Annotated in this window: 53 protein-coding genes (2 of these 53 only partly in view); 30 read left to right on the top strand and 23 right to left on the bottom strand. The window is 54.8% G+C overall.

The window, feature by feature from the left end:
* From PYL13_RS14105 to PYL13_RS14075, 7 genes are all read left to right on the top strand, one after another.
* Positions 1-178: the 3' end of an NAD(P)/FAD-dependent oxidoreductase gene (locus tag PYL13_RS14105; protein WP_275641748.1), read on the top strand. 1,022 nt of this gene lie to the left of the window's left edge; 178 of the gene's 1,200 nt are visible here — the last part of the coding sequence; its start codon lies beyond the left edge, outside the window; the stop codon is at positions 176-178.
* Between the two features lie 203 nt (positions 179-381).
* Entirely contained in the window at positions 382-1,125 is a 744-nt protein-coding gene (locus tag PYL13_RS14100) for a DUF1045 domain-containing protein (RefSeq protein WP_275641747.1), read from the top strand.
* Between the two features lie 133 nt (positions 1,126-1,258).
* On the top strand, positions 1,259-2,182 hold the full coding sequence (gene puuE, locus PYL13_RS14095) for an allantoinase PuuE (RefSeq protein WP_275641746.1): 924 nt from the start codon (positions 1,259-1,261) through the stop codon (positions 2,180-2,182).
* 1 nt (position 2,183) lies between these two features.
* A complete protein-coding gene (uraD, locus tag PYL13_RS14090; protein WP_275641745.1) occupies positions 2,184-2,681 on the top strand; it encodes a 2-oxo-4-hydroxy-4-carboxy-5-ureidoimidazoline decarboxylase in 498 nt (165 codons plus the stop codon).
* Entirely contained in the window at positions 2,682-3,197 is a 516-nt protein-coding gene (locus PYL13_RS14085) for an ureidoglycolate lyase (protein WP_275641744.1), read from the top strand.
* Positions 3,194-3,550, top strand: a complete 357-nt coding sequence (gene uraH / locus PYL13_RS14080; RefSeq protein ID WP_275641743.1) for a hydroxyisourate hydrolase — start codon at positions 3,194-3,196, stop codon at positions 3,548-3,550. The genes PYL13_RS14085 and uraH overlap by 4 nt, the downstream gene beginning before the upstream one ends.
* A 6-nt stretch (positions 3,551-3,556) precedes the next feature.
* On the top strand, positions 3,557-4,297 hold the full coding sequence (locus PYL13_RS14075; RefSeq protein WP_275641742.1) for a metallophosphoesterase family protein: 741 nt from the start codon (positions 3,557-3,559) through the stop codon (positions 4,295-4,297).
* A gap of 1 nt (position 4,298) precedes the next feature.
* On the opposite strand, the gene PYL13_RS14070 is transcribed toward PYL13_RS14075, so the two are convergent.
* From PYL13_RS14070 to puuD, 6 genes are all read right to left on the bottom strand, one after another.
* Positions 4,299-4,949, bottom strand: a complete 651-nt coding sequence (locus tag PYL13_RS14070) for a glutathione S-transferase family protein (RefSeq protein WP_275641741.1) — start codon at positions 4,947-4,949, stop codon at positions 4,299-4,301.
* Positions 4,950-5,112: 163 nt separating this feature from the next.
* Positions 5,113-6,246, bottom strand: a complete 1,134-nt coding sequence (locus tag PYL13_RS14065) for an alpha-hydroxy acid oxidase (RefSeq protein WP_275641740.1) — start codon at positions 6,244-6,246, stop codon at positions 5,113-5,115.
* A gap of 127 nt (positions 6,247-6,373) precedes the next feature.
* A complete protein-coding gene (locus PYL13_RS14060) occupies positions 6,374-7,129 on the bottom strand; it encodes a sulfite exporter TauE/SafE family protein (protein WP_303299111.1) in 756 nt (251 codons plus the stop codon).
* Positions 7,130-7,250: 121 nt separating this feature from the next.
* Positions 7,251-7,748 carry a GrpB family protein gene (locus PYL13_RS14055; protein ID WP_275641738.1) on the bottom strand — a complete coding sequence of 166 codons (498 nt, stop codon included), beginning with the start codon at positions 7,746-7,748 and terminating at the stop codon, positions 7,251-7,253.
* Between the two features lie 57 nt (positions 7,749-7,805).
* Positions 7,806-9,116, bottom strand: coding sequence for a guanine deaminase (guaD, locus tag PYL13_RS14050; protein ID WP_275641737.1), 1,311 nt, complete (start codon positions 9,114-9,116; stop codon positions 7,806-7,808).
* A complete protein-coding gene (puuD, locus tag PYL13_RS14045; RefSeq protein ID WP_275641736.1) occupies positions 9,113-10,357 on the bottom strand; it encodes a urate hydroxylase PuuD in 1,245 nt (414 codons plus the stop codon). Before puuD ends, guaD begins: the two co-directional genes overlap by 4 nt.
* Positions 10,358-10,984: 627 nt before the next feature.
* Between puuD and PYL13_RS14040 the strand changes: the two genes are divergently transcribed.
* Entirely contained in the window at positions 10,985-11,281 is a 297-nt protein-coding gene (locus tag PYL13_RS14040; protein WP_250982400.1) for a hypothetical protein, read from the top strand.
* Here PYL13_RS14040 and PYL13_RS14035 read toward each other — a convergent pair.
* The 5 genes from PYL13_RS14035 to PYL13_RS14015 form a co-directional block, all read right to left on the bottom strand.
* A complete protein-coding gene (locus tag PYL13_RS14035; protein ID WP_275641735.1) occupies positions 11,257-12,180 on the bottom strand; it encodes a LysR substrate-binding domain-containing protein in 924 nt (307 codons plus the stop codon). The two genes, PYL13_RS14040 and PYL13_RS14035, sit on opposite strands and share 25 nt — an antisense overlap.
* A gap of 258 nt (positions 12,181-12,438) precedes the next feature.
* Positions 12,439-13,284 carry a xanthine dehydrogenase accessory protein XdhC gene (gene xdhC / locus PYL13_RS14030; RefSeq protein ID WP_275641734.1) on the bottom strand — a complete coding sequence of 282 codons (846 nt, stop codon included), beginning with the start codon at positions 13,282-13,284 and terminating at the stop codon, positions 12,439-12,441.
* Between the two features lie 12 nt (positions 13,285-13,296).
* Complete coding sequence (gene xdhB / locus PYL13_RS14025; RefSeq protein ID WP_275641733.1) at positions 13,297-15,636, bottom strand: xanthine dehydrogenase molybdopterin binding subunit; 2,340 nt, start codon at positions 15,634-15,636, stop codon at positions 13,297-13,299.
* A gap of 4 nt (positions 15,637-15,640) precedes the next feature.
* Complete coding sequence (gene xdhA / locus PYL13_RS14020) at positions 15,641-17,110, bottom strand: xanthine dehydrogenase small subunit (protein ID WP_275641732.1); 1,470 nt, start codon at positions 17,108-17,110, stop codon at positions 15,641-15,643.
* A 21-nt stretch (positions 17,111-17,131) separates the two neighbouring features.
* Positions 17,132-17,908: a 3-hydroxybutyrate dehydrogenase gene (locus tag PYL13_RS14015; protein ID WP_275641731.1), complete on the bottom strand. Its 777-nt coding sequence runs from the start codon at positions 17,906-17,908 to the stop codon at positions 17,132-17,134.
* 161 nt (positions 17,909-18,069) lie between these two features.
* On the opposite strand from PYL13_RS14015, the gene glpK reads away from it, so the two are divergent.
* From glpK to sbmA, 8 genes are all read left to right on the top strand, one after another.
* Positions 18,070-19,566 carry a glycerol kinase GlpK gene (gene glpK, locus PYL13_RS14010; protein ID WP_275641730.1) on the top strand — a complete coding sequence of 499 codons (1,497 nt, stop codon included), beginning with the start codon at positions 18,070-18,072 and terminating at the stop codon, positions 19,564-19,566.
* A 46-nt stretch (positions 19,567-19,612) separates the two neighbouring features.
* A complete protein-coding gene (locus tag PYL13_RS14005; protein ID WP_275641729.1) occupies positions 19,613-20,080 on the top strand; it encodes an SRPBCC family protein in 468 nt (155 codons plus the stop codon).
* A 209-nt stretch (positions 20,081-20,289) separates the two neighbouring features.
* Positions 20,290-21,351 carry an LLM class flavin-dependent oxidoreductase gene (locus PYL13_RS14000; RefSeq protein ID WP_259143587.1) on the top strand — a complete coding sequence of 354 codons (1,062 nt, stop codon included), beginning with the start codon at positions 20,290-20,292 and terminating at the stop codon, positions 21,349-21,351.
* 56 nt (positions 21,352-21,407) lie between these two features.
* Positions 21,408-22,160 (top strand): type I methionyl aminopeptidase, encoded by a 753-nt coding sequence (gene map, locus PYL13_RS13995; RefSeq protein WP_275641728.1) that lies wholly within the window; start codon positions 21,408-21,410, stop codon positions 22,158-22,160.
* Between the two features lie 327 nt (positions 22,161-22,487).
* Positions 22,488-25,430, top strand: a complete 2,943-nt coding sequence (locus tag PYL13_RS13990; RefSeq protein ID WP_275641727.1) for an autotransporter outer membrane beta-barrel domain-containing protein — start codon at positions 22,488-22,490, stop codon at positions 25,428-25,430.
* 72 nt (positions 25,431-25,502) lie between these two features.
* Positions 25,503-26,051, top strand: coding sequence for an invasion associated locus B family protein (locus tag PYL13_RS13985; RefSeq protein ID WP_275641726.1), 549 nt, complete (start codon positions 25,503-25,505; stop codon positions 26,049-26,051).
* Positions 26,052-26,154: 103 nt separating this feature from the next.
* The gene (locus PYL13_RS13980) at positions 26,155-27,339 is read left to right on the top strand and encodes an MFS transporter (protein ID WP_275641725.1); all 1,185 of its coding nucleotides are present in this window, start codon (positions 26,155-26,157) and stop codon (positions 27,337-27,339) included.
* Positions 27,340-27,498: 159 nt separating this feature from the next.
* Positions 27,499-28,773 (top strand): bacteroid development protein BacA, encoded by a 1,275-nt coding sequence (gene sbmA / locus PYL13_RS13975; RefSeq protein WP_275641724.1) that lies wholly within the window; start codon positions 27,499-27,501, stop codon positions 28,771-28,773.
* A gap of 90 nt (positions 28,774-28,863) precedes the next feature.
* Here sbmA and PYL13_RS13970 read toward each other — a convergent pair whose 3' ends face one another.
* A complete protein-coding gene (locus PYL13_RS13970; RefSeq protein ID WP_275642039.1) occupies positions 28,864-29,868 on the bottom strand; it encodes a polysaccharide deacetylase family protein in 1,005 nt (334 codons plus the stop codon).
* A 211-nt stretch (positions 29,869-30,079) separates the two neighbouring features.
* Between PYL13_RS13970 and PYL13_RS13965 the strand changes: the two genes are divergently transcribed.
* From PYL13_RS13965 to PYL13_RS13950, 4 genes are all read left to right on the top strand, one after another.
* Entirely contained in the window at positions 30,080-30,664 is a 585-nt protein-coding gene (locus PYL13_RS13965; protein ID WP_275641723.1) for an NnrU family protein, read from the top strand.
* A 190-nt stretch (positions 30,665-30,854) separates the two neighbouring features.
* Positions 30,855-31,526 carry a tetratricopeptide repeat protein gene (locus PYL13_RS13960; RefSeq protein WP_192488360.1) on the top strand — a complete coding sequence of 224 codons (672 nt, stop codon included), beginning with the start codon at positions 30,855-30,857 and terminating at the stop codon, positions 31,524-31,526.
* 29 nt (positions 31,527-31,555) lie between these two features.
* Positions 31,556-32,989 (top strand): ribosome biogenesis GTPase Der, encoded by a 1,434-nt coding sequence (gene der / locus PYL13_RS13955; RefSeq protein ID WP_259143640.1) that lies wholly within the window; start codon positions 31,556-31,558, stop codon positions 32,987-32,989.
* 165 nt (positions 32,990-33,154) lie between these two features.
* Positions 33,155-33,763 carry a DUF2026 family protein gene (locus PYL13_RS13950; protein WP_275641722.1) on the top strand — a complete coding sequence of 203 codons (609 nt, stop codon included), beginning with the start codon at positions 33,155-33,157 and terminating at the stop codon, positions 33,761-33,763.
* 59 nt (positions 33,764-33,822) lie between these two features.
* On the opposite strand, the gene PYL13_RS13945 is transcribed toward PYL13_RS13950, so the two are convergent.
* The 3 genes from PYL13_RS13945 to PYL13_RS13935 form a co-directional block, all read right to left on the bottom strand.
* Positions 33,823-34,572: an SDR family oxidoreductase gene (locus PYL13_RS13945; RefSeq protein WP_192488363.1), complete on the bottom strand. Its 750-nt coding sequence runs from the start codon at positions 34,570-34,572 to the stop codon at positions 33,823-33,825.
* A 281-nt stretch (positions 34,573-34,853) separates the two neighbouring features.
* On the bottom strand, positions 34,854-35,903 hold the full coding sequence (locus tag PYL13_RS13940; RefSeq protein ID WP_275641721.1) for a bifunctional monoglucosyl/glucuronosyl diacylglycerol synthase: 1,050 nt from the start codon (positions 35,901-35,903) through the stop codon (positions 34,854-34,856).
* Positions 35,904-36,011: 108 nt separating this feature from the next.
* Positions 36,012-36,932 (bottom strand): sugar kinase, encoded by a 921-nt coding sequence (locus tag PYL13_RS13935; protein WP_275641720.1) that lies wholly within the window; start codon positions 36,930-36,932, stop codon positions 36,012-36,014.
* Between the two features lie 169 nt (positions 36,933-37,101).
* Between PYL13_RS13935 and bglA the strand changes: the two genes are divergently transcribed.
* Positions 37,102-38,766 (top strand): beta-galactosidase BglA, encoded by a 1,665-nt coding sequence (bglA, locus tag PYL13_RS13930; protein ID WP_275641719.1) that lies wholly within the window; start codon positions 37,102-37,104, stop codon positions 38,764-38,766.
* 47 nt (positions 38,767-38,813) lie between these two features.
* On the opposite strand, the gene ade is transcribed toward bglA, so the two are convergent.
* Positions 38,814-40,508: an adenine deaminase gene (gene ade, locus PYL13_RS13925; RefSeq protein ID WP_275641718.1), complete on the bottom strand. Its 1,695-nt coding sequence runs from the start codon at positions 40,506-40,508 to the stop codon at positions 38,814-38,816.
* A gap of 118 nt (positions 40,509-40,626) precedes the next feature.
* Positions 40,627-41,733 carry a branched-chain amino acid ABC transporter substrate-binding protein gene (locus PYL13_RS13920; RefSeq protein WP_275641717.1) on the bottom strand — a complete coding sequence of 369 codons (1,107 nt, stop codon included), beginning with the start codon at positions 41,731-41,733 and terminating at the stop codon, positions 40,627-40,629.
* A gap of 264 nt (positions 41,734-41,997) precedes the next feature.
* Here PYL13_RS13920 and PYL13_RS13915 point away from each other — a divergent pair, with 264 nt between their 5' ends.
* Positions 41,998-43,158, top strand: coding sequence for a DUF3095 domain-containing protein (locus PYL13_RS13915; RefSeq protein WP_441296666.1), 1,161 nt, complete (start codon positions 41,998-42,000; stop codon positions 43,156-43,158).
* Positions 43,159-43,393: 235 nt separating this feature from the next.
* Here the strand turns inward: PYL13_RS13915 and PYL13_RS13910 are convergent, their stop codons facing one another.
* The 4 genes from PYL13_RS13910 to PYL13_RS13895 form a co-directional block, all read right to left on the bottom strand.
* Entirely contained in the window at positions 43,394-43,711 is a 318-nt protein-coding gene (locus tag PYL13_RS13910; protein ID WP_192488369.1) for an ArsR/SmtB family transcription factor, read from the bottom strand.
* Between the two features lie 411 nt (positions 43,712-44,122).
* Positions 44,123-45,169, bottom strand: a complete 1,047-nt coding sequence (gene choV / locus PYL13_RS13905) for a choline ABC transporter ATP-binding protein (protein WP_192488370.1) — start codon at positions 45,167-45,169, stop codon at positions 44,123-44,125.
* The gene (choW, locus tag PYL13_RS13900) at positions 45,166-46,050 is read right to left on the bottom strand and encodes a choline ABC transporter permease subunit (protein WP_250982397.1); all 885 of its coding nucleotides are present in this window, start codon (positions 46,048-46,050) and stop codon (positions 45,166-45,168) included. The genes choV and choW overlap by 4 nt, the downstream gene beginning before the upstream one ends.
* A gap of 62 nt (positions 46,051-46,112) precedes the next feature.
* Positions 46,113-47,069 (bottom strand): choline ABC transporter substrate-binding protein, encoded by a 957-nt coding sequence (locus PYL13_RS13895; protein WP_275641715.1) that lies wholly within the window; start codon positions 47,067-47,069, stop codon positions 46,113-46,115.
* A gap of 256 nt (positions 47,070-47,325) precedes the next feature.
* On the opposite strand from PYL13_RS13895, the gene PYL13_RS13890 reads away from it, so the two are divergent.
* The 7 genes from PYL13_RS13890 to PYL13_RS13860 all read left to right on the top strand — a co-directional run bounded on the left by PYL13_RS13890 (position 47,326) and on the right by PYL13_RS13860 (position 55,180).
* Positions 47,326-47,907: a thymidine kinase gene (locus tag PYL13_RS13890; RefSeq protein ID WP_275641714.1), complete on the top strand. Its 582-nt coding sequence runs from the start codon at positions 47,326-47,328 to the stop codon at positions 47,905-47,907.
* 109 nt (positions 47,908-48,016) lie between these two features.
* Positions 48,017-48,466, top strand: coding sequence for a pseudoazurin (locus tag PYL13_RS13885; protein WP_259143704.1), 450 nt, complete (start codon positions 48,017-48,019; stop codon positions 48,464-48,466).
* Between the two features lie 121 nt (positions 48,467-48,587).
* Positions 48,588-49,676, top strand: coding sequence for a hypothetical protein (locus PYL13_RS13880; protein ID WP_250981985.1), 1,089 nt, complete (start codon positions 48,588-48,590; stop codon positions 49,674-49,676).
* Positions 49,677-49,743: 67 nt separating this feature from the next.
* Positions 49,744-50,847: a hypothetical protein gene (locus PYL13_RS13875; protein ID WP_259144802.1), complete on the top strand. Its 1,104-nt coding sequence runs from the start codon at positions 49,744-49,746 to the stop codon at positions 50,845-50,847.
* A 4-nt stretch (positions 50,848-50,851) separates the two neighbouring features.
* A complete protein-coding gene (locus PYL13_RS13870; protein ID WP_275641713.1) occupies positions 50,852-52,774 on the top strand; it encodes an AAA family ATPase in 1,923 nt (640 codons plus the stop codon).
* Positions 52,771-54,069: a DUF6638 family protein gene (locus tag PYL13_RS13865; RefSeq protein ID WP_275641712.1), complete on the top strand. Its 1,299-nt coding sequence runs from the start codon at positions 52,771-52,773 to the stop codon at positions 54,067-54,069. The genes PYL13_RS13870 and PYL13_RS13865 overlap by 4 nt, the downstream gene beginning before the upstream one ends.
* A complete protein-coding gene (locus PYL13_RS13860; protein ID WP_250981982.1) occupies positions 54,062-55,180 on the top strand; it encodes a DUF2333 family protein in 1,119 nt (372 codons plus the stop codon). Before PYL13_RS13865 ends, PYL13_RS13860 begins: the two co-directional genes overlap by 8 nt.
* Before the next feature lie 71 nt (positions 55,181-55,251).
* Here the strand turns inward: PYL13_RS13860 and PYL13_RS13855 are convergent, their stop codons facing one another.
* Positions 55,252-55,962, bottom strand: coding sequence for a helix-turn-helix transcriptional regulator (locus PYL13_RS13855; RefSeq protein WP_275641711.1), 711 nt, complete (start codon positions 55,960-55,962; stop codon positions 55,252-55,254).
* 274 nt (positions 55,963-56,236) lie between these two features.
* Positions 56,237-56,752 carry a TIGR00645 family protein gene (locus PYL13_RS13850; protein ID WP_192488379.1) on the bottom strand — a complete coding sequence of 172 codons (516 nt, stop codon included), beginning with the start codon at positions 56,750-56,752 and terminating at the stop codon, positions 56,237-56,239.
* 468 nt (positions 56,753-57,220) lie between these two features.
* Here PYL13_RS13850 and PYL13_RS13845 point away from each other — a divergent pair, with 468 nt between their 5' ends.
* Positions 57,221-57,671, top strand: partial view of a TonB-dependent hemoglobin/transferrin/lactoferrin family receptor gene (locus PYL13_RS13845; protein ID WP_275641710.1) — the beginning only. It continues 1,823 nt past the right edge of the window; the window shows 451 of its 2,274 coding nt (coding positions 1-451); it begins with the start codon at positions 57,221-57,223; its stop codon lies beyond the right edge, outside the window.

Genomic DNA, 57,671 nt, shown 5'->3' with positions numbered 1-57,671 from the left:
CGGTAGCCTGCCAGAGCACCCGCGTCTTGTCGCCTTGACCGGCGGCTTCAAAGTCAGTTTTGGACTGGCACACCGGTTGGCGGATGCTGCTCTTTCGGTCGTGCAAGGCATTGAGCCAAAGCTACCGCAAAGCTTCTTGCTTGAAAGTCACATTGCCGTGGCCACAAAGTCTTCATGATTTTCAGGCGTTTCGCGTCGTTAATCTGTCATGCAAATCACCTATCGCTAAATCATCGGCCTGAAAGTCGAGCCACGATTTTCAGAGAGTACGATGCTTCGGTTCAATGCATGTAGCGGCATTTGGCATTCAATGGATATTGAATGCGGCGGCGTGTTGAAGCGAGGTCTGAGCAAATCGCCAGTGGAGCGAGGTGACGACGCATGCGATACGCCATTCATTTCACTCCGACCCCCAACGATCCGTTGACGGCGGTTGCTGCGGCCTGGCTTGGCCGTGATGTCTATTCCGGTGAGAGTGTCGATCCGCCGCCTGCGACCGGTCTTGGTATGCAGGAAATTTCTTATCACACGGCTTTGCCGCGACGTTATGGTTTTCATGGTCTGGTCAAGGCGCCGTTCCGGCTAAACGATGATGTTACTGAAGCTATGTTGCTGCGCGAGTTGATGTGCTTTGCCGGTTTGCAGCAGCCATTCGAACTGCCACCGCTTGAAATTGCCCGCATCGGTTCGGTGTTCAGCCTTATTCCATCATGGCCATGCGACAAGCTGGGTTTCCTGGCAGCAAGTGTCGTGCAGGCATTTGACCGTTACCGCGCCCCGCTGAGCGATGCGGAAGTTGATCGTGCCGACCCTGACCAGTTGTCGGCAGCGCAGCTGACCAATCTGCATCGCTGGGGTCATCCCTATGTGATGGAGGATTTCCGCTTTCAGATGCCGTTGACCGGAAGTGTGTCGCAATCTGATTTCGTGCGGGTTGAACATGCCGTACGCGTGGTGTTTGAGCCGCATTTGTCACGCAAGCTGAGCTTCAACAATCTTGCGCTGTTTGTGGAGGATGAACCGGGTGCGCCGTTCCGCGTGCATTCGCTTCATCCCATGGGCCGGGTTTCTGCCAGGCGTGTGGCACGCAAAGAACCTGCTTCTGACGTGATGCAGCCTGCCTGATGAGCCCCGCCGTTTTCATTGATCCCCACGCGTCCTGATCTCATGCAAAAAGAGATCGGGATGAGGACATTATTCATCTCGACTTTCCCAATGTGAATGTTACCGTTCTGCGAGATTTGCGGAAGGTGAGTGAATGATATCCGATAATTACCCGCGTGATTTGATTGGTTACGGTCGTAACGGTTTCGATCCGAAATGGCCCGGTGGGGCCAAAATAGCAGTTCAGTTCGTCATCAATTACGAAGAAGGCGGGGAAAGCTGCATTCTCGATAATGACAAGGCATCTGAGTCGCTGCTGTCGGAAATCGTTGGTGCGCAGCCATGGGCTGGTCAGCGCAATCTAAATATGGAATCGATCTATGAATACGGCTCGCGTGCCGGTTTCTGGCGCCTGTGGCGCATGTTTACCAGTCTTGGAGTAACGACCACAGTTTATGGCGTAACCTCTGCCATGGCCCGCAATCGGGACGCTGTTGCCGCGATGAAAGAGGCCGGTTGGGAGATTGCCAGCCATGGCTACCGCTGGCTTGAGTACAAGGATTTTTCAGAAGAAGAAGAGCGCCAGCACATTGTCGAGGCGGTGCGTGTTCACACTGAACTGACCGGTGAGCGTCCCTATGGCATGTACCAGGGCAAACCGTCCGACAACACCTTGAAGCTGGTGATGGAAGAGGGCGGTTTCCTTTATTCCTCGGACTCTTACGCCGATGATCTGCCCTATTGGGTGAGGGGCGCGAAGGACGATCCGTTCCTGATTATTCCCTACACACTTGAAACCAATGACATGCGCTTTGCTACGCCCCAGGGTTTCAACTCGGGCGACCAGTTCTTCACCTATCTGAAAGACGCATTCGACGTGCTTTATCAGGAAGGGCAGGAAGGTGCGCCGAAGATGCTGAGCGTTGGCCTGCATTGTCGCCTTGTCGGTCGTCCGGGCCGTGCGGCTGCGTTGCGCCGTTTCATCGAATATGTGCTCGGACACGAAAAGGTATGGATACCGCAGCGTATCGACATTGCCCGTCACTGGCATGAACACCATAAGCCCGGGGCGGTTTGAGATGGTATCACGTGAGGATATCGTCAGCCGCTTTGGCGGTGTATTTGAGCATTCCCCTTTCATTGCCGAACGGGCCTATGATGCCGGATCTATTGTCGAGCCGTTGACTGCGCCGGGTGTGCACGGCGCGCTCGTCGCCATGTTCCGAACTGCTTCACAGGAAGAGCGGCTTGGAGTTCTGCGCGCCCATCCCGATCTTGCCGGCAAGCTGGCCATCGCGGGCAAGCTGACGGATGACAGTCGTAATGAGCAGGCCGGTGCCGGGCTCGACCGTTTGACGCCGGAGGAGCATGCCCGTTTTACCGAGTTGAATGCGGCCTATGTAAGCAGTCATGGGTTTCCCTTCATTATCGCGGTGAAGGGTCTGAACCGACACGACATTCTCGCGGCATTCGAGACGCGCATCAGCAATGATCATGACACGGAGTTTGCGACTGCAACCGCACAGGTTGAGAAAATTGCCTTGCTTCGTTTGACATCCATGCTGCCGGAGACCTGAATGACCACGCAGATCAAAGGTGAACGTCTCGACATCGAGCCCTTGAGCAGCGCGGCATTTGCGCCGTTTGGTGAGGTGATCGAGGCCACCCCATCATCCGTCAGGATAATCAATGGCGGCACCACAGAACGCCACCATGCTCTGTTCGTGCCAGAGGCCGCAGGTGAGGGCGCGCGGGTTGTCATCAACCTGTTTCGTGGCCAGCCACGCGCCTTTCCATACGGCATTGATATGATGGAACGGCACCCGCTTGGTAGCCAGAGTTTCTCGCCCCTTTCCGGGCGTCCCTTTCTGGTCGTGGTCTCGGAAGATGAGGACGGCAAGCCGGGCAGGCCCAGGGTTTTTCTCGCCCGGGCTGATCAGGGCGTGAATTATCGACGCAATGTCTGGCATCATCCGTTAATGGCACTGGATGTCGTCAGTGATTTTCTGGTTGCCGACCGGGAAGGTCCGGGCAACAATCTGGAAGAGTATTTTTTCGAGTCGCCCTATATCATTGCGGAGCCAACGTTATGACCGGTCTTACGACCCATGTTCTTGATGCTGCCCATGGCACTCCGGCAGAAGGTTTGAAAATCGACCTCTACCGGCTGGACGGGGAAGGCCGAACCAAGCTTAAAAGCGTGCTCACCAATAATGACGGCCGCGTCGATGGCGGACCTTTGCTGATTGGCGACAGTTTTCAAGTCGGACAATATGAACTGGTGTTTCATGCCGGGGATTATCTACGTGGCAAGGGCATTACATTGCCGGAACCCGCGTTTCTCGACATTATTCCGATCCGTTTTGGCATTGCTGATACAGAGGGACATTATCATGTTCCTCTGTTGCTCTCACCCTTCAGCTATTCGACTTATCGGGGAAGTTGACCACTCATGATCTTCGCTGCGATCGCCGATATTCATGGAAACTGCGCCGCGCTGGAAGCGGTGCTGGCGGATATAGAAAAGCTCGGCATTGAGGATGTCGTTAATCTCGGGGATTGTTTCAGCGGGCCGCTGGAGGCTGGCTGGACAGCCGATCTCCTGCTCAAGAACTGGGTACCGACCGTGCGCGGCAATCACGACCGTGCACTGATTGACCGTGCCTATGAAGACATGGGCGACTGGGAAAGACCGGCGTATCAGCAGTTGTCACCGGAACATTTCGACTGGTTGCAGACGCTACAATTCAGCATGGTCTACAAGGACGAGGTGTTCTGCTGCCACGGCTCGCCGAAAGATGACAATCAGTACTGGCTGGAAACGGTCAGTGCAGAGGGCATCATGCATCTGCGTCCGCTTGCCGAAATCGAGGCTCTGGCAGAAGGGATCGAGCAACCTTTGATCCTGTGTGGCCACACTCATATTCCACGCTCTGTGCAGCTTTCCGACGGGCGTTTGATCGTTAACCCCGGTAGTGTTGGTTGCCCCGGTTACACGGACGACAAACCAGTTTTTCACACGGTGGAAACGGCGACACCGTTTGCAAGCTACGCGGTTCTCGAAAAGACCTCACGCGGCTGGCAGCCCACCTTCCGTCAGGTGCGCTATGACAACCTTGCCATGGCCGAACTCGCCCGCAACAAGGGAATGGACAGCTTTGCCAATGCCCTGACCGGCGGTTGGGTGAAGTAATTTATCCTTTCAGACCCGCATTAAATACTGCGAGTTGCGCCGCTAAGGCGCGCTGGTAGGCGGGGCGTTTTTCTCCCCGCTCGACATAGGCCAGAAGATTGGGAAATTCGGCCAATATGCCTGACGAGCGAGTTCGCAGCAGCACCGATATCATCAGAAGATCACCGGCCGTAAATGTGTCTTCGAGCCATTGCGATTGGCCGAATCTGACGGAAAGCTCGCTTAGTCGTTTGCGGATCCGGTTGTCGATCAGCGGCATACGTTCATCATGCCAACTTTTCTCTCCCTCGAGAAACCGGGCGACTTCGCGCTCCAGCATCGGCGGTTCCATGGTGCTGACTGCCGTAAACATCCAAGTAATGGCACGGGCCTTAGCATTGTCATCTTTCGGTAGCAGCCCGGGGTGGTGGTCGGCGATATGAAAAACGATTGCGCCTGAATCAAACAGGGTGAGGTCATCTTCCTGATAGGTCGGGATTTGTCCGAAGGGCTGCAGCTCAAGATGCGCCGGCTCTTTCAGGGCCTTGAACGACAAAAGCCGAACGTCATAGGGTTGCTCAACCTCTTCAAGGGCCCAGCGCACCCGCATGTCTCGCGCCATGCCCTTGCCGCCATCGGGAGAGTTTTCAAAAGCGGTAATGGTGATAGTCATGACGGTCCCCCATCAGCTGCCTCTAAGGCTGGATGATCAGCTACACGAGTTTTGATGCCAATTGGTTCGAGTCTGTTTTGTGAGGTCGACTGCGTGTTATGCCCTGGATGGTCCGCCGAAGACGGGCTGCAGGTTGTTGCTGCCCGTATTGGTTATTCTGCGCTCAAGCCAAGATATCGGGGCCGACGTCGACGATACGGCGTTTGCCGCACAGCGCCATGGTGATATCCATTTCCTTGGCAATGATCTCAAGTGCGGTGGTAACGCCCTGTTTGCCACCGGCGCCGAGGCCGTAAAGGAACGGGCGGCCGATATAGGTGCCCTTTGCACCGAGTGCGAGGGCTTTCAGCACATCCTGTCCAGAGCGAACGCCACCATCCATATGCACTTCGATTTTGTCACCGACAGCTTCGACGATTTTGGGCAGCATGGCGATGGATGAATGTGCGCCGTCAAGCTGGCGACCGCCATGGTTGGAAACGATGATCGCATCTGCGCCGGAACCGGCAGCGGCGCGTGCATCTTCCTCATCGAGGATGCCCTTGAGAATGAGCTTACCACCCCAACGTTCCTTGATCCATTCGACGTCCTTCCAAGACAGGCGCGGATCGAACTGTTCCGTGGTCCAGGCTGAAAGAGATTTCAGATCGGTCACGCTTTTGGCATGGCCAACGATGTTGCCGAAGGTACGACGCTGGGTGCCAAGCATGCCAAGGCACCATGCCGGGCGCGTGGCCATCTGCCAGATATGTTTGGGTGTGAATTTCGGTGGAGCAGACAGACCGTTGCGAATGTCTTTGTGACGCTGACCGAGGATTTGCAGGTCAAGCGTCAGCACCAGAGCCGAGCACTTGGCGGCCTTGGCCCGGTCAATCAGATTATGAACGAAGTCACTATCATTCATCACATAGAGCTGAAACCAGAAAGGTTTCTTGGTGACGGATGCGACATCCTCGATCGAGCAGATGCTCATGGTGGACAAGGTGAACGGAACGCCGAATTCTTCGGCCGCCTGTGCTGCCAGCATTTCACCATCGGCATGCTGCATGCCGGTGAGGCCGGTGGGGGATAGTGCAACGGGCATGGCCACTTTCTGACCGATCATTTCGCTTTCCAGCGACCGATCGCTCATGTCCACCAGAACGCGCTGACGCAGCTTGATCTTGGCAAAGTCATCTTCGTTGGCGCGGTAGGTGCTTTCCGTCCATGCGCCGCTATCGGCATAGTCGAAAAACATTTTTGGCACGCGCTTTTTCGCCAGCTTTTTCAGGTCCGCGATTTCGAGTGGTTTGCTCATGGATGATGCCTTCACAGTTCAAATTCAGCGTCCATGACTAGCATGCTTTGCCGAAACTGCCACGGTAAAGCAGAGTCGATTCAACGGATTGTGCGGCACTTTAAAAGTACCGCTCGATGGTGCCTGTTCAACCCATTAATGGCCGCAGGGCAAGCTGCAAACCAAGCAGCAATAGGCAGATCAGGAACCATCGTTTGAAGGTGGCAGGACTGACTGCGCGGCGCACGATCTGGCCTGCCCACATGCCAAGAAGAGCGGGCGCAACAGCCACTGTCGAGGTTGCCAGTTCCTGCAGCTGGAAAACGCTCTGGGAGCCGAGGCCGATGGCCAGCGCAATGGTGGAGACGGTGAAAGAGAGGCCAAGGGCCTGAACCAGATTTTCCCGGTCAAAACCGAGTGCCTGAATATAGGGAACGGCCGGAATAACGAAAACGCCGGTTGCACCTGTCATCAGACCGGTCAACAGACCGATGATCGGTGACAACCAGGCCTCGATTTTTTCAGGCACGGAAAATGGTGGGGCCAACAGCGTGTAGGCTGCATAAGAAGCGAGCGCGACGCCGAGAGCCGCCGTTGCCCAGACGCCTGAATTGCCTGCCATGAAAGAAGCGCCCAGCAATGTGCCGATAATGATGGCCAGCATCATGGTCCACAGCCGTTTCAACAAGGCGATGAAGGACGGTCCGGCCAGCAGCTGCCAGATGTTGGTGACGAAGGAAGGCAGGATGAGCAGGCTTGCCGCCGCAACCGGTGGCATGAACAGCCCAAGCACACCCATGGCAACGGTTGGCAGACCCATGCCGGTCACGCCCTTGACGATGCCGGCCAGAAAGAAGGTGAGCGTGATGAAGGCGATTGCGGCGAAAGATAAGTCAGCTGTCATTTCAGGCATGAGCATCCGGTGCGGTGAGTGGCGGTTTATGGCTTTTTATAACCGGGTATCCCACCTGATGTTACGGTGACGGCCGATGTATCCTCTTCCACATTAACGTCATGTGTCTGGTCTAAAGCCCGGCAACGATGCGCTGGATATAGGGCTCCTTGCCCCGCAGATATTCTGCGATCCCTTTGGTGTTTTCCTGTTCAAGCTGCAGTTTCAGGCGACCATAGGCATCACGCGCCTCGCTGTCTTGCCGCAAATGATCGCGGAATTTGAGCATCTCAATAGCCTTTTCGTGTCCAGCAAGGCAGAGATGCAGCTTATGAGTTCTGACACCATCCACATCCCGCTTGAAAAAGCTGTGACCAGCGGACAGATCTCCGCCACGCCGGTAACCGAGATCAACAAGTGCTGTCGTCATGTTCTCAGCCACATCGTTGGTATGGACGAGAATGAGGATGTCGATTTCCGGTTTTGCGGCAAGGCCAGTAACGGCGGTGCTGCCGATGTGGTGAATTTCCAGAAGGGCGGGACCAAATGCCTGTCGCAGGCGTAGTGCCTCTGATTGGTACAGGCAGGGCCAATTCGGGTCATAGGCTGTGATTTTGCTGGTCAGTGCCATGACGGCCGTTCCTCATGCAGACTGTATCGCATGCATGAGGTTACAGCGTGATGGTCTTCAGGCCAATGTCGATTTCATCGCCTTGCCAGCAACATAGGTTTCGCTGACGGTGCGGTCATCGCCCATGGTCAACATCAGGAACAGTTCTTCGGTCAGGCTGTTGACTACTTCCATTTTCAACGCCATGGCAGGCGTCGAGGATGCGTTGAGCACCGTGATGTCGGCGTCGGTGCCAACATCCAGTGTACCGATGCGATCTACCATCGACAGTGCCTGCGCATTGCCAAGCGTCATCAGGAACCAGCTTTCCAGCGGGTTCAGACGTTCACCCAGCAGCTGCTGGATTTTATAGGCCTCATCCATGGTGCGCAGCATGGAGTAGCTGGATCCGCCGCCAATATCTGTGGCAACGGCAATACGAACAGGCTTTTCACGACGCTGCAGCTTCTTCATCGGGAACAGGCCGGAACCGATAAACAGGTTTGAGGTCGGGCAATGAACGGCAACTGCGCCGGTTTCCGACAATACATCCGCTTCCCGTTCCGACAGGTGGATGGCGTGACCCAAAAGGGTGGTATCGCGCATCAGGCCATAGCGCACGTAGATGTCGGTATAGTCGGTCGCCTCTGGATAAAGTTCGCAGGTGTATTTGATCTCTTCCAGGTTTTCCGACAGGTGGGTCTGGATGAACAGATCAGGAAATTCCTGCGCCAGCGCCTGTGCCGCCTGCATTTGCTGGGGGGTGGAGGTGATGGCGAAACGTGGGGTGATGGCGACGTGGTTGCGGCCCTTGCCGTGCCAGTCTGCGATAACCGCTCTGGTTTCATCGTAGGACACTTCAGGTGTGTCGAGCAGACCCTGCGGTGCGTTGCGGTCCATCATCACCTTGCCGCCAACCATCAGCATGTTGCGCTTCATGGCTTCTGCGAAATAGGCGTCAGCTGAGGTCTTGTGTACCGAACAATAGGCGGCAGCCGTGGTGGTGCCGTGGCGCAGCAGCTCATCGTAGAAATGCGTGGCAATACGCTGCGCATGTGCGCTTTCCACGAAACGGCATTCCTCCGGGAAGGTGTAGCTATTCAGCCATTCCAGCAGATTGGCGGCGTAGGAGCCGATGACCTGCATTTGCGGGAAATGCAGGTGCAGGTCGATAAGGCCGGGCACGATAAGGTACGGACGATGGTCTTTTTCTGCCACATCTTCGGGCGCGGATTTCTTGATGTCGCTATAGTCGCCAATCGCGACAATCTTGCCATCATCAATCAGCAGGCCGCCGTCTTCGATGTAAAGATAACTTGCCGTGTCATCGATGGAGTGTGGTGCGCGGCGAAAACTCAAAAGACGACCGCGCAGCAGAAGCATGCTCATTCTGTTTTTCCTTGTGACAAGGCGCTCTCATACCAGGCGGTCAGCACCTTGCGTTCTTCGGGCGTTATATCCGTGATGTTGCCGGGCGGCATAGCATGGCTGCGGCCTGCCTGAATATAGATCTCTCGGGCATGGGCGGCGATATCCGCATCCGATTCCAGCTTGACGTTCTTTGGTGTGAAACTGATGCCTTCCCAAACCGGCTCGGCGGCATGGCACATGGAACAGCGTCCCTGCACGATATCGCGCGCCGACGCAAAATGGACGTCACTCGCAAACATCTGTTGCACGGGTGTCAGCGAGGATGTGGTTTCTTCCTCGCCGGTCAGAACCTTCGGCACGGTTGAAAGCCACATGATGATGATGAAGATCACCGCTGTTGCCAGCCATGTCCATGTCGGTTTGCCTTTGCGAGCATGGGTGGTGTTGAACCAGTGGCGAATGGTGACGCCCATCAGGAACACCAGCGCCGCGATAATCCAGTTATAGGTCGTGGCAAAGGCTAGCGGATAGTGGTTGGACAACATGAAGAAGATGACGGGCAGGGTCAGGTAGTTGTTGTGCAAAGACCGCTGCTTGGCAATGCGCCCGTATTTCGGGTCTGGCGTGCGTCCGCCAATCAGGTCCGCAACCACGATCTTCTGGTTGGGAATGATGATCATGAACACATTGGCCGACATGATGGTGGCGGTAAACGCACCCAGATGCAGAAAGGCGGCACGGCCGGTAAAGACCTGCGTGTAACCCCAGGCCATGGCGACCAGTGCAATGTAAAGCACGATCATCAGGCCCCAGGTGTTGTTTCCAATCGGGGATTTGCACAGAAGATCATAAAACATCCAGCCAATGGCCAGGGATGCGATGGAAAGACAGATGGCCTGAACGGGCGAAAGGTCCATGACTGTGCGGTCAATCAGGAACAGGTCTGCGCCACCATAATAAACCACGCACAGCATGGCAAAACCGGTGACCCAGGTGGCGTAGCTTTCCCACTTGAACCAGGTCAGGTGCTCGGGCATCTGGGCCGGTGCGACCAGATATTTCTGGATGTGGTAGAAACCGCCGCCATGCACCTGCCATTCCTCGCCATAGGCACCCGGTGGCAGATGGGCGCGTTGTACCAGGCCCAGATCCAGCGCGATGAAATAAAATGATGAGCCGATCCAGGCAATGGCGGTGATGACGTGCACCCAACGGACGGCGAAGGCCATCCATTCCCAGGCAATGGCGTATTCGTACATGCAGTTCCCCTTATGCTTATTGCATTGCACATTGCGAAAAAAAACAGTCTCTGAAAAGAGAAAAGCCGGTGCGAACGACGGATTGTTCTCATTCTCCACGCAAGCTTTATCTGCTCTTGCAAATTTGCATGGCGGCGGATTTTGTTTTGCGCAAATGCCGTTAGCCGACTACCCACGACTCAGCTAAAATCTGTTGCACGCAACACGCCGCGCGGCGCCGATTTCCGTGAGAGCATGATGCGTTGTGCAGAAAGTCAGAGTGTCTTGTGCGATCCAAAGGACGCACGGCGCTCTCACGGTTCGCGTGGCGGTTTTCCGAAATCGCAATGCTGCATATCCTTGGGTCGGGGGTGGGGCAAGGGGAGGGATTTGCAGATATGCCAGTGCATGCATTGCGTCCCGGTTTTGTTAAATTCATGTCTTAAGTCGTAACTACAGGACGCAATGCGTTTCGGGTGACTGCCGTTATCTTCAACGGAGACAATGCCCATGCGCCATACTGTGACTGTGATTGAGCGTTTGCATGCGAAGTTGAATCAGGCAAATGCGTTAGCTTCTTGTTTTTACAAATTTTCCGGATTTCGGCCGGTTTGGTTCTATGCCGTCTTTACCCTTGTTTTTGCTCTCGTGCCGAGTGTGTCTGCCCATGAATCCCACAAGGGATTCAAATATGAGAGCTATTGCTGCAATGGCAATTCCGAGACCGGTGATTGCCAGATGATCCCGACAAAAAGCGTGCGGGTCGTGCAGGGTGGGTATGAGGTGTCACTGGCGCCCGGTGACCACCGGCTGGTCACGAGGCGGCATGTGTTTAACTGGACGCAACGGGAAACCCGACGTTCCGATGACGGTGAGTACCACCTGTGTCTTTATCCGGATGAAAATACGCCGCGCTGTTTTTACGCGCCGGATATGGGTTTCTGACCCTGTTGATCGACTGATGGCATCAGCTTGAAAATCCACTCGCGAAAGGCTTTGATCTTTGGCGCGTTCTTGCGGTTTTCGGGATAGACCAGCCAGTAATGCGCGCCGTCGTGGCTGGTAATGTCAAAGGGTTGCATGAGGCGCCCAAGCGCCACCTCATCAGTATAAAACTCGGGTGTCAGAATGGCAACGCCCTGACCGGCGATGGCGGCAGCAGCCTCGAATGTTTGCGCGCCAAGACGACTGCCTGTGCGGTTTTGCAAGGGCGGGTCGCTCACTCCAGCCTGATGAAACCATTGTTGCCACCATGGATCCCCTGCATCGATAAGGCGCAGCTTCAAAAGGTCGGCCGGTGTCTTCACGCCGCCAATGGTCTCTGCCAGTGCCGGGCTTAACATCGGTGAAAACCCACCGCGCATCAGAAGATGCGAGTCCAGGCCCGGCCAGACACCGGCGCCAGCGCGGATTGCCAGATCCACATCCGTCTGGCTGAAATTGACAAATTCCTGCGATGTTTCCAGCCGAACTGCAATGCCGGGATTTTCAAGCTGGAAGGCGCCGATGTGGCGTGACAGCCAACGGGCTGCGAAGGTTGGGGTGGTGTGGATAAAGAGCGTGTCGCTTTTGATATGCTTCGCATCGGCCACCGCATTGCGCAACGCGCCAAAAGCCTCGGCCACTCTTGGCGCCAGCTTCTGCCCGCTTTCCGTCAAGCTAACCTGTCGAGGTTTGCGCACAAACAGCGCCATGCCAATGAAGTCTTCGAGCAGTTTTATCTGATAGCTGACAGCGGTCTGCGTCATGCCAAGCTCGTCACCCGCCTTGGTGAAACTCATATGGCGGGCGGTGGCCTCAAAAACCCGCAAGGCATTCAACGGCAACTGGCGTGACAGTTTCATGGATAAGTTCTCTTTATTTACTACCTGCGATATTTCATTGGTTTTTGAAAGAAAACAACGGCATTCTCATCTCATACAACAATTCAGTTTATGAGGAAACGAAGATGCGTGGAGCAACCTTGCGCGTGCGAAGCCCTATGCTTGCGGTTTCGCGGCTGTTGGACCTTGTCAGGTCCATGCGGATTAAAAGCGCGACAACACGACCCCAGAACCTTGTCGATGACAGCCTAAGTGACGACATCAAACGTGATCTCGGTCTTATGGATGGAAGGCGAGGGCTTGGCTCTCCACGGGAGCGGCAGAGCGATGAAATGCGTGAAGCACTTCTGCGGCAACCAAGGCCGCTATGATCGCCGGGCGTTTGTCTTTGACGGTTGATCCGCCGATTGGCAGGGTCAGCCTTTCAAGATTGACGGACGCCTCGGCGTCGCTTTCCCGCTCGATCCAGTGGGCGAAGGTGGCGCGTTTGGTCTTTGAGCCAATCATGCCGACATAGGCGAGGTCTGCGCGTGCCAAGGCCTGTTTCGCAATCAGGAAATCCAGTGCGTGGTCATGAGTGACGATGATAACAGCGCTGCCAGCAGGAATGGAGGGAATTTTCGCCTCTGGCATGGCACTCAGATGTGTTGCCACGCCAGTTGGCAGATCGTGTAACTCGTCTTGCCGCGTCTCGATGATGCTGGTTGACACAGGTAAAAGCGAAAACGCCTGGGCAAGTGCCTTTCCGACATGGCCAGCCCCGAAGATGAACACCGATGGCTGCGCGCGGTTTTCCTGCTCCAACTTTGTTTTCAATCCCGCCGCGACCGTGTCATTGACCTCGGTGAAACGCAAAAGTGTGCGCCCACCACAGCACTGGCCAATTTCCGGCCCCAACGGAATGTCCATGGTGCCGGATACCGTCTTGCCGCTCAACATCGCACGGGCGTGGTCAATGGCCATATATTCGAACTGGCCCCCACCAATGGTTTGCCAGATGCGGTCCTTCGAGACGAGCATGAAGGTACCCGCCTCGCGCGGCGACGAGCCTTTTACGGATTCAATTTCGATCAGGATGACTGGTTCTGCGCCATCCAGAAAGGCTGCAAGGGAGGTGTCGCGCATCAAGGCTCCCCCTTATACCTTCTTCAAGCGTTCGACGGCCATCAACACCCGTTCCGGTGTGGCCGGTGCATCAAGTCGTGGGCAGACCTTGTAATCGGCCACGCTGGCAACTGCCATGGACAATGCTTCCAGCACGGATATGGCCAGCATAAATGGTGGCTCACCTACGGCCTTGGAACGACCAATGGTTGGCTCGGCATTTTCAGCCCATTCCGCCAGCTTGACGTTGAAGGTCTTGGGACGGTCAGATGCCAGCGGTATCTTGTAGGTGGACGGTGCATGGGTGCGCAGACGCCCCTTGTTGTCCCACCACAGTTCTTCCGTGGTCAGCCAGCCCATGCCCTGTACGAAGGCACCCTCAATCTGGCCAATGTCGATGGCAGGGTTGAGGGATTTGCCGACGTCATGCAGCACATCGGCCCGCTCTACCATATATTCGCCGGTCAGCGTATCGATGGAAACTTCCGAGACTGCCGCACCATAGGCGAAATAATAAAACGGTTTGCCTCGACCGGCGGCACGGTCCCAGTGGATTTTCGGGGTCTTGTAGAAGCCGGCGGCAGAGAGCTGCACGCGACCGAAATAAGCCTGTTTTATGAAGTCGTTAAAGGCAACTTCTTCCAAACCGATTCTAATGCGGTTTGGCAGGAAGGTTACCTCTTCCGGTCCGACATTCCACTTTTCGCAGGCGAACTGGACAAGGCGTTCTTTGATCTGACGGGCAGCATCATAGGCGGCCATGCCGTTGAGATCGGTGCCGGATGAAGCGGCGGTGGCCGAGGTGTTGGGCACTTTTCCTGTCGTTGTCGCGGTAATCTTCACCCGACTGATATCGACCTGGAATGCATCGGCAATGACCTGGGCAACCTTGGTGTAAAGGCCCTGGCCCATTTCCGTGCCACCATGGTTCAGGTGAATGGAGCCATCATTGTAGATGTGCACCAATGCCCCGGCCTGATTGAAGGCTGTCAGCGTAAAGGAAATGCCGAATTTGACCGGTGTCAGCGCAATGCCCTTGCGAATGATCGGGCTGGTCTTGTTGAACTCGATGATCGCCTGTCGCCGTGCCTGATAGTCACTGGACTGTTCAAGTTCTTCAACGATGCGGGCGATGATGTTGTCCTCGACCTCCTGATGATAGGGGGTGAGTGTGCGCCCCGATTCCGGCTGGCCGTAAAAGTTCAGCTTGCGGACCTCGAGCGGGTCCTTGCCGACTGCATAGGCGATTTCTTCAATAAAACGTTCCGCACCCAGCATGCCCTGCGGGCCACCGAACCCACGAAAGGCGGTGTTGGAAACGGTGTGGGTTTTCAACGGTTTCGAGGTCAGTCTTACATGCGGATAGAAATAGCTGGAATCAGCATGAAACAGGGCACGGTCGGTGACCGGGCCTGAAAGATCCGAGGAGAAACCGCAGCGTGCCGCATAGGTGGCATCGACAGCATGGATGCGGCCTTCATCATCAAAGCCCAGTTCGTAATCGACCCGGAAATCATGACGTTTGCCTGTGGTGCTCATGTCTTCGTCGCGATCAGGGCGGATCTTGATGGCGCGGTTGAGCTTCTTGGCGGCAATGGCACACAGGGCGGCAAACTGGTTGCCCTGCGTTTCCTTGCCACCAAAACCGCCGCCCATGCGGCGTACCTGCACGGTGACGGCATTGGACGGCACCTGCATGATGTGGCTGACGATATGCTGGATTTCGCTGGGGTGCTGGGTCGAGCTCCACACCGTGACTTCGTCATCTTCGCCCGGAATGGCCATGGCGATATGGCTTTCGAGGTAAAAATGCTCCTGTCCGCCAATCCGCATCGTGCCGGTCAGGCGACGCGGCGCAACATCCATCTCGAGTGCCGCTTCGCCACGCTTCAGCGTCATGGGGTCAACAACCAGCGGGGCATTGTTTTCCAGCGCGCTGTCGATATCGCTCCAGTGCGGCAGGTCTTCATAGGTGATCTTGGCTTTGCGGGCGGCACGACGTGCCTGATCCCGGGTCTCGGCAAAGACCGCAAAAATCAACTGTCCATGAAACTCGACCTTGGTTTCTGCCAGCAGGGGTTCATCGTGACGGCCACCGGAGGACACATCGTTTTCACCGGGAATATCCTTTGCCGTCATGACCCAGACCACACCTGGCGCGCTTTCCACCTCGGAAAGATCGATGGATGTGATGGTGGCATGGGCGCGATCGGACATGCCCAACCCGCCGTGCAACAAGCCTGCGGGTTCGGGAATATCATCGATATATTCGGCACTTCCCGTCACATGCTTATGTGCTGAATCATGTCGCAGCGAGCCGTGCATCTGGCCCTCGACCGTGGTTTTTGCGGTGTCGAATGTTGTGGTGTCCATGGGGTCAGGCCTCCTGCAATTCGAAACGCTTGATCTCCTGCGGGGTGCCGGAGGTTTCCAGGAAGAAGCGGGTCAGCAGGTTCTTGGCAGTCAATTGGCGATAGGCGGCCGTGGCGCGCCAGTCGGTCAGCGGGGTGAAATCTTCGTCCAGCGTGTCACGGACCTCGTCGATGGTGGCTTGTGTCCATGGTTTGCCGGAAAGTGCAGCTTCCAGATTGGCTGCCCGTTTAGGGGTGCCGGCCATGCCACCAAAAGCAAGGCGGAGATCGCTGACGGTATTGTCCTCGCCAAGCGTCAGATGGAATGCGGCACAAAGTGCGGAGATGTCTTCATCACGCCGTTTGGAGATTTTATAGACCGCATAGTGACTGCCCTGTTTGGGCAGAGGAATGGTCACCTTCTCCACGAATTCACCGGGCAGGCGATCCTGCTTGCCGTAGTCGATGAAATATTTTTCGAGCGACAGGGTGCGCGGACCATTGGCTGCACGCAGTGTCAGTGTCGCGCCAAGTGCAATCAGGGCCGGCGGTGTGTCGCCGATTGGCGAACCATTGGCGATGTTGCCACCGATCGTGCCCATGTTGCGGACCTGCTGCCCACCAATACGGTCGATCAAACGGGCGAAGGCCGGAATACGGGCCGCGATGGTTTCAAATGCCTGACTGTAGGTTACGCCGGCACCAATGGTGATGGTATTTTCATCCGCTGCGATGGTTTGCAGTTCCGCGAGATTGTTGATGAAGACGACAGGGTTGAGGGCACGCATCTGTTTGGTGACCCACAGGCCCACATCCGTGCTGCCGGCAACGATGGTGGCTTTCGGTTCCTGCTTCAGGATTTCGGCAAGTTCTGTGACCGAGCCCGGAATGATGCTGCGCTCATTTCCCTTCGCCACGGTGATCGTGCCGTTCTGTGCAATGGCCCAAAGGCGGCTGACAATCTCCGAGCGGTCACGCTGCAGCGGGTCGAACAGGGCGCTTGGACGGGCAGAGGAGACGTGCTCAGCGGCGCGCACGATTGGCTCATAGCCGGTGCATCGACAGAGATTGCCTTGCAGTGCTTTTTCAATCGCTGCGCGCGAAGGCTTTTCATCGGAAAGCCACAGGCCGTAAAGCGACATGATGAAACCGGGCGTGCAGAAACCGCACTGCGAACCGTGATAATCCACCATCGCCTGCTGTACCGGATGAAGAGTGCCGTCCTTTGATGCCAGATGTTCCACTGTCACGACATGGGTGCCGTGCAGCGAGCCTATAAAGCGGATGCACGCATTGACGCTCTCATAGCGCAGCGATCCGTCGATCAGTCGGCCTACCAACACCGTACAGGCGCCGCAATCGCCCTCTGCACAGCCTTCCTTGGTGCCGGTCAGTTTGCGGTTCAGCCGTAGATAGTCAAGGAGAGTGTCCGTTGGCCCGAAGTCATCAAGGGAAACGGTCTGACTATTAAGAATGAAGCTTATCGCGTCGTTCATGCATTGCCTTCTTTATCAGGTTTATTGGGCGGTCCAGCCGCCATCCACCGAGATATGTGTTCCGGTGATCTGTGATGCTGCGTCGCTGGCAAGAAATATTGCCGTTGCTGCGATGTCTTCAATGCTGACAAATTCTTTGGTGGCCTGCAGCCGTAACAGCACCTCATTTTTAACTGCTTCCTCGCTGATGCCGCTGGTTTTTGCCATGTCCGGTATCTGCTGTTCTACCAAAGGCGTCAGCACGTAACCGGGGCAAATGGCATTAACGGTGATGCCGGTTTCCGCCAGCTCCAATGCCGCGGATTTGGTCAAGCCCATGATACCGTGTTTTGCCGCCACATAGGCTGACTTGTACGGTGAGGCAACCAGACCGTGGGCCGACGAAATGTTGATGATGCGGCCTTTCCCGGCCTTCTTCATCACCGGAATAGTGCGGTGCATGGTATGGAAAGAACTCGTCAGATTGATGGCGATGATCTGGTCCCATTTTTCCGGCGGAAATTCGTCGACCGGGGCCACATGCTGCACACCGGCATTGTTGACCAGTACGTCGATGCGTCCGAACTTTTGTTCGGCTTGCGCCACCATGTCGGCAATCTCTTCCGGCTTGGTCATATTGGCGGCGTGGTGGATGACATGCACCCCATTTTCCGCCTCCATCATCAGGCGGGTGTTTTCAATTTCACCAGGATCGCCAAGTCCGTTCATGACAATGTTTGCACCGTCCCTTGCAAAAGCTTGCGCGATTCCAAGGCCGATACCACTCGTTGAGCCGGTTACGATGACTGTTCTCGTCATATATGTTCCCCTGCGTACTTGATGACGCATTGCGAGCATCGAAGGTATGCTCAAACAGGGGCGGCTGGCAATCGGGTTTTCACAGCTTCCTAATATGGCTGCGGGTTGACAATGACGGCGAGGCGCATTTCCCTGCGACGGGACATGTGAGGAGCAAAATTATGGGTGAATACATTCTTGCAATCGACCAGGGCACGACGTCGAGCCGCGCCATCGTGTTCGATGCAAAGATGCAGGTTGCCGGGGTAGGGCAGAAGGAATTTCGCCAGATATTTCCGAAGTCCGGCTGGGTAGAGCATGATCCCGAAGAAATATGGGAAAGCGTGCTGTGGTCGATCAGGGAGGCGATTAAAAAGGCCGGTATCAAGGCGGGCGACATTGCTGCCATCGGCATAACCAACCAGCGCGAAACAACCGTGGTGTGGGAGCGGGAAAGTGGCAAGCCCATACACAATGCCATTGTCTGGCAGGACCGCCGCACCGCAAAGGATTGTGAAAAGCTCAAACGGGCCGGGCATGAAAAGACCTTTACAGCCAAGACCGGCTTGCTACTCGATCCTTATTTTTCCGGCACCAAATTGTCCTGGCTGTTGTCCAACATCAAGGGCGCACGCAAGCGCGCACAAAAGGGCGAACTGTGCTTTGGCACCATTGATACGTTTCTGATCTGGCGATTGACCGGGGCGAAGTCTTTCGTGACAGATGCCACAAATGCCTCGCGCACCCTGATGTTCAACATCGAAAAAAATCGCTGGGACGAAAAGCTGCTCGGCATTCTGGATATACCGCAGGCCATGCTGCCCGAGGTAAAGGATTGTGCTGCCGATTTCGGAACAACGGAAAAAGATCTGTTCGGTGCTGAAATACCCATTTTGGGGGTTGCGGGAGACCAGCATGCGGCCACCATTGGGCAGGCGTGTTTTGCGCCGGGCATGTTGAAGTCAACTTACGGCACCGGATGTTTTGCGTTGCTGAATACCGGCGCGGACATTGTGCGGTCCAAGAACCGCCTGTTGACGACGATTGCCTACCGGCTGGACGGCAAGACGACCTATGCACTGGAGGGGTCGATTTTTGTGGCTGGTGCGGCCGTGCAATGGCTGCGCGATGGCCTGAAGATTATAGAGAAAGCGTCGCAGACCGGCGAGTTGGCTGACAAGGCTGATCCTTCGCAGGAGGTTTATCTGGTGCCAGCGTTTGTCGGGCTCGGTGCACCCTGGTGGGATGCGGAAGCTCGTGGTGCGATCTTTGGTCTGACGCGCGGCACTGGCCCCGCGGAGTTTGCGCGCGCCGCATTGGAAGCCGTTTGTTTCCAGACCGGTGACCTGCTGGATGCCATGCACAAGGACTGGAAAAATAACGGCGACGGTGAGACTGTATTGCGGGTGGATGGCGGTATGGTCGCCAGTGACTGGACGATGCAGCGACTGTCAGACATTATCGATGCGCCGGTGGATCGTCCCGTTATTCTGGAAACGACCGCACTTGGTGCCGCGTGGCTTGCGGGCAGCCGGGCTGGTGTGTGGCCAGACATGGATGCATTTGCAAAGGCGTGGTCGCGAGATAAGCGGTTTGAACCCAAAATGGAAACCAGTATCCGGAAAACAAAAGTGAAGGGGTGGAGGAACGCCGTTCGCAGGACGCTCGTTAAGGTCTGACGGCGCTTGTATCGGTTGGCCGACATCACACAGAGGAGGAAGCAGCATGCCAAAACTGGGAGAACATGAACTGTCCTTAACCCGTATATTTGATGCGCCACCTAATAAGGTTTATCGGGCGTGGACCGATCCTGATCTTTTGAAAGAATGGTTCACACCGCGGCCCTATACCGTTTCCGACGTGGAAATGGATTTGCGGTCCGGTGGCGTTTTTAACGTAACCATGCGCGGTCCGGATGGTGAGGTTTATCCCAATAACGGAATTTTTCTTGAGGTTGTCCCCAACCGGCTTCTCGTGTTTACCGATGCCTATCAGGATGGATGGGTGCCCAGCGAGAAGCCATTCATGACCGGTTATGTGAGTTTTGAGGGGGCTGGAAACGGCCAGACACGCTACACCGCCAAGGCGCTGCACTGGACGGCTGAGGACAAGAAGACTCATGAAGAAATGGGTTTCGACGAAGGCTGGGGCAAAGCCGCCGACCAACTGGAGGCTCTGTTGGAGCAAATCTGAAGAGACTTCAAATTCTGATTCAACTGCTTGGCAGAGTGATTCAAGTTACGCTGCCAAGTGTTTGAAAACAGAATCGCATCTCTGATCTTACGGCCCGCTTCGGGGCAAAGTTTTCCTATCCATTTCATCGAACGGATCGTTCCATATTTTGAAATTGCCATAGTCTTTTGCGATGCCTATCTCTGCGTGAAGAAACAGGAGCATCGATCATGGAACTCGGTCTTTACACATTTGCGGATGTCGATCCGAACGCACCGGATGGCAAGGGACCGGAAGGTGCACGACGTCTTAAAAATCTTATCGAGGAAATCGAGCTTGCCGATCAGGTCGGGCTGGATGTGTTCGGTCTTGGCGAACACCACCGCCCGGACTATGCGGTGTCTTCGCCATCCACCGTGCTGGCCGCTGCCGCCGTCAAGACAAACAATATCCGACTGTCGAGCGCAGTTTCGGTTTTGAGCTCCGATGATCCGATCCGCGTCTTCCAGCAGTTCGCAACTGTTGACCTGCTGTCGAATGGACGCGCAGAGATCATGGCCGGTCGCGGCTCCTTCATCGAATCCTATCCGCTGTTCGGCTATAATCTGGAAGACTATGACGAGTTGTTTGCTGAAAAACTCGACCTGCTACTGACCCTGCGTGAAAACGAGATTGTCACATGGTCTGGCAACAAACACACGCCGATCAATGGCCGTGGTGTTTATCCGCGCCCCTTGCAGGAAAGGTTGCCGGTGTGGATTGCCGTTGGCGGCACTCCGCAATCCGTCGCAAGAGCAGGAGCAATGGGCCTGCCGGTGGCGCTTGCGATTATCGGCGGCGAATACCGTCGGTTTGCACCGCTGTTTGATCTTTACCGCGAAGCGGCCCGCCGCGCTGGCCAGCCGGAGACCAAACAGAAAACCAGCATTAACGTGCATGGCTTTATTGCCGACACCACCGATCTTGCCGCTGACCAGTTCTATGGTCCGCAGGCAGAGGTTATGAACCGGCTGGGTCGTGAACGCGGATGGGGGCCGACCAGCCGTGCCCATTTCGACATGGCGCGTGGGCCGGAAGGCAATCTCTTCTTAGGTGAGCCAGAACTGGTTGCGGAAAAAATCATCAAAGCACATGACGTGTTCAAGAATGATCGTTTCCTGCTGCAGATGGCCATCGGCCTGATGCCGCACGATCAGATCATGCGCGGTATCGAGTTGTACGGTACGAAAGTCGCGCCGATTGTCAGAAAAGAATTGACTGGCAGCGCTGATAGGGTGAAAGCCACCGCATGATGTAAGTATAGGGTTGCGGCGCCAAACTGCCGCAATCCGCATGTCCGGGTAGTTTTATGATCGTCTCGTCCGAAGAAGAATTGGTGAAGCTGAAGGAAATCGGCCGCCTGTGTGCCGTTGCCCTGAATACCATGGCTGATGCGCTGGAGCCGGGTATCACCACGGCCGAGTTGGACGATATCGGTCGTAAAATACTGGAAGACAATGGTGCGCAATCGGCACCGGAGTTCTGTTATCAGTTTCCCGGCGCGACATGTATCAGCGTCAATGAAGAAGTGGCGCATGGTATTCCCGGCGTGCGCATCATCAAGCCAGGTGACCTCGTCAACATCGACGTTTCGGCTGTGAAGGATGGCTTCTTTGGTGACACAGGCGCGTCCTTCGCCGTGCCGCCCGTGAAAAAGGAAATCGAGCGTCTGTGCCGGGATGGTAAACGCGCCATGTGGACCGGTCTGCAGCAGGTAAAGACCGGCAAGCCGATGGCTGATATCGGAAATGCCATTGGCGCCTTCGCCCGCAAGAACCGCTACACCCTCATCACCAACCTTGCCAGCCACGGCATTGGCCGCTCATTGCATGAAGAGCCGCGCGAACTTGCGACATGGCCGGACAAGGATGAAACCCGGATCATGGAAGAGGGCATGGTTTTTACCGTAGAGCCCTTCCTGTCTACCGGTGCCTATTGGGCGGAAGACGGCGACAATGATCCCTGGACGCTTTACAGCGATCCCAGTTCTCCGACCGTCCAGTTCGAGCACACGATTGTGGTGACCAAAAATGGTCCGCTCGTTTTGACGCTTGCTGACTGATTTTGCAGTGATTGCATTTGAGATCGAGACGGTGCTGAACGCACCGACTCAAGTCTCGACTTGTGCTTTTCTTTATCGATTTTTGGCCCGTCTTTAAGCGCCATCTTCCCTTACGTGATTTCAGGATGTTCAGTCGTCGGCGTAATAAATTCTATTTTACGCGCTGGATAACCACATCCAGAAGGCGAATATTTCCATTTGCTAACTTTCAACCGCTCTCCAAATATGCAAGCCTTAACGCAATCAGTGGTTGGGTCAGGTTAAATCAATTTGAACCTGATGGAGGACAGCCACCAAGCGTTGTGTATTGTCTATTCCGGGGGGAGCATGAGGTTCTACCGAAGCAGGTTGCTGGGATCAGCAGCTATTTTTGTCGTCGCTGTTAGCAGCGGTTTTCCAGCTTATGCAAGTGATTGGACTGGCGGCACGTCAAGCGATTGGCACGATCCTGCAAACTGGATTGGGGGTGTCATCCCGGTAGCGGGAAGCACTGTCAACATCAAGGTACCCGGCGTCGACGGGCGAACGAGCATCACCGATGCCGCGAGCTATAACAATCTTTACGTTGGTTCGGTGAGCGAAATTTACTTAGATATTTCGGGTAACGGCAGTCTGACGGGCACCAGTCTGAGTGTAGGTGAAGCCGTCGGTGAAATCGGCACTCTGACGATCTCGGGCGCAGATGCATCCTTGGCCACTGGATGGCTTACAGCAGGATTTTACGGCGATGGTACGATCCTTATTGAAGATGGCGGATCTGCAAGTACCGTCAATGCACTGCATCTCGGCCAATTTGCCGGCTCGTCGGGTACGTTTACCGTTGATGGTGAGGGTAGTTCCTGGACTGCCAGCGGTGGAGCCACAATTATCGGCCATATAGGTGAGGGCAAGTTTACGGTCAGCGGTGGCGCGACAGCGACAGATTACGCTGTAACGGTTGGTTATGGTGATGGGGGCGTTGGTGCCGCACTGATCGACGGCGACGATTCCACATGGTCTATCACAGGCGGCGCATTGGTTGTTGGTTACGAGGGCGAGGGTGGCCTGACTGTGAGTGGCGGCGCTACGACCAATACTTTCAAGCGAGTAATCGTCGGTGACAAATCGACTGCTGAGGGGACAATCACAGTCACCGGAGCCGACAGCAGCTTTACAATAAACGGTACGACCTCCGACATTTATCTTGCCGTCGGTAGTTCTGGTGTTGGCACGGTCAAACTGGCTGATGGAGCATCGTTCAATAGCAATACGGCTGTTTTGGGCTTCTTGGCATCCGGTAACGGCACTCTCGATTTGACTGGAGCCGATACCAGATTTGTAAACACCAATTACATAGCTGTTGGTTATTATGGCATCGGTGAAGCAACTGTGCGGGATGGGGCCACCATTGCGGTAACCGGTGCTGCTGGTGTTCGAATTGGATATTTGGCAGGCTCAACCGGTACGCTGAATATCGGCGCTGCGGCAGGCGATGCGGCTGGTGTTGCTGGACATATCGAGTCTCCGAAGGTTGTATTCGGTCCCGGTTCAGGCACGCTCGTTTTCAATCACACAAATACCAGCTATGATTTTTCGTCCGCTATCTCGGGCACCGGCTTCATCAATCATGTCTCGGGCGTGACGACGTTTTCCGGCACCAGCTCCACGCTTGGCGGTATCACCAGTATCTCCGGCGGAACGGCGCTGGTTACCGGTTCGCTCGGCGGAATGATAGACGTTTTGAGCAACGGCACACTGGGCGGCACTGGCACTGTTGGCAAGCCAGGGTCCACGCTTTCGATCGGCAACTGTGGCACACTATCGCCCGGTCTTGTGGGGTCCAGAGGCACATTGTCGGTTGTGGGTGATCTCGCCTTTTCGACCGGCTCAACCTATGTCGTGCAGGTGTCAGGTCTGAGCAGCGATGCGGTGGTGTTGACTGGCGGGGCCGTGACCATCAACTCCGGGACGTCGCTGCAAATTTCGCTTTCCGGGGCTGCGAATGCCAGCCGATACACCATCCTGAAGGCAACGAGTGTGACCGGCACATTTTCCACGATTGATTGGGGTGGCTTGTCCAATTACGAAATCTCCTATGACAATGGTATTGTTTCGCTTCTCTCAACCGTCAGTGTTGGCAATGGCGGGTCTGATTTGACGCCAAACCAGTCTTCGGTGCTGTCTGTTCTGCAATCCGGTAGCGCGCCTGGTGGTCTGTGGTCTTCGCTCGGTTCCGTGCCTGACAGTGAGCAGGAAGAGGCGCTGCGGCAATTGTCGGGCGAAACTCATACCGCACCGCGTGCCGCCTTTTTTCAGACGGCCCAATCCGTCAACAATACGGTGAACGGCCGTATCCGTTCCATGACCGATGGGGTTGCTGCACCTTCCGTTCCAGCCCTCGGTTATGCCGAGGAAACAAAACCGGCCAAAAGTGGCCAGTTTGCATCCTTCGAGAAGAAAACGGATGTTTTTGATCAGGATCGGTTCTCCGTCTGGACAAACGGTTTTGGTTCCTGGGGCAAGGTTGATGGTCTGACTGGCAGTCCCGATACCGATATATCAAATGCGGGTGTGTTGATCGGTGGTGACGCTAGCATCTCCGACAATTGGCGGGTCGGTGTGTTTGGTGGCTACAGCCGGTCATCATTTGACACGTCAGACAGTGACGGCGACAGCAACAACTATCATCTCGGTGTCTATGCCGGTAGCCGGTGGGATGCCATCTCGTTTCGTACTGGCATCAACTACACTTGGCACAGGGTCGACACGGTGCGCCAGGTTGATTTTCTCGGTGAGACGCTGAGAGCTGACTATGATGCCAGCACCCTCAACATGTTTGGCGAGATGAGCTACCGTATCGATGTCGCACCTGCATCATTCGAACCCTTCGTTAGCCTGAGCCATATGCGGGTAAAGACCGATGGCTTTACCGAAACCGGTGGCCTTTCCGCCCTGACCATGGGTAACACCGATTTGAACACCACCTACACGACACTTGGGGTCCGCGCGTCGACCGATCTTGATGTCGGGTCTGTTCCGGCCACACTGCGTGGCTCCCTTGGCTGGATCCACGCGTTTGGTGATGTGGAGCCGGAAACCACGGCCCGGTTCTCCTCCGGTGACAGCTTCAGAGTGGTTGGCACGCCACTGGACCGAAATACGGCGATTGTGCAAACGGGAATGGATTTTGCCCTTTCGTCGGTCTCGACCTTAAGCATATCCTATACAGGGCAGTTCAGTGCCAAAGCCTATGACCATGGCGTCAACGCCAAGTTACAGGTTCGTTTTTGATTTCAATGCAATTCTGAACGTCCAGTCGCTTGTAGGTGGCGCTGGACGTTCAGAATAATGACAGGTGTCTGCATGTTCGGAAAAAACATAAAGGCGGCTGCCGCAGTCGCTCTGGTGTCGTTCGTGACACAGCCATCCAACGTGGCAGCGCAGACAGAGGCACCAGCGGCGGCAGGTAACAATGTCTTCTCCGTCAACGAAACCCATGGCGACTGGATCGTGCTATGTTCACAGGCTGAGGCAAAGCAAATTTGTTTGATGACGCAACAACAACGCAAGAACGATACCAAGCAGCTGGTCATTGCAGCCGAAATCAGCACTGACAAGAATGACCAAATACGTGGAACGATTATTCTGCCATTCGGACTGCAGCTGGCGGCGGGTGTGACGGTTCAGGTCGATGATGGCGTGGTGTCGAACCCGTCACCTTTTGCAACCTGCTTGCCAACGGGCTGTATCGTGCAAGTGCTTCTTGATGCGCCAACTCTGCAAACCTTGCGGGGTGGCAGTAATGTCAAGCTTGTCGCCAAAGCCTATGACAGCGGGCAGAATGTGCTGTTGGGCCTGTCATTGAAGGGGTTTTCCACCGCGCTTGACCGGTTGGTGGCACTTTCGAAATAGGCAGGCTGCTTATCAGCGCCAAATTATCGGGTTCAATAGCATTGGCAGGTGCCATCAAAATAAATGGTTTGCCTGACCCATGTTGCACTGCCATAGACGCGACATGACTGACGCTGCCGCACAATCCCATTCGCGTGTCCTGCTGATCGGCTTTGCCGGGGCGTTGGCCATGGCCTGTTCGCAAGGTTTCGGGCGTTTTTTGTATACGCCAGTCCTGCCCGGCATGATCAGCGACCTGTCGCTCAAGGCTTCTGATGCAGGGTTGATTGCTGCAGGTAACTTTGCTGGTTATCTGCTGGGCGCCATTCTCGCCGCTTACGGTTGGGCGAACGGACGTGAAAAACTGGTGGCGCTTGGCGGAATGCTGGCTACCGGTCTGCTGCTGTTGGCCATGGCTATGACGCGTGCAGTCGAAGTCTTTATTCTCATTCGTTTTCTGGCCGGTATGGCCAGCGCCCTGGCAATGATCTTCACGTCGCAGATCGTTATCGGCTACGCCACTGCAGCCGGGCGGGAAGATGTGCAGTCTTTGCATTTTGCTGGCGTTGGCGTCGGCATTGCCGTTTCGTCACTTCTCGTTTTTGTTATCGGTTCGCTGCTGCACGGGGAGGGCGCGTCCTGGCAAGCGGAATGGATTGTCGGGGCGGTGTTCGTTTTTATTGCCTTCATCTTCGTGGCGCGTGTTTTACCCTCTGGTCCACCTCGCACCGCAGTGGCAACTGTTGAGCCGCCAATACGCTGGCGTATGCCGCTGGTGTTGCTAACCATTGCCTATGGTCTGTTCGGTTTTGGTTATGTGATTACCGCCACCTTTCTGATTACCATTGTGCGAATGGCCGATGCGGGCGCACTGGTGGAATGTCTGGCATGGTTTATCACGGGTAGCGCCAGTGCAATTTCTCTTTACATCTGGCGACCGGTTGCGAAACTCACCGGGCATCGCTGGACCTTCGTCATGGCCTTGGCAATTGAAGTTGTCGGTGTTCTTGCATCCGTACTGCTGCCACCTGTGGTGGGTGCGCTTTTCGGCGGGCTATTGTTTGGCCTGACATTCATGGTTGTGACAGCGTATGGTCTGCAATTGGGGCGACAGTTTTCGCCGCACAGCCCGAGGCGCGTTTTTTCATTCATGACGGCTGCATTTGGAATTGGCCAGATTACCGGGCCTTTGGTTGGCGGATGGGTGGCACAGTTCACCGGCAATTTCACCCTGCCAACCATACTGGCTGCCACTGCGCTCGGCATTGCCATGCTGTTGATGGTGCCGGTTGCCCGCATGCGGGATTGATGCGGTAAGCGTCAAACATAAGGTTTTGGTGGTTTTTCAGTTACAAGTTGGTAAGGATGCGGATGGTTGATTGCTGTACGCTGATTTCTGCCGTATTTTCCGCATCTTGACTGCTTCGCCAATTCCGGCCGCTCCCTAACGTCCGCGTGAGTTTCAAACGTGTTCCATTCATTTTTCCCAAATCCGAAACTGTTCTTCACGTCTGCCATCTTGTGGACTGCTGTGTGTATTGCCATGTGGTATGCAGGCGCAAACGGCTGGGGTGCAGCTATCGGCTTACCTCCGCTTGCCGATGGCGAAAGCCCTGTAATTGGAGTGTCCCTTTTCTGGTCCACACCGTTTTTGTGGTTTTATATTTATTACACCGCCGTGGTTCTATTGTTTACTGGTTTTTGGTTTCTTTACCGTCCGCATCGTTGGCAGATGTGGTCAGTACTGGGATCAGCGGTGATCATTTTCGCTACCTATTTTTCTGTACAGGTTAGTGTTGCCATCAACGCGTGGTACGGTCCGTTTTATGACCTCATTCAACAGGCTCTTTCACGCAGTGCGCCTGTGACGGCGGAACAGCTGTATCTGGGCATGTTGGGGTTCGCTGGGATCGCGTTCGTCGCGATCACTGTGGGAGTTCTGAATTTGTTCTTTGTTAGCCATTATATTTTCAGATGGCGGACAGCGATGAACGAATTCTATATGGCTAACTGGGATAGGTTGCGACATATCGAAGGCGCATCTCAACGTGTTCAGGAAGATACGATGCGTTTCTCTACGACAGTAGAGAGCCTTGGTGTCGGGTTGGTTAGAGCATTGATGACCTTGATCGCCTTCCTGCCCGTTCTTTTTACGTTGGGAAAAAATATTACAGAGCTGCCTATCATTGGCGAACTGCCTCATGCTCTGGTCTGGGCTGCTATTTTCTGGTCATTATTCGGAACTTTTTTCCTTGCATTGGTTGGTATCAAACTTCCCGGGCTCGAGTTCCGAAACCAGCGTGTTGAGGCAGCCTACCGCAAAGAACTTGTGTACGGGGAAGACCATGAAGACCGCGCTCAGCCTGCGACTGTCAGCGAACTCTTTGCTAACGTACGCAGGAATTACTTCCGTCTTTATTTTCACTACATGTACTTCAACGTGGCTAGAATTTTCTATCTGCAGGCGGACAATCTGTTCAGCTTGATCGTGCTAGTGCCGTCGATTGCGGCAGGCAAGCTGACGCTTGGATTGCTGACGCAGATAAATAATGTGTTCGACCAAGTTCGTGGCTCATTCCAATATGTCGTTAATTCTTGGTCGACCATTGTCGAATTGATGTCGATCTATAAGCGTTTGAAAGCTTTCGAAGCAGTGATTGAGGGTGAAGCCCTGCCGGACATTGATCAGCGCTATCTGGAGCGTGAAGCTGCAGACGGTGAAATGGCTGCCAACCGGCCGTAAACCCCTCAAGAAAAAAGAAAACCCGCCAGACTGGCGGGTTTTTTATGTCCTGGTGTTGGCGTATTGAACTGCCGACGTATCGTGTCCAAGTCAGAAGGAAGAACCCGCGGTCGATTTTTCAACGGGTGCGGCAGCCTTCAAGGTTTCCATGTAGCTGGCGTAATTAACGCAGGACACATCCTGCATTTTGCAGACTTCCCGCAATACACGCTCATAGGCATTCCAATAGGCGCCACCATTCATTTTCACGAAGTGGAAGCCCATTTGCAGGGGAATGCGCTCGCCATTGTATTGTTTGTCGAAAGCGGCGCGAAACGCCTTATAGGCGCGCTCCTCGAATTCCGCAGCCTTGGACGGTGTTTCCACGCCGACGGAATGGCGCACAAACAGATTATAATCCATGGAAATGATCGGGCGGCTGTTCGGTCCTTCGGGGATCAATGGCAGACCAAAGCGGGTCATGCCATCCTTGGCCGTAACAGGATATTGCGGGCCTTTGGTCACAAGGCTCGCATCATAAATGAAACCGTGTTTCTTTTCGGCTGCAGTCAGGCCATCGCTTTGCGAGAGGTAAGGGGCACGGAAACCCTTGATGTCGGTTTTGGCAAATTCCCGCCAACCTTGCGGCTCGGCATCTTTTTTGCCAATCATCTCCCACGCGTTTTCAAGCGTTTTGCTGAACGTCTCGAATTCAGCTTCCCAGTCGGCTGCCGTCCAGTCCTTGCCATCAAAGTGGCCGCAGGCGTGGCTGGCTATTTCATGGCCTTCCTGATGGGCCTGCCAGATGTTGTTGAGGCGGGTTTCCACCTCCTGAACAGTCTGGCCGAAACCGACATTCGAGCGGCCGAGTTTTTTGCCCGGTCCCTTGTAGGTCGCCTTGCCGGTTTTGTAGTCCATGATGAGGGTACATGACAGGAAGTAGGTAAATTTTGCACCAGTCTCGGCTGATGTCGCGCGGCTGCGGTCCCACAGCGAGTTATCGCCTGCGCCATCGAACGACACGATGACAAATTGCTGGCGCGGCTGTTCCTCAGCGAGTGCCGCAGATGAGAAAACCGAACAGAGAAGCGAAGCAGCAAGGATTTTACGCAACATTTCAGGACCAATCGACATGCATGTTCTAAAGGCGCGGGCGAAGTCGCCCATGTTTTGAAGCAGGAGAAAAACTGCCGTGATATGGCCTTGTGCCGCCGGAATAAGGCGAACCTTTGAATTGTCTGGCATTTTTGTGATTTTCTTATAGCAAGGTCGTGGTAACGATCTCAATTATCCGGCTGAAACGCCGCTTGTTTTCGAGGATTTTCCCATGCTGCTGCTCGTACTCTGTCTTTGCTTGTTCTTCGCCACCCACCTGGTGCGCATCGTTGCACCGGGCTTTCGGGATGCCGCAATTGCCGGATTGGGCGCTGGTGCTTGGAAGGGACTTTATTCCGCTGCCAGCGTCATAACGCTTGTGCTGGTGATCTATGCTTTCGGTCAGGCCCGGCAGGTCACAGGCATGCTGTATTATCCACCGGTCTGGATGAGCCATATTGCGCTGACGCTGATGTTGATCGCGATGATCTGTCTTGTGGCAAGCCTTCTTCCGCCGGGGCACATTGCAACCAAGACTAAACACCCGCTGGTTCTTTCGGTCAAAATCTGGGCGCTAGCGCACCTGCTTGCCAATGGCGAAACATCGTCGGTCATTCTGTTTGCAGCGTTTCTGGCTTGGGGTGTGGTGATGCGTATTGCGCTGAAACGGCGGGAGCGGGCAGGTCTGCTGGTGCGCCCGGCCTTCGTTTCTGCTCGCTATGACCTGATTGCCGTGGTCGGTGGAGTTGCACTTTGGGCGGCATTTATATTCAAGTTGCACGAATGGCTGATTGGCGTTCAGCCGCTTGCGCTTTAAAATCTATGTACTGATGAGGCGTCACTGACAGGAAAGTGACGCTTTCCCCCTTACATAAAAGGCAAAATGCGCTAGAAGGCCGAACAAATGCCTGCGGTTCAGTGCCCGACAGGCAAGTTTCAGCGTGAAGTCATAACCGTTCATCCTTCTCGATGGATATCGATGCGGATATGCGGCTACGGAGAATTCGATGGCAAATGAAAATGACACCTTCATCCGCGAAGTGAACGAGCAGCTTCGTTCGGAGAAGATGACGAATTTCTGGAGCAGATACGGCATCGTTGTTATTGGCGGCGCGGTATTGATTGTGCTGGGAACTGCGGGCGCTGGTATTTACGAATATTGGAACAGCAACCGTGCCTCCAACTCCGGTGACCAATTTATCGCTGCTATGAAGCTGGCTTCTGAAAACAAGCCAGATGATGCACTGGCAGCACTGGCTGCACTTGAGACGGCTGGCCACGGTTCCTACCCGGTTCTGGCCAAGTTCCGCTCGGCAACCCTGCAGGCCCAGAAGGGCGACGCAACGGCTGCTACCGAAGCGTTCACCGCCATCGGCAATGACACATCTGCTCCGCAGGTGTTCCGTGACGCTGCCAAGATCCGCGCCGCATGGCTGCTGGTCGACAATGGCAGCTATGATCAGGTGTCTGCTCAGGTTGAGGTTCTCTCTGGCGAAAGCCAGGCGTTCCGCAGCTCGGCACGCGAGGCTCTTGGTCTTGCCGCCTATAAGGCGGGTGATTTCGTGAAGGCCAGAGACTGGTTCCAGCAGATCACCACCGACGCACAGGCACCGCGCAATGTTGCCAACCGTGCCCAGATCATGCTCGATAACATTGCTGCTTCCGGCAAGGCGCCGTAAGAAACATATACCCCAAGGAAGAACGCACCATGAGCTTCACCGTCGCCATCGTAGGGCGCCCCAATGTCGGAAAGTCGACGCTTTTCAACCGTCTGGTTGGCAAGAAGCTGGCGCTTGTGGACGACACGCCCGGCGTGACCCGCGACCGCAGGCCGGGTGCAGCACGGCTTGATGATCTGCGCTTCACGATCATTGATACCGCAGGTCTTGAACAGTCCGGCCCCGAGACACTGCAGGGTCGCATGTGGGCACAAACCGAGGCTGCGATCGAAGAGGCGGACCTGACGCTGTTCGTGGTCGATGCCAAGTATGGTTTGACACCGGCAGACGAAACCCTGGCAACCATGCTGCGTCGTCGTGGTAAACCAGTTGTGCTGGTGGCCAACAAGTCTGAAGCGCGCGGTTCTGATGGTGGCTATTATGATGCCTTCACTCTGGGCCTTGGCGAACCGACCCCTATTTCCGCTGAGCACGGCCAAGGCATGCATGATTTGCGCGACGCGATCATCGAAGCCATAGGCGAAGACATGGCCTTTCCGTCTGAAGACGATGAGGCGGAAACCGACGTTGTCATTCCTCGCTCCGAACGCGGTGAAGACGAGGACGAAGACGAAGAAGAGCCGGTTTACGATGAAACCAAGCCGCTTCGCGTTGCGATCATCGGCCGCCCAAATGCCGGTAAATCGACACTTATCAACCGCTTCCTCGGTGAAGACCGCCTGTTGACTGGTCCGGAAGCCGGCATTACCCGCGACAGCATCTCTGTCGAGTGGGACTGGCGCGGACGCAGCATCAAGATGTTTGATACGGCTGGCATGCGCCGCAAGGCCAAGGTTACGGAAAAGCTGGAAAAGCTGTCGGTTGCCGATTCCCTGCGTTCCATCCGTTTTGCCGAAACTGTGGTGATCGTATTCGATTCCACCATCCCATTTGAAAAGCAGGATTTGCAGCTTGTGGACCTCGTTATTCGCGAGGGTCGTGCAGCGGTGCTGGCATTCAACAAGTGGGATTTGGTTGAAGACCCCCAGGCCTATCTTGCCGACTTGCGTGAAAAGACCGAACGGTTGCTGCCACAGGCACGCGGTATTCGCGCTGTTCCAATGTCCGGCCAGACTGGCTACGGGCTTGACCGGTTGATGCAGAATATTGTCGATACGGACAAGGTATGGAACCGCCGTATCTCGACAGCAAAGCTCAACCGTTGGCTGGAATCGCAGACCACGCATCACCCACCGCCAGCCGTTTCTGGCCGTCGTCTGAAGCTGAAATACATGACGCAGGTAAAGGCCCGTCCACCTGCTTTCATGATTTCCTGCACACGACCAGAGTCGATCCCAGAATCCTACACGCGTTATCTGGTCAACAACCTGCGCAATGACTTCGACATGCCAGGCGTGCCGATCCGTGTGCATTACCGTGGTTCGGACAACCCGTTCGAGAACAAGGCCAAAAAGAAGCGGTAATCTGCCGCTTCATTTAGCTTCAGACATGCCAGACAATTAGTGCCATCTGCGGGTTAGACCCGCAGATCAGTGGTGGTTTGATCCATGGCAATGACGAAACCCCGGCAAAGGGCCGGGGATGATGGTCGTTCAGACTGACCGTCCCACTCTAACGGAAGACAAGACATGCTGATCAAGCAGAGCGACTATCACCGGATTTACCGTGTCATCAACAGCCTGCTGATTAACGAAAATGCCAATCCGGCATCCGCATCAATGTATTTCAGCACCTTTGGTGCGTTTATTCTTGAGCAGCAATTCAAGGTCAAGGCCAAACCCAAAGGCGGCCTTGCTGCCTTTAATCTTGGTGGGACGATGCTGTTGTTTGCCGACCATCGTGAAGATGGTTACGTGACTGGCGCTGGCGAAAACTTTCACTGCTGGGTTGAGGCCGATGGCTGGGTGATCGACTTCATGTCTCCGGCATTTAGCCAGGCCGCGCCAGAACTGTCTTTGCCTTCCAAGATGTTTCAGCGGCCGCTGTCCGCCATGGCGCAGTCGATCAACGATCTCGGCCAATCCGGGGACTTCTTCTTTCAGTCGGAACCGGATGCAACGACCAAGCGCTTCGCTGACTGGCATAAACATGCGATGATCGGTGATCTCGCCAGCATCGCCGCAACATGGTTCAGAAAATCGCCCAAGCAGATGCAGACGTCGATTTCTACCAAAAATCATAATGGTGAAACAAACACCATTCCGCTGTCTGGGAATGCGCTGACCGGTGCCTGGTGATGCCTGTAATTGGAGCGCCGTGGATTTGTTCACACGGCGCGATCGTCTCGATCTCTGGCTTAAGCGGGAAACAGACCGCCATCATCCGTATCAATCGTGATGTTCAGCGTCACATGACGTGGTCTCGTCACGGCAAAGAGCACCGCTTCCACTACATCACGGCTGGTTCCGCGCTCACCCTTTTGGCGCTCTGCCGCCTGCTGCCAATCGTCCTGATCAGGGCGTGCATCATCGAGGTATGGCGGGTGAACGGCGATCGAGCGAATGCTTGTGCCAGCAAAACTCTGCCGGAAACCATCAGCCAACGCGGTCTGTCCGCGCTTGGCTGCATAAAACGGTACCGACACACTCTGCAGTGCGGCATTGGGCAGGCCGCTAATTGACCCTATCGTGACGACATCTGGTCTGTCTGAGCTTTCCAGGCGTGGCAACAAGCCTTGTGTGAACAGAAATGTGCCTGATATTGCCGCGTTGATCGTGGTCAGTACGGCATCTGCGGCGTAAGGCGTATCGCTGCTTTCCAGCCACATGGCACCGTTGTTGATCAGAATATCGACCTTGGATGTGCGTTCAGTGATCTCTGTGACCGCGCGGCTTACACTGTCAGAATTGGCAAGATCAAGCACGACAACTAAAGGGGGCGTGCCGCCACGCTTTGTGATGATGTCGGCCATGTCTTCAAGGTCGGCAAGACGCCGGCCACAAAGCACCAGATCACAACCGGCATCAGCAAACGCAAGTGCAAAGGCCGCCCCCAATCCTCGTGCTGCGCCGGTGACAACAACGGTTTTTCCTTGGAGGTCTTTCATATGCATGGCCCTGTTTTTATTACGCAATCAGCTACGGTTCTCTATATAGGGCCGAGCACATGAATTGCTACATGCTGCACACATAACAAGGGCGTTTAGAAAACGGAGCTTCAAAGGGAGTAAATTAAGTTGGACGGCCATCGTGATCTCGTGGCAGCCGCCTGACGTCAATCAGCAGCCCGACCCCGTTCTCAATAACGGCAGTCGCGTCCAGCCCGTCTTGTGACAGCCCGCAAGCGTTTCGTCCAGCACTTCATTTCGCAATCTGCTGACAGGCGATCCTAGACCGCCGGCGTTGCTCGAAAATCTGGAAGGCAATTGTTGGCGGCAGCCGTGACGTTGTCCAGAAACTGCCTGGATGCCTTTTCCCAGGAATAGGTTCTGGCAAGTGCTATGGCGTCCTTTGACGAGCAATCCAGCGCATCCAGGCAGGCCTGCCGCAGATCGCGGTTCAGGGCACCAGCCTTGGAATTGGGGCCGATAATATCGATTGGGCCGGTGACCGGATAGGCTGCAACCGGCACGCCGCTGGCCAGTGCTTCGAGAATGGTATTGCCAAAGGTATCTGTTCTGGATGGGAACACGAACACATCAGCCTGCGCATAGGCGTCGGCCAGGTCTTCACCTGTCTTGGTGCCGGTGAAGTGAACGTTTGGGAATTGTGCCTGAAGATCAGCGCGGGCTGGGCCATCACCCACCACCACCTTGGAACCGGGCAGGTCGAGCTTCAAAAAGTCCGGCAGGTTTTTTTCAACGGCGACACGACCAACGGTCATGAAGATCGGGCGCGGCAGATCAAACGGCGCGTCGCGTCGCTGGCGTGGGTGAAATTGCGCCAGATCGATGCCGCGGCTCCAGCGCTTGAGATTGCGAACGCCGCGATCTTTCAATTCGTTTTCAAGGCTTTGTGTGGCCACCATGCAGGCATTGCCACCATTGTGGAACCAGCGCACGAAGGCATAAAGCCAGCTTTCCGGCACGGGAAAACGGGCTGCCACATATTCCGGAAAACGGGTATGGTAGCTGGTGGAGAAGCGCATATGGTTCTTGATACACCAGCGGCGCGCCAGAAAACCAAGCGGGCCTTCTGTTGCGATATGCACATAGGATGGCTGGCTTTTTTCGATTTCCTGCGCAACGTGGCGGTAGCTTGTGACCGACAGACGAATTTCCGGATAGGTCGGGCAGGGCACGTTGTGAAAGCTCTGCGGTGTGACCATGCACACCTCAACACCCATGCGCTGTAACTCCGCATTGGTGTTTTCAATCGAGCGGACCACACCGTTGACCTGCGGGTGCCAGGCATCCGTGACAATGGTAATTCTCGTCATTGCTGCGCCGATCCTGTTTTTACCCGCGCTTGCGAATCCGCCTGCGGGATTTAATCCCTCTATGGCGTGCGCGTGTTACAGGATCATGTCAGGGCAACGGCAGGCTTGTTAGCCCATGAGAGGCAGCAGATCAGGGCTTATGAGGGCGCCGTGATGGCCAATAACGGTTGCTGCTGCCTTGGCGGCAAATGCCGCCGCATTCTGAGGTGTCGCGCCGGACAGGAGACGTGCCAAAAAGGCGCCGTTGAAGCTGTCGCCAGCGCTGGTCGTGTCAACGACATCGCTGACCTCATGGGCGGGCGCGAAGCTGCGTACGCCCTCGAAGTCCAGCGTCGCACCTGCTGCGCCATCCTTGACCACGATGTTTGCAACGCCGAGGCTGCGATAGCGCTCAATCGTTGCTTCAACCGATGCGTCACCAAAATTGGTGGCTTCGTCATCAAAGCTTGGCATGACCATGGAGGCGGCGCGTGCGCCATCGGTGATTGTCTGCAACATCACATCTTTGTTGGCCCACAGGCGCTGACGGATGTTGGGATCGAAGGCGACGATCTTGCCCGCCGCACGGGCGCGGCGCAGTTCGGACAGGAATGTTTCGACATGAGCAGGGGTTGCCAGAACCGCCAGCGTAATGCCTGAGAAGTATATGAGGTCGGCGGCGTCCATCGTGCGGCGCAGGTGGTCTGCATCTGCGGCAAGCTGCCGGGCTGCGGACATGCCGCGCCAGTAGCTGAAGGTGCGCTCGCCATTCTTGAGGTTGATCAGGTAAAGGCCGGGTGTGCCGCCGGGAATGCGGGTTACCGCGTCAGTGCCGATATCGGCCTGCTTGATGAAGGCCAGCATCTCTTCGGAGAGTGGGTCGTCACCCAGTGCTGTGAAATAATCGACCGACCAATCACGGGACAGACAGGCGCGGGCATACCATGCGGTGTTGAACGTATCTCCGGCAAAACCTTTGCGCAGCAGATTGTCGCCAGCTTGCGAGAGTTCCACCATGCATTCGCCGATTGAAAGAAAACGTCCGCCCAAAACCATGTCCTCCCGCATATGTTGAACGTGTGGCCATTACGATGCCTTGGCCCGGCTGACAAGGGCAAAGGCATTTTCTTGCGGCCTCTGCGTTGTTCAATCTTAAGTGTGGTTTACGGATCGGAGGCGCGCCTATATCGTTACCCTCACTATTTCAGGGAGCCTTTTCATGACGCAACCGAATACCTCCGCTATCAAGCCCGTTATCAATGCAGACTGGTGGAGGGGAGCGGTTATCTACCAGGTCTATCCACGGTCTTTTCAGGACACGACCGGCGACGGTTACGGTGATCTTCCCGGCGTGACGAAGCGGTTGCCCTATATTGCATCTCTTGGTGTCGACGGTATCTGGCTATCGCCATTCTTTACCTCGCCCATGGCGGACATGGGATATGACGTTTCCGATTACCGCAACGTCGACAAGCTTTTCGGCACGCTGGATGACTTTGATATTTTGGTGGCCGAGGCACACCGTCTTGGACTGAAAGTGATCATCGATCAGGTGATATCCCACACGTCCGACCAGCATCCGTGGTTTGTGGACAGCAGAGCCAGCCGGACGAACTCCAAGGCGGACTGGTACGTATGGGCCAATCCGAAGCCGGATGGCACTGCACCCAACAACTGGCTGTCAGTGTTTGGCGGACCAGCATGGGAGTGGGACGGCGTTCGCAAGCAATATTACATGCACAACTTCCTAACCTCGCAACCTGACCTCAATTTCCATAACAAGGAAGTGCAGGATGCCTTGTTGGACACTGTCCGGTTTTGGCTGGATCGCGGCGTTGATGGCTTCCGTCTGGACACGGTGAATTATTATTTTCACGACAAGGCGCTGCGCAACAACCCGCCGCTGGATGAAGAAGGCGCTTTTGGTCTGGATGCGCCTGATGTCAATCCATACGGCATGCAGAACCATCTCTATGACAAGACCCAGAGCGAGAATATCGAGTTTCTCAAGCGGTTCCGCACGCTGCTGGACCGCTATGACGGCCGCATGACGGTGGGTGAAGTTGGCGACGGTGCGCGGTCACTCAAAACTGTGGCGGCCTACACATCCGGCAATGACAAGCTGAACATGTGTTACACCTTCGACCTTCTAGGCCCGGATTTTACCGCTGAGCACATTCGCAACTCGGTCGATGGTTTCCACAAGGCTGTGACGGATGGTTGGGTGTGCTGGGCCTTTTCCAATCATGATGTCGTCAGGCATGTCAGCCGTTTCACCGAAAGCGGTGCGGAGCGCGAGCATATTGCCAAACTGGCATTTTCGGTGCTGGCCAGCCTTCGCGGTTCTATCTGCCTTTATCAGGGCGAGGAACTCGGTTTGACGGAAGCCGAACTTGCCTTTGAGGATTTGCGTGACCCCTATGGCATTCGCTTCTGGCCGGCATTTAAGGGCCGGGATGGATGCCGCACACCAATGGTCTGGGAAACAGGCAGCCCCAATGCCGGGTTCTCCACGGCGGAAAAGCCGTGGTTGCCGGTGCCCTATGATCATGGTCTGCTGGCGGTGGACGGGCAGGAGCGCAAGCCGGACACGGTGCTGCATCATTACCGGGAAACGCTGGCGTTCCGCAAAAGCCATGGTCCGCTGATTGATGGTGACATGACATTCCTTGATAGCAATCAGGATGTTCTAGCATTCACCCGCAGCAAGGCCGGCGAGAGCCTGCTTTTCGTATTCAACCTGACGCGAGAGCCGATCGATTTCCTGCTGCCGAAAGGCGTCGTGGTGAAAGATATCCTGCCAATGCCCGGTTTCTCCGCAACGCTGAACCAGCAGGTCGTCAAGCTGGATGGGCTGGACGGTTTTTCTGCGCTGATCGCTTGACGGAGGTGAGCGAAGGCAACTTCGCTCGACCCTTTAAAGCAGCCCATTCATATGAGGGCGAATTTATCCACGTCGACCATGCCCTTGTCTGAAATCTTCAGGTGAGGGATGACCGGCAGAGGTAGGAATGCCACCTGCAAGAACGGCTCTTCGAGCGTGGTGCCAAGTGCGTAAGCCGCCTGGCGCAATGTGTGCAACGTGTCGCGCACGCTTTCATACGGTTCGAGGCTCATCAGACCAGCGATAGGCAAGGCAATTTCGCCGGTGACCTTGCCGTCCGCGACCACAACAAAACCGCCCTTGATCTCACCCAGTCGGTTGGCGGCAAGCGCCATGTCGTCTTCATTGACGCCAACCACGCAGATATTGTGGCTGTCATGACCGACCGTAGAAGCGATCGCACCGCTCTTCAGACCAAATCCCTGCACGAAACCATTGGCATGGTTACCGTTCTTGCCGTGGCGCTCGATAACAGCGACCTTGATAATATCCCGGTCAAGATCAACGGCCGTCTGATTGCCGCTGGAGGGCAGGCGGAAACGGCGATGTTCGGTGATGATCTTGCCCGGCATAACGCCGATGACGGGTGTTTCACCTTCGCTGACCGGCACGCCAAAATGTGAAGCCAGAACATGCCTTGCCTTCACGCTATCCAGACCGACGGGTTCAATTGGTTTACGGGCATCAAACAACGCGTCGGATACCCGCCTGCCGGCAGCAAAGACCATTTCCGCCTTGCAGTTTTCAAGGCTGTCCAGGACCACCAGATCGGCGCGCCACCCGGGTGCGACGAGGCCGCGGTCGCGCAGGCCGAAGGCGCGCGCTGCGGAGATAGAAGCCGCACGGTAGATCGCCAGAGGCTCAATGCCATGGGCAATTGCCGTGCGGATCATATAGTCCAGATGGCCCTGCTCGGCGATGTCTAGCGGATTTCGGTCGTCGGTGCAGAGCGCCAGATAGGGCGACAGGCGTTCGGTGATGATGGGCATCAAGGCGTGCAGGTCCTTGGAGACGGAACCCTCGCGCACAAGAATGTGCATGCCTTTGCGGATCTTTTCCAAAGCCTCAGGTGCATTGGTGCATTCATGTTCGGTTCGAATGCCAGCCGATAGGTAACCATTCAGCGCGGTGCCAGACAGAAGCGGGGCATGGCCATCAATATGCTGGCCTTGAAAGGCTTCGAGCTTTGCCATGCAAACCGGGTCTTTGTGGATGACGCCGGGGAAATTCATGAATTCGGCGAGGCCGATGACCTTGGGATGGCTGCGGAACGGCAAAAGCCGTTCGATCGGCAAATCCGCACCTGCGGTTTCCAAATGGGTAGCCGGCACGCAGGATGATAACTGCACGCGGATATCCATGACCGTCTGCAGCGCTGAATCCAGAAAGAACTGAATGCCTTCCGTGCCCAGCACATTGGCGATTTCATGCGGATCACAGATCGCTGTTGTCACGCCATAGGGCAGCACGCAGCGGTCGAATTCATGCGGTGTGACCAGTGAGGATTCGATATGCAGATGTGTATCGATGAAGCCTGGGACGACGATCTTGCCGGTGATGTCGATTTCCTGTTTTCCGACATAGTCGTCGCAGGTGCCGACGATGGTATTGCCGCAGATCGCGATGTCTGAGGCCACCAGCTCACCGGTGACCAGATCGAAAAAGCGGCCGCCTTTCAGAACGATATCTGCCGGTTGGCGGCCTGTGCCCTGATCGATCCTGTTTTCAAGAGTAGCAGTCACGGCAGCCTCATCTGTTCAAAAAATATGGATTCTCAAACTAGAACAATTCCTTAAAAAACAAAACCGGGCGCTTTGCAACGCCCGGCTTTTCTGTGTCGTAAGTGACGAAAGTTGCAGCTTATTCAGCTGGAACGATCTTGCCACCTTCCCACTTGTAGAGCGAGAATGCCTGCGAGGTCAGGTCACCAGCTTCACCGTAGGTCACGGCGCCGATTGCTGTTGCAACAGGTTCACCCGACTTCAGGGCTGCGGTAACTGCTTCGGAATCTTCCGCGCTACCAGCCTTTTCGATGCCTGCCTTCAGAACTTCTACTGCAGCATAGGCGTTCAGGGTGAATGCTTCCGCAGGAATGTTTGCAGCAGCAAGCGCATCAGCTGCAGTCTTGGAGTCTGCATTCTTCAGGGCATCAGCAGCGTTGGTGAAAACGGTGCCAGCAGCTGCTTCAGAGCCGATGTTCCAGAACTCGGAGTTGGAGAGGCCGTCGCCACCGATTACGGTGATCTTGGCGCCAGCGTCGTTGATCTGACGAACCAGCAGGCCAGCTTCAGGGTGATAACCACCGAAGTAAACCACATCAACCTTTTCAGACTTCAGACGGGAAACGAGCGCGCTCAAATCCTTTTCGCCTGGTGTCAGGGCGTCATCGAACACTTCCGTTACGCCACCGGCGTTCAGGGTCTTCTTGAAGGAGTCTGCCAGGCCCTTGCCGTAAGCGCCCTTGTCGTTCAGCACGGCAACGCGCTTGTCCTTGAGGTTCTTGATGACATAAGCAGCTGCAACTTCAGCCTGCTGATCGTCGCGACCGCAGGTGCGCAAAATGTTGGTGAGACCACGATTGGTCAGGTCTGGAGCCGTTGCAGTCGGCGTCACCATCAGGATGCCGTTTTCAGCAAAGACGTCAGATGCTGGAATGGCAACGCCCGACGTTACAGGACCAACGACAAAACGAATGCCTTCAGCAACCAGCTGGTTGGCGGCAGAAACGCCCTGCTTTGGTTCGCCGGCATCGTCCGCCAGCTTGAGCACGACTTGCTCACCGAGAATGCCGCCCTTCTTGTTGATCTCGTTCACGGCAACCTGTGCGCCGTTCTTGACCTGCTCGCCATAAGCGGCAACCGGGCCGGTTAACGGGGCGATGAGGCCGATTACGATTTCTGCATGCGCCAGAGGCGCGAAGGCGAACGAGGCGGCGAGAGCGACGCTTGCCAGTAGCTTAGTTTTCATGTGCTGTCTCCTTGGGGTGGGCTTTTCGCCCGTTTGTGGTCTGGACGGTTTTTACGCCACCAGACGTCGGTCGCTCCGTTCATTTTTGCGTTCGGCAGCATCCGGTTCGCAGTCTAGGAAATTAGACCACGATTCCACAAGGCATTTCGTGCCGATTATTGTTTTGTTTGTGGTATCTTGGACAGCTTCTTTCGTCGGCTCGACACGATAAATATTCCCATGCAGCCTCTGGTGTTTGAACTGAAATGGACCGATATTTCAGTGATGAGCCAAACCACAGACGATTTCCTTGAAAAGCTGCCTGTTATTCTCGATTTCGAGGATGTGGCAGACGCGTCCCTCTACTTGCCATTGCCAGATGGCTGGGCGCTTGCGGTTGCTGATATTATCGACTCTACCGGGGCAATTGAAAGCGGGCGCTACAAGGCCGTCAACATGGCGGGTGCAGGCGTCATCTCGGCCATCGCCAACGTGCTTGGCAAGGCCGACCTTCCATTCGTGTTTGGTGGCGATGGCGCCGTGGTTGCAATCCCGCCCGACGGTCTTGATCAAGCGCGGGAAGCGCTATCTCGTGCCCAAAGCTGGGTGCGTGACGATATGGATCTGGGATTACGTGCAGCACTGGTGCCGGTGTCAGAAATCAGGGCGAATGGTCTTGACGTACGGGTCGCCCGTTACCGGGCCAGCGAACATGCGACATATGCTATGTTTTCGGGCGGCGGTAATAGCTGGGCAGAAGCCCGCATGAAGGAAGGGCTTTATACGATTGAAGCTGCCGCCTCTGGTTCGCGGCCGGATTTGACCGGGCTTTCCTGTCGCTGGAACCCGATCAAATCCAACCACGGTCAGATTGTTTCTATCATTGCCATTCCACACCCCAAAGCTGACCCAACCGCCTTTCGCAAGCTGGTGGCGCGGGTGGTGATGCTTGCCAATGAAGATGGCAGAGGAGGGCATCCTGTGCCCGTGGATGGGCCGGAGCTCGGTTTTGTGCGCGAGGGGCTCGGCATGGAGGCGCGGGCGCAATCCGCTCAAGGCGATCTGACCGCGCGGCTGCGGCACTCCCTGTCTATTCTGGGCCAAGTTTTTCTGGTGCGTGTGCTTTATGCCTTCGGGGCATCGCTGGGACGCTTTAATGCGGAAAACTATAAGCGAGAAGTGGCCAGCAATACCGATTTCCGTAAGTTCGATGACGGGTTGAAAATGACTGTGGATGTCTCGGTATCCAGTCTCGCTCGTATAAAGGATACGCTAAAGCAGGCGGCGGACGACGGCGTTTGTTATTACGGTATGCACGAACAGGACGCAGCGTTGATGACTTGTATCGTGCCAACTGCGCTTAGTCACGATCACATGCATTTTGTCGATGGTGCTTCAGGCGGTTACGCCACGGCGGCAAGCCGCCTCAAGGCGCAAATGGCTTAAATGGCGTAAATCCACTGGCGTTGAGGCAAGGCAGCCGTCAACCGTGACTATGACCTCACGTAACGTGAAGTAAAAAATGTGATTTATATCGATTGAAATGAATATTTATTCTGCGTTAGGCTATAAATGACAAAAGCGGCCATTAAAAATGACCGCTTTCATCGAAATACACTTATTTGGCGCAATTATTTTGCAGACTTCTTTCACAAGAAAGCTGCAATGTTCGCGCTATCATTCAGGCGGCAGACTTGCTGCTCTGCGGCTGACAATAAATCTCTTCAAGCGAAGCCAGGATTTTCTTCACAGCTTCAGACGAGCTGGAATAGTAGATCGTCTGTGCGTCGCGACGGGTTTTAACCAGCCTCTGTGCACGCAGCTTGGAAAGGTGCTGGGACAGAGCGGACTGGCTAAGGCCAACCTGTGTTGCCAAAACACCAACGGGGACTTCACCTTCGACAAGGCTGCAAAGGATCATCAGCCGCTTTGGGTTTGCCATTGCCGACAAAAGCCCCGCAGCCGCGTTGGATTGCTCTGAAAGAGATTGGGTATTCATATGCGAGGCTCTCCTGCGAACGCGTCACGTTGGCTTATTAAATTTGATGTGCCCAATTTAGCAAGATGGACACAATGTTGTATATACCTAAATCTAAGGTATAGGACCACTTTATTAGTTTCGTTTTATATTATCATGTAAAAATAGTTTATCAGCAAATTTTGTTAAGAAAACGTACTCTATTTGCCGGTTTCGGGCTTGAAAATGCCATTTTTTGCTGGGTTTGCCGGTTTCATCCGGTGCGGTGTACAAATTATGTGATTTTTCCAGCTAGGTCATTTCATCTACTGAAACGTTACAACTGCGAATTTTTGCGTATATTCTTTTTATTGATGATAAAAAAGACATGTCACATATTCCACAGAGCGCCGCGTCCTGATGTGGAATCACCTGCGAATCAGTGTCACGCCGTTAGCGATTACGGTGCCGTGTCAGTCCGCTCACCACATCATCTGCTGATATCGTGCCAATGATGGCGCCGTTTTCAACCACGCCAATCATGCCCGGATGTTTGCTCAAAGCGTCGAGAATGTCGATGAGCGGAACGGAGGCGCGCGCCGTGCCGGAAATCGAACGTTTGCCTGTCTGCTCCGATATGCCCGGCTTCATGATGTCACCTGCGGTGAGCATCGAGATCGGGTTCATGTTCTGCACGAAGTCGGCGACATAGGAGGTGGCCGGATTTTTGACGATTTCCTGCGGTGTGCCGCACTGGATGATGTGGCCACCTTCCATCATGGCAATACGGTTGCCGATACGAAATGCTTCGTCGAGATCGTGACTGACAAACAGGATGGTCTTTTTCAAGCGGCTCTGGAATTCGAGCAGTTCATCTTGCAGGCGGCTGCGGATCAGTGGATCGAGAGCGGAAAACGGTTCGTCCATCAACAGAATTGGTGCGCCTGTTGCAAAGGCGCGGGCAAGGCCAACACGCTGCTGCATTCCACCGGAAAGCTCGCCAACCTTGCGGTTTGCCCATTGTTCAAGCTTGACCAACTCAAGCTGCTCGGCGACGCGCTGTTTGCGTTCTGCTTCCGGCACATTGGCCAGTTCCAGACCAAAGCCGATATTATCTGCAACATTGCGCCAGGGCAGCAGGCTGAACTGCTGGAACACCATCGACACCGTGTGCGTGCGTAACGCGCGCAGTACGCGAGGCGATGCCTTGTAAGGATCGACATAACCATCGTCGGTGCGAACGCTGACATTGCCGCGCACGACCGGTGCCAGGCCGTTTACGGCGCGCACCAAGGTGGATTTCCCCGAACCAGACAAACCCATCAGGACGAGAATTTCACCTTCCTTGACGCTCAGCGAGGCATTGGCGACGCCCAGCACAAGACCTGTTTCGCGGTTGATCTGGTCACGACTTTTGCCGCGGTCGATCAGGGGAAGGGCCTTTTCCGGTTTGTCACCAAAGATGATATCGACATTGCCGAAGATGATTGCGTCACTCATGCCTCGTCCTCCGAGCCTGGAAGGCGAAACAGACGGTCGAGAATGATCGCAAGGATCACGATGCAGAGACCGGCCTCAAAGCCCATGGCAATATTAACGGTGTTCAATGCGCGGACGACGGGAACGCCAAGGCCGTTGGCGCCCACCAGTGCTGATATGACCACCATGGACAATGACAGCATGATGGTTTGCGTCAGGCCGGCCATGATCTGCGGCATGGCAAAAGGCAGTTCGACCTTGCGCAGCACCTGCGCCGGTGTCGCGCCGAAGGCGACGGCCGCTTCAACCAGGGCAGGCGGCGTCGAGATAATGCCGAGCCGGGTCAGACGAATGGGGGCCGGAATGGCAAAAATGACTGTAGCGATCAAGCCGGGCACCATGCCAAGCCCGAACAGGATCAGCGCCGGAATAAGATAGACGAAGGTCGGGATGGTCTGCATGAGGTCCAATGCCGGACGCAGAATGACGTAGAACCATTTGCGACGGGCGGCGAGAATACCGAGCGGCACACCGATGCTCATGCAGACAACGCTTGCGGCCAGAACCAGTGCAAGCGTCTCTGTGGTGGCTTTCCAGTAGCCGAGATTGACGATCAGCAGCAGTCCGAGCGCCGTAAACAGCGGTACGCCAATCGAACGGCGCACCCAACAGGACAGCGCGGTGATGATGGCAATGATCAGCAACGGATGCGGCGCCTGTAAAACAAACAGCAACGCGTCAACGACGCTCTTCAGGATGAAGGACAGCCAGTCAAAAAAGAAAGCCAGATTTGTCGTCAGCCAGTCGATCGCGTCTTTTGCATAACGTCCGACAGGAAGACGGTTTTCAGATGCGCTGATCCATTCCACAGAAAGACAGCCTTTCGTGATAAAATATCTTATAAAAACCCGGCCATACCGCGATGGCCGGTTATAGTTTCAACAGGATTTCCATCCAGCGTTTTTTAGAGGCCGAGAGCAGTTTTTACAGCAGGCAGGCCTTCTTCACCCTTGAAGGTGGTGACGCCGGAAAGCCATGGTTCGATTGCTGTCGGATTGGCTTTCATCCATGCGGTTGCGGCAGCTTCCGGGTCCTGTCCGTCGTTCAGAATCTTGCCCATGATCTCGTTCTCCATCGGCAAAGAGAACTGCAGGTTCTTAAGGAACGTGCCGACATTGGCGCATTCTTGCGTATAACCGGCGCGAACATTGGTGTGCACGGTAGCGCCACCGAAGTTCGGGCCAAATACATCATCGCCTCCCGAGAGGTAGGTCAGCTTGAAGTTGGCATTCATCGGGTGCGGTTCCCAGCCGAGGAAGACGATGGGCTGGCCGGATTTGTCGGCGCGTGCCACCTGGGACAGCATGCCCTGCTCGGAAGATTCCACCACTTCGAAGCTTTTCAGGCCGAATGTGTCCTTCTCGACCATGCCGAGGATCAGGCGGTTGCCGTCATTGCCTGGCTCGATGCCGTAAATCTTGCCTTCAAGCGCGTCCTTGTGGGTGACGATGTCTTTGAAGTCCTTGATGCCGAGTTCGGCGCCCTTGGCATTGGTGGCGAGCGTGTATTTCGCGCCTGCCAGGTTTTCGCGCACTGTTTCCACGGACTTGTCGTCACGGAAAGGCGCGATATCGGCTTCCATTGTCGGCATCCAGTTGCCGAGGAAAACGTCGATGTCCTTGTTTTTCAAAGACGTATAGGTGACTGGAACAGAGAGGATCTTCACGTCGGTCTGGTAGCCAAGGCCTTTCAGAAGAACGGAAGCTGTTGCGGTTGTTGCGGTGATGTCAGTCCAGCCGACATCGGAGAAACGAACTGTTGCACAGCTTTCAGGCTCTGCCGCCTGGGCTCCTGCACCGCCAAAAGCCAAGATTGAAACTGCTGCGGCGAGGGCAAGACAGCGCCTTTTGTTGACAAGCATTGTGTACTTCCTGTTTTTTGTTCCCGTGCCATTATCAATATATGCCCGACACAATCAACTCATGCGCATTTGCGTGCGGGCTCACTTTATTTGCGACATGATTTGCCGTGCATAACATTTTGCTGGCAAAACTGGCCGATAAATCCTGTGGTTTTTGATGCTTTGCGCTTCCCATTCCGGTTGTGGGACGCCAAAAGCCTTACGCAGACGAATATCTGGCGTGTTGGCGCCTTGTTACATTTCAGCCGGAGACGACATGGCCAAGCTTTATTTTAATTATGCCGCGATGAATGCCGGCAAATCGACCATGCTGCTACAGGCCTCATACAATTATCATGAGCGCGGCATGCGCACATTGATTTTTACCGCCTCTTTTGACGACCGCGCAGGCGTCGGCCGGGTCGCATCGCGAATCGGACTTTGCTCTGATGCGCTGTTGTTTTACCCGGAAACCAACATTTTCGAAGAAGTGAAAAAACTCCATGCAGATGAGGCTGTGGCATGTGTCTTTGTCGATGAAGCCAATTTTCTGTCGGAACATCACGTCTGGCAGTTGGCCGATATTGCCGACAAGTTGAACATTCCTGTGATGGCCTACGGCCTGCGCACCGATTTTCAGGGCAAGCTCTTTCCATCTTCGAAGGAATTGCTGGCCATTGCCGATGAGTTGCGTGAAATCCGCACCATCTGCCATTGCGGCCGCAAGGCGACAATGGTTGCCCGTTATGATGCATCTGGCCAGGTCATCAAGGAAGGTGCGCAGATCGATGTCGGTGGCAATGAGAAATATGTTTCATTCTGCCGTCGCCACTGGGTGGAGGCTGTCAAGGAAAGCTGAGCGCCGCATATAGTTTTCTGTGTTTGATTTTGGTCAAAGAGTGCACAGCATCTTCGCGGTATCACGCACTCAACGCCGCAGGGTGCGGCTTCGCTCAGGAGTGCAAAAGATGCAAAATAAATTCCTTCGTCTTGTCAGCGCCGTTGCCGTTGCCGGCTTGTTCGCCTTTCCGGCTCTTGCCGCCGAAATTGAAGTCAAGATGCTGAACAAGGGCGCTAATGGCGACGCCATGGTGTTCGAGCCGCAGGCCGTTAAGGCCAATGTCGGCGACGTCATCGTGTTCGTGCCGGTCGACAAAGGACATGACGCCGCTGCGGTCAAGGGCATGATCCCTGAAGGTGTAACCGAGTTCAAAGGCAAGATGAACGAAACGCTGAAAGTGACCATCGACAAGGAAGGCGCTTTCGTCGTGAAATGCACCCCGCACCTTGGCATGGGCATGGTTGCACTCATAGTTGCCGGTGATGCGCCAGCAAACCTCGACGCCATCAAGACCGGTAAACTGCCAAAGAAGGCACGTGAACGTCTTGATGCAGAGATTGCCAATCTCGGCCTCTAAGTTTGTGATTTAACTGCAATCTCTTGAATTTGCAGTTTCCAAAGCTGATATTTTCTATAAGGTCGCCTTCAATCTGAAAGGCGGCCTTTTTGCTGTTCATCGTTTGGGGAGAGAAACTCATATGGCTACGTTGCAATCCTTCGATACCGAAATCGAAAAGACCAAAGTTGCGGTCAACGACATGCGTGCGAAACTTGAGCAGTCGGGCGTGGTGCTCGATCAGTTCTCCAAGGCAGACACCAAGCTTGGCGATGTGAATTTCGATATTGAAAATGCGCGTATTCAGGACGTTCTGACCCAGCAGAAGGTGATGGAAGCAAACATTGCCGACCTCATCATCGGGCTTGAGGATGCGACCAACGTGTTTGGCAGCGAATTCGAAAGCATGAAGAACTACACCGGTTATGAAAAATTTATCGGCGTTTTCTCAAAGCAGAAGGCCCAGCGCATGCGCACTGAGCGTGTTCGCAACATGTCGCTGGCCGGTAATCTTCAGGAACTCTTGTCCAAGTCCGACAGCATTGTTGGCATTTTGAAGGAGCAAAAGAGCGTTCTCGACCAGCGTTATTCTTCGTCTGAGGCAAGCCTTGTGCAGGTGATCGAGCGCCGCAAGGGCACGATCGCATTGCTGGAAGCGACCCAGAAGCAAATTGAACAGTTGAACCCGGCGCTGCTTGATATTGAAAACAAGATTGCGGCCTCCACCGAGCAGTCGCAGCGCACAGAACTTGAGGGTCAGCGCTCCAAGCTTGCCACGGAATATAATCTTGCGCAGGCAAAAGAGCAGGAACTTCTGGCCGAAAGCCAGACGCTGGAGCGTTACACCTCGATGTTCCAGACCTTTGTGGATTCGCTCAACAACCAGATTGCCGCGCAAAATACGCTGATCAACAAGCTGACCATCGATACCGAGCAGCGTATCGTTCTCTACAAGGCGCTTGAGGACAGCTTGAAGACCGCCGCCCAGCAGGACGTTGCGCACAAGATCAACACGCTCGGGACGCAGGTGGATGCGGCCGCTGCGGAAACAATGGCGGGTATCGGCTCTGCCGCACAGCGTCATATTGGCGATCTCTTGGAAATGCATGAGAAGAACATGCTTTCGACCCAGGATATCCAGCGACGCAAGAAGCTGGCAGACGAGGCGTTCTCGCGCCGTTTCCAGGCGGTACTCGACAAGCACAATTCGGCTAACTACGTGAAGCAGTAAGATAAACTGGGGTTTTCCGTTGCTACCTTCCGCCAACAATGCCGCAGTGACGCAGTATTTCAATACCATGGCCGCGGCGCTGAACGGCATGGATGTTTATTTTTCGCAACCCAACCTGATGCTTCCGGGCAGCGGGTTGGCGGGGCGTTTGTTGCTGCCTTACATCGAACGGCTGCGAAACTCCTTCACCTGCTGGCAGAACCGCGTCGGGTTCATGGAGCAGTTTCGTATTTCGCGAGCTGAAAGCGGCTTCCCGGTTTTCCAAAGCGTTCTGGAACTGGAAAACGATCGCAATGGTGCCGAAAAGCGGCTGGCTTCCATTCCGGAACCCGACGTTCTGCGCAGCGAAATGGCCGATTTCATTTTGCGCCACAGGGAATTCCCGGCAACGCTGCAAACGCAGATGGCTGAACGGCTTTACCTGCAGCAAATCCGTAAAGGTGAGATCTTCTCACCCTTCGTGTTGCCCGAAACCATTCATGTGTCCGTCAATCCTCAAAATTCTCGTCCGGTTTATGTGGTGACATGGGGCGTGTTCGACGGACCGCAGACACTGCCGATGATCTATATCGCCACCATTGAGGATTCGTCTGAAAATGTTGACCGGTTGCTGGTGGGACCGGATGGCAAGTTGCGAGAAGATGTCGATATTCCTTTGCCAATCGGTGGTTTGCTGAACCCGGAACTGGCAACGCGGTTTGACGATTTTATTGTCCGCAACGGAGCCTATGGCTTAACGCCCGCAACCATTGCGTCCAATCTCGACAAGGATTTCGAGACGCTGCATCCCAAGCTGTTGCGCCGTATCGTGCTTGGCCCGTTTTACTCATCCGGCATTACCGAAAATAATGCCCGGATCAACGATATTCTCTCCAAGGTTCGCAGAGATGAAAATGCCTGGCTGATGAGCTGGACGATGCAGGAGATATTCTCGAAAAACGAACGTCCCGCATCGCGTGGCTTTTTCTCTTCCACGCCGGCCGTTCAGGAATTCCATATCGAAACCAATGATCTGGAAGCGGCGCGCATGGGTGTGAGCGCTTACGAAAAACACGCGCTGGTGCCGCATGAAGCCTATCAAGCGCTCTATGCCGCAGGTGAGGCAACCGCAATCTTCGGCAATTACAAGGTTCACGTAATTTCCGGTCGTCAGGTGGTAAGCGAGGTTTGATCCGATGAACAGTTTGAATGCCGGACTGACGACTATCCATGAAAATGAGATTGCCAGCCATCTGACCCTTGCACAAAGTCTGGTGACAAAATTCATCGTGCTGGACAGTGGCAACGGACAGGGCAGTGGTACTGCTTTGGCCGGAACCGGCAGGCGGTTTGTTTCAACCGTGTCGACAACTTCGGTGCGCAGTACCCGTGAAGTGGAACTGGCGCGGACTATTCAGGCGGTAAAGTCATCTGATCCGATGCTTTCTCCGCTGCAGCACACGGTGCTTTACCGTGCGCGGCGTGGTGTGCAGATTGCCTTGGCGGTGGCGGATATATTTGCGCGACAGACGGCGCTGGAACAGTTGCAGGCCCGCAATCGTGCTGCGCCATTGTCCGGCGCCGATGCCGAGCATTTCAAGGCGCTGCTTTCCGCTTCGTCCTACGTTGCCGCCTTTACGCTGGGTGCCTATCTGCATTCGACCTTGCCGGGCGACGGTGAGCCGGTTGATGATACGAGAGAACCGGACTTCCTGTTCGATACACCGCAGGATGCGATGAAGAGCATGCTGTCCGGGCTGGACGCAGGTTTGTCAGGGGCCGCAGACGAGGCCGCCCTTGTGGCGCGCAGCCGGGCCTTTGCGCGGGATGCGATTCAGGGGCTTTTGACACGTAAGGCACGTTTCACGGCGCTTTCGGTGTTTGAAAACAACCATATCCGCGTGGATCAGGATGATTTCACGTTGGATGGTTTTGATGTGACGCCGGGTGAGAAGCGCAAGCCGCTTTCGATGAGCTTCAAAAAACCGGAAGAGATCATTGGCAACCACATTGCCAAATATCAGGCGCTGAAACTGGCCAAGATGATGATGGCCTATGACTTTGACCGACAGATGAACCCGTTTGTCGAGTTGGGTGGGTTTCTGTTCACCTTCATTGGTGATGGCATGCCGGGGACGGGCAAGACCATTCTGATTCAGATGCTAGCTGGCATGTTGAACGATTATTGTGAAGTTGCCGGTTACACCTTTCATTACGAAAACTTCGGCGTGGACCAGATTTCGTCCTATCAGGGCAAGTCGGGGCAGAACGCCAAGGCGTTCATCAACAATGTGATGAACCCACGTGCAATCGGTTTCGGTACCATTGATGATGTCGACCAGGTTGCAGCAAAACGTTCTGATGACCGTGCCTCTGCCGGTCAGCATGAAGTGACAGCAGTACTGATGGAGAGTTTTGCCGGTGCCTCGACTGTCGTTCGCGGCAATTGCTCTTTCGGCATGTTCTCCAACTATCCGGAAAATGTCGATGACGCGCTGCGCCAGCGGGCAGGGGCGCGCTGGTTGGTGGATGGCCCACAGACCGAGCACGATTACATTGATATCTTCTCTCTGTTGGTTGGTAAGAACCACTCCATTCCGCTGGGCGAGCACGCGCTGTTTGCCGATCAGGAAATCAAGAAGGCCGTTTCCGGCTCTTATGAAAAACACAGCCAGCCGCAAGAAGACGGTCTGGTTGCCGTCTGGGAACGTTATGAGCGCGAACATGGCCGCATTCAGACGCTGGCCGATATCGGTGCCTATCTGCATATGATCAAGCTGGCCGAGCCGCGCTTTACCGGTCGTGCCATCAAGAACATTACTGATGCCATCAAGATGCGTGCGATGGATGTGGAACTGCCGGACGCGTGGTTTGAAACGCCTGACGCTTTCATGCACAAGTCCTATGATGACAAGAAGGCGATGATTGCCGAACTGCGTGGCCCGGTGACGATGGATATGATCCTTCAGGAGATCAATCGTTACGCAGACAGCGAATTCCGCTACACCGATAAGTCCGATGATGCGGCGGTGACGGATATCATCCGCCGTGAACGTCAGCGTGAGAAGGCGATTGCTGAAATCGAGGCGATGAAACGTGACGGACGGTGGTCACAATGAACCGTCTGCTCGAAACAGAACTGATTTACGGGCGGTTGCTGGAAATTGCCGAGCCACATCTGGTCGAGCGCTACAACAAGGCGCTGGAAGGGTTTGGTCTGCGTAAAACCACGCTCGACAGCTTTGAAATCGACATGACCGGCTTTTCTCCGCAAATTGCCGATGAGCTTGGCGACAAGGACTATCTGGACCCCAACCGGGTCAATCGCCGTTTCATCATCATGACGCCGGAGCAGGAAAACCTGCCGGTTGTACATACCAGCTTTTCCAATACCGCCGGTTTGATGCATGAGTTTTTTGCGGCAAACACCCGCTCAATCAATGCCATAACCATCAAGGATGCATTGTTTGGCGAGATTGAAGACAGCGTCTCTATTGTTGAAAGCCTTGAGGATCTGCTGTCGATAAACGAAGTCAGTTTCCGCATGTTTTCGACTGAAAACGTGCTGGCCAAGGCGGCGGAACTGAGGCAACTGGTGGACCGGCTGCAAAGCGACGAAAATGCCTGGCGTGATGACGACATGCTTAACCGCATGGTGGAGCTCGCCAAGTTGACCGGCGATATCCGCCAGAACCGGCTGGTGCCGGATCAGCTGGTTTTCCGCCACGATGCGTTCTGGGCCAATCATTTTGGCGGCGTGTTCATCTTCCTCGATGGTCGCAACACCACGGTTATTTGTGACGCAAAGGCGCCGGGTTTCCGTCGTTCGCGCCCGTGGCAGGTTAGTTATATTGCCATTGATGACCACCAACGAGTTTATGACTTCCTGGCAAAAACCGGGCGGGTAGAACTGCCACGGGCCAGTTGGGTTGAAACCTCTGGACTGCTCAGGCACCGCTCGGACATGATCCTGAAGCAGCTTGTCAATGATGCAGCACCTGATGCTGGCACGCTGATGGCGGACCCGATCTGGATGCAGACCTGGTTGCACATGAATGGTGCGACTGTGACCCGTAACGGTGCCTATCCGTTTTTGCAGGATGCGATGCGCAAGATTTCCAGCACCGGCAGCATCCGCATGGAGGATGTGAAACCCGAATGGCGGTTCATGCTGGTGCGCGCTCGCGTCGAGCATGCCGACCAATGGCTGGTCAACCGGTTGATCGCCCAGATGGTGCCTGCGGACTTTGTTTCGCGGTTTATCTTCGACAAGCAGGGTTTTTATGCTTCTTATGAGCGATATTCTGAAAAGTTTCGTGAGTATGTTGTATCGACACTGACCGGAACATATTTGAAAGACAAAAGAGAGTTTCGCCAGCGACTTTATGGCATAGGAGAAGATAACCATGCTTGATCCGATCATCACATTCTTCCAACGGCTTTTCAGTGCCATAGGTCGAGGGGTCGGCATCGCAGTTGCCTGGGTGCTGTGGCCTTTTATGGCCGCGCATGGCTGGTATAATCAACGCACATGGACAGTGAAGGGCATCGTCCTTGCGGGTCTGGCTGTGCTGGTCGTGTCCTACGGCTATTTCATCATTCAGACACAGCGTTGGACTAATTTTGATCCGGACTACATCGCGGCCTATAAGTTCGCTGAAAGAACTGTTCCGGCAGGGCAGGAGTTGCCAGCCACTGATGGTGCGGCCCGCACGTGCCAGCGTTCGGCAATCGTCGATGTCGCTGCTGATCTGACAGACTTTAACGTCAATCAGAATGCATGGATTTCCTCAATGCTGCTGTACCGTTTTGGCCTGTTCGGCATGGATTGGGACAATACGCCATTTCTCGACAATAAGGCATCCTTCCAGCGTGGTGTGAACCAGGCCGTTCGCCGTACGTCGGTTGAGCTCGTTGATACGTTGGGCCGCGTTCGCGGCACTTCGGGCATCAATGCCAATCTTCAGGAAGCGCGTGGCAACATGCAGTTTAGTGAATATTCCTGGTATTTCGGTCTTGATCCATTCGGTCCCAAAACGCCAACACCAAGCTATTACCGTTCTGCTATCCGCAGCTTCCAGGCATTCAACACCGAACTGGTGGCGTGCAATGCGGTATTTGATGGACGTGCCGACAACCTGATTCAGTTTATCGATCGTATCGCCGGTGACATTGGCTCGACCTCTGCCATTTTGCGTGAAAGATCGGAAAACTATAATGGCGGCTGGTTTGACACTCGTGCGGATGACCGCTTCTGGTTCGCTTATGGCCAGCTTTACGGTTATTACGGCGTTCTGTCTGCTGCTGGTGCCGATTTCTCGCAGGTTATCCGTGAACGCAACCTGACAACCCTGTGGAATGACACGCTGGTGCAGACCCGTGCGGCACTGCGCATTCAGCCGGCGATCATTTCCAACGGCGAGGAAAGCGGCTGGCTTATGCCATCGCACTTGGCGACAATGGGCTTTTACGTGTTGCGTGTTCGCTCCAACCTTGTCGAACTGCGCTCCGTTTTGGATCGTTAAAAACCATAATCCTGCCATGGGGAAGCCTGTGGCAGGATCATTATTTCCGGTAGGCTTTTTTGATTGGCGACTTAGCTGATCAGCTTGGAACGGATGGCCTTTGCCACCAGTTGCGTACGATTGACGCAGTCCAGCTTCTTGATCGCATTATTCATATAGGCATTGATGGTATGGTCTGACAGCGAGAGGATCTGGCCGATCTCGGCTGATGTTTTTCCCTGTGCTGTCCAGCGGATCACCTCAAGCTCCCGCTTGGTCAGGGTGCGGACCGGTGCCATTTCATTGCGCTTCATGCTGTCATAGACATCATAAGCGTGCAGCCCGATCATCCCCAGTGCATTCATCACGCTTTGGCAGGGCTGCGTCGTGTCACCATCGAACCGTATGATATACCGTTCGCCGGATGGGGCGTTTATCGGGATCATCACACCGCAGGCAATGCCGTAGTCTGTCATGATGCGCCGCATCTCGTCCGGAAATGGTGGAACGGAGTCATGAACCGACCAGAATTGCGGCAGCAGGGAACGGTTGAGACGCGGAATAACGGGGCAAAGCGGCAGAAAATGATGGGCGTCGATCTCGCGGACGAACCGCGCCGAAATTGTGCTTTCGACAACCAGCGGCGCCAAAAGCAGATCATTGACGGTCGGCGATATGATCAGCGAGACGTGGGCAAACCCGAATTGTTTGGCAACCTTATGAACGGCAAGCAGCCAAGCCGGACGACTGTCGGCTGCTGATATCTCTTCGCTCAATTGCGATTGCCGTTCGATAACTGCCATTAAAAGGGTTTCTTTGGTGGGCCAATTTGCCTGTATGTTAACGGTAACAAATATATGAAATACGCTGAAACGCTACTGATAAATTGGTAGTTTGAAACGCTGATTTAAACGGGATTTATTTATTGTGGTATATCAGAGCGTTATCAGACGTCAATTGGTCTGACAGATTTTCCACTGCTGGCGGTCAAATGTGACCCGACCGAAAATGTGCCTGCCGGTGCCAAAAAATGAAGAATCATTTCCGGGGAACCAGTTTTGAAGAAATCAAACTCCATTATGGTTTTGGAGTTTGATCCTTTGGTTTTGCCATCAGCTTCTCGAGGAAGCCGAGCATGACGGCCGAGACCACAAAAGCCAGATGAATGATGGTGAACCACATCAGCTTGTTGTCGGTGTACTGGTTGGCATTCAGGAAGATTTGCAGCAGGTGAATGGACGAGATTGCCACAATGGAGGAGGCGACCTTGATCTTCAGGCTGCCGGAATCCAGCTTGCCAAGGAAGGACACTTCCGCATCTGCCTCATCAAAACGGCTGACGAAGTTTTCGTAACCGGAAATCATCACCATGACGATCAGACTTGCAACAAGCGCTGCGTCAATCAAACCCAACATGGCAAGGATCATATCGGCTTCATCATAGGTGAAGACGTTTTTGGCAACCTTCAGGAATTTCAGCACGAAAGAAAACGCGTAAACACCCAAAGCTGCGACTAGCCCCAGATAAAAGACGACCAGAATCCAACGGCTCGAGAGGATTATGCGTTCTACGAGGAGTTCCAGCGATTTCATTGACGGGCTTCCGATAATGGCTTGGTGATCAAGTATAGGGGTTTTCAATATTAGCGGGCATTTAGGGGCCACCCGGCAAATCCGCAAGTATGAGCGGATAAAAATATGAGAACGGCAAGAGTATCTAAGGAGTTATATTTTTGATTGTTTTAATATTCTAACTATCGTGTCGGTTGATTTTCGGCTTGCCGCTTGCAGCTTCTACGTAATTCTACCTGTAATTGACGATTGCTTTTCCGTTATTTTGCGTTCTGGTGCACTGTCGTTGTTGTGTTTTGGCAACATTTCATTCCAGATTTAATCATGAAGCTTTCAATCATGTTTTCTATATTGACTATAATAGTCATGTTTTTTAATCGTCCGTAACAGCGGTTTCACCGCCAATTTTTGCATATTCCGACAGGGGTGGGAGAGCGTTGCGCCATCGCAGCGACTGTTTCCGTGCGCCTGCATAAAAGGGGGAAGTAAATGGTAATTGGGCATTCCAGATCAGCACTACTTGTCTGCACAGCAATGGTTCTGCTCTCCGCCTCCGGTGCATCCTACGCGCAGGACGCTGCTCAGGCACAGTCCGCCGATAGCACTCTTCTCAACAGGATCGTGGTCAAGGGCAAGCGCGCAACTGCGGCCAATGCTGCATCCGACACGCCACTTGCCAGCCAGACAACGGCTGATCAGATCCGCAAGAAGGAAATCAGCAACGTCCGCGATCTCGGTAATACGACGGAACCAGGTGTTGATTTCGTGGAGTCGAAGCCTGGTAAAACAGGTGGCCTGTTTATTCGCGGTCTCGGTGGCGCACGCGTTACAACATTGATCGATGGTATCCCAGTTCCATTCTTTGAGAACTATGCACGCAGCACCGTTGCGACGACTGGCATGAGTGACACCAATAACAGCTACGACTTCTCGTCGCTGT

Origin of the sequence: Agrobacterium sp. Azo12 (assembly GCF_029193765.2) — a bacterium.
Lineage (GTDB): Bacteria > Pseudomonadota > Alphaproteobacteria > Rhizobiales > Rhizobiaceae > Agrobacterium.
This window is presented reverse-complemented; position numbering and strand designations above follow the sequence as displayed.

What these genes read in the sequence shown, in the direction of transcription:
- PYL13_RS14100 (WP_275641747.1), top strand. Translation starts at nt 382, where the DNA reads ATGCGATACGCCATTCATTTCACTCCGACCCCCAACGATCCGTTGACG.
- puuE (WP_275641746.1), top strand. Translation starts at nt 1,259, where the DNA reads ATGATATCCGATAATTACCCGCGTGATTTGATTGGTTACGGTCGTAAC.
- uraD (WP_275641745.1), top strand. Translation starts at nt 2,184, where the DNA reads ATGGTATCACGTGAGGATATCGTCAGCCGCTTTGGCGGTGTATTTGAG.
- PYL13_RS14085 (WP_275641744.1), top strand. Translation starts at nt 2,682, where the DNA reads ATGACCACGCAGATCAAAGGTGAACGTCTCGACATCGAGCCCTTGAGC.
- uraH (WP_275641743.1), top strand. Translation starts at nt 3,194, where the DNA reads ATGACCGGTCTTACGACCCATGTTCTTGATGCTGCCCATGGCACTCCG.
- PYL13_RS14075 (WP_275641742.1), top strand. Translation starts at nt 3,557, where the DNA reads ATGATCTTCGCTGCGATCGCCGATATTCATGGAAACTGCGCCGCGCTG.
- PYL13_RS14070 (WP_275641741.1), bottom strand. Translation starts at nt 4,949, where the DNA reads ATGACTATCACCATTACCGCTTTTGAAAACTCTCCCGATGGCGGCAAG.
- PYL13_RS14065 (WP_275641740.1), bottom strand. Translation starts at nt 6,246, where the DNA reads ATGAGCAAACCACTCGAAATCGCGGACCTGAAAAAGCTGGCGAAAAAG.
- PYL13_RS14060 (WP_303299111.1), bottom strand. Translation starts at nt 7,129, where the DNA reads ATGACAGCTGACTTATCTTTCGCCGCAATCGCCTTCATCACGCTCACC.
- PYL13_RS14055 (WP_275641738.1), bottom strand. Translation starts at nt 7,748, where the DNA reads ATGGCACTGACCAGCAAAATCACAGCCTATGACCCGAATTGGCCCTGC.
- guaD (WP_275641737.1), bottom strand. Translation starts at nt 9,116, where the DNA reads ATGAGCATGCTTCTGCTGCGCGGTCGTCTTTTGAGTTTTCGCCGCGCA.
- puuD (WP_275641736.1), bottom strand. Translation starts at nt 10,357, where the DNA reads ATGTACGAATACGCCATTGCCTGGGAATGGATGGCCTTCGCCGTCCGT.
- PYL13_RS14035 (WP_275641735.1), bottom strand. Translation starts at nt 12,180, where the DNA reads ATGAAACTGTCACGCCAGTTGCCGTTGAATGCCTTGCGGGTTTTTGAG.
- xdhC (WP_275641734.1), bottom strand. Translation starts at nt 13,284, where the DNA reads ATGCGCGACACCTCCCTTGCAGCCTTTCTGGATGGCGCAGAACCAGTC.
- xdhB (WP_275641733.1), bottom strand. Translation starts at nt 15,636, where the DNA reads ATGGACACCACAACATTCGACACCGCAAAAACCACGGTCGAGGGCCAG.
- xdhA (WP_275641732.1), bottom strand. Translation starts at nt 17,110, where the DNA reads ATGAACGACGCGATAAGCTTCATTCTTAATAGTCAGACCGTTTCCCTT.
- PYL13_RS14015 (WP_275641731.1), bottom strand. Translation starts at nt 17,908, where the DNA reads ATGACGAGAACAGTCATCGTAACCGGCTCAACGAGTGGTATCGGCCTT.
- glpK (WP_275641730.1), top strand. Translation starts at nt 18,070, where the DNA reads ATGGGTGAATACATTCTTGCAATCGACCAGGGCACGACGTCGAGCCGC.
- PYL13_RS14005 (WP_275641729.1), top strand. Translation starts at nt 19,613, where the DNA reads ATGCCAAAACTGGGAGAACATGAACTGTCCTTAACCCGTATATTTGAT.
- PYL13_RS14000 (WP_259143587.1), top strand. Translation starts at nt 20,290, where the DNA reads ATGGAACTCGGTCTTTACACATTTGCGGATGTCGATCCGAACGCACCG.
- map (WP_275641728.1), top strand. Translation starts at nt 21,408, where the DNA reads ATGATCGTCTCGTCCGAAGAAGAATTGGTGAAGCTGAAGGAAATCGGC.
- PYL13_RS13990 (WP_275641727.1), top strand. Translation starts at nt 22,488, where the DNA reads ATGAGGTTCTACCGAAGCAGGTTGCTGGGATCAGCAGCTATTTTTGTC.
- PYL13_RS13985 (WP_275641726.1), top strand. Translation starts at nt 25,503, where the DNA reads ATGTTCGGAAAAAACATAAAGGCGGCTGCCGCAGTCGCTCTGGTGTCG.
- PYL13_RS13980 (WP_275641725.1), top strand. Translation starts at nt 26,155, where the DNA reads ATGACTGACGCTGCCGCACAATCCCATTCGCGTGTCCTGCTGATCGGC.
- PYL13_RS13970 (WP_275642039.1), bottom strand. Translation starts at nt 29,868, where the DNA reads ATGTTGCGTAAAATCCTTGCTGCTTCGCTTCTCTGTTCGGTTTTCTCA.
- PYL13_RS13965 (WP_275641723.1), top strand. Translation starts at nt 30,080, where the DNA reads ATGCTGCTGCTCGTACTCTGTCTTTGCTTGTTCTTCGCCACCCACCTG.
- PYL13_RS13960 (WP_192488360.1), top strand. Translation starts at nt 30,855, where the DNA reads ATGGCAAATGAAAATGACACCTTCATCCGCGAAGTGAACGAGCAGCTT.
- der (WP_259143640.1), top strand. Translation starts at nt 31,556, where the DNA reads ATGAGCTTCACCGTCGCCATCGTAGGGCGCCCCAATGTCGGAAAGTCG.
- PYL13_RS13950 (WP_275641722.1), top strand. Translation starts at nt 33,155, where the DNA reads ATGCTGATCAAGCAGAGCGACTATCACCGGATTTACCGTGTCATCAAC.
- PYL13_RS13945 (WP_192488363.1), bottom strand. Translation starts at nt 34,572, where the DNA reads ATGAAAGACCTCCAAGGAAAAACCGTTGTTGTCACCGGCGCAGCACGA.
- PYL13_RS13940 (WP_275641721.1), bottom strand. Translation starts at nt 35,903, where the DNA reads ATGACGAGAATTACCATTGTCACGGATGCCTGGCACCCGCAGGTCAAC.
- bglA (WP_275641719.1), top strand. Translation starts at nt 37,102, where the DNA reads ATGACGCAACCGAATACCTCCGCTATCAAGCCCGTTATCAATGCAGAC.
- PYL13_RS13920 (WP_275641717.1), bottom strand. Translation starts at nt 41,733, where the DNA reads ATGAAAACTAAGCTACTGGCAAGCGTCGCTCTCGCCGCCTCGTTCGCC.
- PYL13_RS13915 (WP_441296666.1), top strand. Translation starts at nt 41,998, where the DNA reads ATGAGCCAAACCACAGACGATTTCCTTGAAAAGCTGCCTGTTATTCTC.
- PYL13_RS13910 (WP_192488369.1), bottom strand. Translation starts at nt 43,711, where the DNA reads ATGAATACCCAATCTCTTTCAGAGCAATCCAACGCGGCTGCGGGGCTT.
- choV (WP_192488370.1), bottom strand. Translation starts at nt 45,169, where the DNA reads ATGAGTGACGCAATCATCTTCGGCAATGTCGATATCATCTTTGGTGAC.
- PYL13_RS13895 (WP_275641715.1), bottom strand. Translation starts at nt 47,069, where the DNA reads ATGCTTGTCAACAAAAGGCGCTGTCTTGCCCTCGCCGCAGCAGTTTCA.
- PYL13_RS13890 (WP_275641714.1), top strand. Translation starts at nt 47,326, where the DNA reads ATGGCCAAGCTTTATTTTAATTATGCCGCGATGAATGCCGGCAAATCG.
- PYL13_RS13885 (WP_259143704.1), top strand. Translation starts at nt 48,017, where the DNA reads ATGCAAAATAAATTCCTTCGTCTTGTCAGCGCCGTTGCCGTTGCCGGC.
- PYL13_RS13880 (WP_250981985.1), top strand. Translation starts at nt 48,588, where the DNA reads ATGGCTACGTTGCAATCCTTCGATACCGAAATCGAAAAGACCAAAGTT.
- PYL13_RS13875 (WP_259144802.1), top strand. Translation starts at nt 49,744, where the DNA reads ATGGCCGCGGCGCTGAACGGCATGGATGTTTATTTTTCGCAACCCAAC.
- PYL13_RS13870 (WP_275641713.1), top strand. Translation starts at nt 50,852, where the DNA reads ATGAACAGTTTGAATGCCGGACTGACGACTATCCATGAAAATGAGATT.
- PYL13_RS13865 (WP_275641712.1), top strand. Translation starts at nt 52,771, where the DNA reads ATGAACCGTCTGCTCGAAACAGAACTGATTTACGGGCGGTTGCTGGAA.
- PYL13_RS13860 (WP_250981982.1), top strand. Translation starts at nt 54,062, where the DNA reads ATGCTTGATCCGATCATCACATTCTTCCAACGGCTTTTCAGTGCCATA.
- PYL13_RS13855 (WP_275641711.1), bottom strand. Translation starts at nt 55,962, where the DNA reads ATGGCAGTTATCGAACGGCAATCGCAATTGAGCGAAGAGATATCAGCA.
- PYL13_RS13850 (WP_192488379.1), bottom strand. Translation starts at nt 56,752, where the DNA reads ATGAAATCGCTGGAACTCCTCGTAGAACGCATAATCCTCTCGAGCCGT.